The sequence below is a fragment of the Paenibacillus sp. J22P143 genome, from assembly GCF_059692035.1.
The window spans coordinates 56,499-114,169 of sequence record NZ_JCAUAQ010000011.1; the positions used below are offsets into that span (position 1 = coordinate 56,499).

48 protein-coding genes (1 of these 48 only partly in view) are annotated in these 57,671 nt (G+C 45.6%); 47 read left to right on the forward strand and 1 reads right to left on the reverse strand.

Annotated elements, in window-relative coordinates; translation table 11 throughout:
- Nucleotides 1–8 precede the first annotated feature (8 nt).
- The 20 genes from AC58PQ_RS16755 to AC58PQ_RS16850 all read left to right on the forward strand — a co-directional run bounded on the left by AC58PQ_RS16755 (nt 9) and on the right by AC58PQ_RS16850 (nt 28,842).
- A complete protein-coding gene (locus tag AC58PQ_RS16755; RefSeq protein ID WP_497243383.1) occupies nt 9–875 on the forward strand; it encodes a flagellar hook-basal body protein in 867 nt (288 codons plus the stop codon).
- A 24-nt stretch (nt 876–899) separates the two neighbouring features.
- Entirely contained in the window at nt 900–1,121 is a 222-nt protein-coding gene (locus AC58PQ_RS16760; protein ID WP_477592456.1) for a DNA-directed RNA polymerase subunit beta, read from the forward strand.
- 109 nt (nt 1,122–1,230) lie between these two features.
- Nucleotides 1,231–1,749: a CDP-alcohol phosphatidyltransferase family protein gene (locus AC58PQ_RS16765; protein WP_497243385.1), complete on the forward strand. Its 519-nt coding sequence runs from the start codon at nt 1,231–1,233 to the stop codon at nt 1,747–1,749.
- A gap of 167 nt (nt 1,750–1,916) precedes the next feature.
- Nucleotides 1,917–2,345, forward strand: a complete 429-nt coding sequence (gene fabZ / locus AC58PQ_RS16770) for a 3-hydroxyacyl-ACP dehydratase FabZ (protein WP_477592454.1) — start codon at nt 1,917–1,919, stop codon at nt 2,343–2,345.
- 33 nt (nt 2,346–2,378) lie between these two features.
- Nucleotides 2,379–4,073: a phospho-sugar mutase gene (locus tag AC58PQ_RS16775; RefSeq protein WP_497243387.1), complete on the forward strand. Its 1,695-nt coding sequence runs from the start codon at nt 2,379–2,381 to the stop codon at nt 4,071–4,073.
- A 184-nt stretch (nt 4,074–4,257) separates the two neighbouring features.
- Nucleotides 4,258–6,309 carry a DUF5693 family protein gene (locus AC58PQ_RS16780; protein ID WP_497243389.1) on the forward strand — a complete coding sequence of 684 codons (2,052 nt, stop codon included), beginning with the start codon at nt 4,258–4,260 and terminating at the stop codon, nt 6,307–6,309.
- On the forward strand, nt 6,282–7,394 hold the full coding sequence (csaB, locus tag AC58PQ_RS16785) for a polysaccharide pyruvyl transferase CsaB (protein ID WP_497243391.1): 1,113 nt from the start codon (nt 6,282–6,284) through the stop codon (nt 7,392–7,394). Before AC58PQ_RS16780 ends, csaB begins: the two co-directional genes overlap by 28 nt.
- A gap of 345 nt (nt 7,395–7,739) precedes the next feature.
- Complete coding sequence (locus AC58PQ_RS16790) at nt 7,740–8,531, forward strand: WecB/TagA/CpsF family glycosyltransferase (RefSeq protein WP_497243393.1); 792 nt, start codon at nt 7,740–7,742, stop codon at nt 8,529–8,531.
- Nucleotides 8,532–8,663: 132 nt separating this feature from the next.
- Complete coding sequence (locus tag AC58PQ_RS16795) at nt 8,664–9,773, forward strand: glycosyltransferase family 4 protein (protein WP_497243395.1); 1,110 nt, start codon at nt 8,664–8,666, stop codon at nt 9,771–9,773.
- A gap of 159 nt (nt 9,774–9,932) precedes the next feature.
- Nucleotides 9,933–13,895 carry an S-layer homology domain-containing protein gene (locus tag AC58PQ_RS16800; RefSeq protein ID WP_497243397.1) on the forward strand — a complete coding sequence of 1,321 codons (3,963 nt, stop codon included), beginning with the start codon at nt 9,933–9,935 and terminating at the stop codon, nt 13,893–13,895.
- Nucleotides 13,896–14,253: 358 nt separating this feature from the next.
- A complete protein-coding gene (locus tag AC58PQ_RS16805) occupies nt 14,254–17,145 on the forward strand; it encodes an S-layer homology domain-containing protein (RefSeq protein WP_497243399.1) in 2,892 nt (963 codons plus the stop codon).
- A gap of 396 nt (nt 17,146–17,541) precedes the next feature.
- Nucleotides 17,542–20,508: an S-layer homology domain-containing protein gene (locus AC58PQ_RS16810; protein WP_497243401.1), complete on the forward strand. Its 2,967-nt coding sequence runs from the start codon at nt 17,542–17,544 to the stop codon at nt 20,506–20,508.
- Nucleotides 20,509–20,656: 148 nt separating this feature from the next.
- The gene (locus tag AC58PQ_RS16815) at nt 20,657–21,187 is read left to right on the forward strand and encodes a hypothetical protein (RefSeq protein WP_497243403.1); all 531 of its coding nucleotides are present in this window, start codon (nt 20,657–20,659) and stop codon (nt 21,185–21,187) included.
- Nucleotides 21,188–21,338: 151 nt separating this feature from the next.
- A complete protein-coding gene (locus AC58PQ_RS16820; RefSeq protein WP_497243405.1) occupies nt 21,339–21,605 on the forward strand; it encodes an alpha/beta-type small acid-soluble spore protein in 267 nt (88 codons plus the stop codon).
- Between the two features lie 294 nt (nt 21,606–21,899).
- Entirely contained in the window at nt 21,900–23,114 is a 1,215-nt protein-coding gene (metK, locus tag AC58PQ_RS16825) for a methionine adenosyltransferase (RefSeq protein ID WP_497243407.1), read from the forward strand.
- Nucleotides 23,115–23,306: 192 nt separating this feature from the next.
- A complete protein-coding gene (locus tag AC58PQ_RS16830) occupies nt 23,307–23,561 on the forward strand; it encodes a hypothetical protein (RefSeq protein ID WP_497243409.1) in 255 nt (84 codons plus the stop codon).
- A 213-nt stretch (nt 23,562–23,774) separates the two neighbouring features.
- Nucleotides 23,775–26,378, forward strand: a complete 2,604-nt coding sequence (locus AC58PQ_RS16835) for a stalk domain-containing protein (RefSeq protein ID WP_497243411.1) — start codon at nt 23,775–23,777, stop codon at nt 26,376–26,378.
- Between the two features lie 97 nt (nt 26,379–26,475).
- Entirely contained in the window at nt 26,476–27,663 is a 1,188-nt protein-coding gene (locus AC58PQ_RS16840; RefSeq protein ID WP_497243413.1) for a sensor histidine kinase, read from the forward strand.
- Nucleotides 27,641–28,366: a response regulator gene (locus AC58PQ_RS16845; RefSeq protein WP_056611570.1), complete on the forward strand. Its 726-nt coding sequence runs from the start codon at nt 27,641–27,643 to the stop codon at nt 28,364–28,366. The genes AC58PQ_RS16840 and AC58PQ_RS16845 overlap by 23 nt, the downstream gene beginning before the upstream one ends.
- 80 nt (nt 28,367–28,446) lie before the next feature.
- Nucleotides 28,447–28,842, forward strand: coding sequence for a hypothetical protein (locus AC58PQ_RS16850; protein ID WP_497243415.1), 396 nt, complete (start codon nt 28,447–28,449; stop codon nt 28,840–28,842).
- A gap of 175 nt (nt 28,843–29,017) precedes the next feature.
- Here the strand turns inward: AC58PQ_RS16850 and AC58PQ_RS16855 are convergent, their stop codons facing one another.
- On the reverse strand, nt 29,018–30,130 hold the full coding sequence (locus AC58PQ_RS16855; protein ID WP_497243526.1) for an RNA-guided endonuclease TnpB family protein: 1,113 nt from the start codon (nt 30,128–30,130) through the stop codon (nt 29,018–29,020).
- Nucleotides 30,131–30,319: 189 nt separating this feature from the next.
- Between AC58PQ_RS16855 and AC58PQ_RS16860 the strand changes: the two genes are divergently transcribed.
- The 27 genes from AC58PQ_RS16860 to argH form a co-directional block, all read left to right on the forward strand.
- On the forward strand, nt 30,320–32,158 hold the full coding sequence (locus AC58PQ_RS16860) for an ATP-dependent helicase ComFA (RefSeq protein WP_497243417.1): 1,839 nt from the start codon (nt 30,320–30,322) through the stop codon (nt 32,156–32,158).
- The gene (locus AC58PQ_RS16865; RefSeq protein ID WP_497243419.1) at nt 32,155–32,922 is read left to right on the forward strand and encodes a ComFC family protein; all 768 of its coding nucleotides are present in this window, start codon (nt 32,155–32,157) and stop codon (nt 32,920–32,922) included. The genes AC58PQ_RS16860 and AC58PQ_RS16865 overlap by 4 nt, the downstream gene beginning before the upstream one ends.
- Nucleotides 32,923–33,032: 110 nt before the next feature.
- Nucleotides 33,033–33,455 carry a flagellar protein gene (locus AC58PQ_RS16870; RefSeq protein ID WP_497243421.1) on the forward strand — a complete coding sequence of 141 codons (423 nt, stop codon included), beginning with the start codon at nt 33,033–33,035 and terminating at the stop codon, nt 33,453–33,455.
- A gap of 112 nt (nt 33,456–33,567) precedes the next feature.
- Complete coding sequence (gene flgM / locus AC58PQ_RS16875; RefSeq protein ID WP_497243423.1) at nt 33,568–33,840, forward strand: flagellar biosynthesis anti-sigma factor FlgM; 273 nt, start codon at nt 33,568–33,570, stop codon at nt 33,838–33,840.
- Nucleotides 33,841–33,877: 37 nt separating this feature from the next.
- Complete coding sequence (locus tag AC58PQ_RS16880) at nt 33,878–34,375, forward strand: flagellar protein FlgN (RefSeq protein WP_497243425.1); 498 nt, start codon at nt 33,878–33,880, stop codon at nt 34,373–34,375.
- 47 nt (nt 34,376–34,422) lie between these two features.
- Nucleotides 34,423–35,988: a flagellar hook-associated protein FlgK gene (gene flgK, locus AC58PQ_RS16885; protein WP_497243427.1), complete on the forward strand. Its 1,566-nt coding sequence runs from the start codon at nt 34,423–34,425 to the stop codon at nt 35,986–35,988.
- 27 nt (nt 35,989–36,015) lie between these two features.
- Nucleotides 36,016–36,912 (forward strand): flagellar hook-associated protein FlgL, encoded by an 897-nt coding sequence (flgL, locus tag AC58PQ_RS16890; protein WP_497243429.1) that lies wholly within the window; start codon nt 36,016–36,018, stop codon nt 36,910–36,912.
- 13 nt (nt 36,913–36,925) lie between these two features.
- Nucleotides 36,926–37,495: a DUF6470 family protein gene (locus AC58PQ_RS16895; RefSeq protein ID WP_497243431.1), complete on the forward strand. Its 570-nt coding sequence runs from the start codon at nt 36,926–36,928 to the stop codon at nt 37,493–37,495.
- Nucleotides 37,496–37,593: 98 nt separating this feature from the next.
- On the forward strand, nt 37,594–38,037 hold the full coding sequence (fliW, locus tag AC58PQ_RS16900; protein WP_497243433.1) for a flagellar assembly protein FliW: 444 nt from the start codon (nt 37,594–37,596) through the stop codon (nt 38,035–38,037).
- A gap of 12 nt (nt 38,038–38,049) precedes the next feature.
- Nucleotides 38,050–38,289 carry a carbon storage regulator CsrA gene (gene csrA / locus AC58PQ_RS16905; RefSeq protein ID WP_497243435.1) on the forward strand — a complete coding sequence of 80 codons (240 nt, stop codon included), beginning with the start codon at nt 38,050–38,052 and terminating at the stop codon, nt 38,287–38,289.
- A gap of 197 nt (nt 38,290–38,486) precedes the next feature.
- Nucleotides 38,487–39,623 (forward strand): flagellin N-terminal helical domain-containing protein, encoded by a 1,137-nt coding sequence (locus AC58PQ_RS16910; protein ID WP_497243437.1) that lies wholly within the window; start codon nt 38,487–38,489, stop codon nt 39,621–39,623.
- A 332-nt stretch (nt 39,624–39,955) separates the two neighbouring features.
- Nucleotides 39,956–41,539 carry a flagellar filament capping protein FliD gene (gene fliD, locus AC58PQ_RS16915; protein WP_497243439.1) on the forward strand — a complete coding sequence of 528 codons (1,584 nt, stop codon included), beginning with the start codon at nt 39,956–39,958 and terminating at the stop codon, nt 41,537–41,539.
- A 79-nt stretch (nt 41,540–41,618) separates the two neighbouring features.
- A complete protein-coding gene (locus AC58PQ_RS16920; RefSeq protein WP_497243528.1) occupies nt 41,619–41,981 on the forward strand; it encodes a flagellar protein FlaG in 363 nt (120 codons plus the stop codon).
- Nucleotides 41,982–42,017: 36 nt separating this feature from the next.
- Entirely contained in the window at nt 42,018–42,401 is a 384-nt protein-coding gene (fliS, locus tag AC58PQ_RS16925; RefSeq protein WP_497243441.1) for a flagellar export chaperone FliS, read from the forward strand.
- On the forward strand, nt 42,394–42,723 hold the full coding sequence (gene fliT / locus AC58PQ_RS16930; RefSeq protein ID WP_497243443.1) for a flagellar protein FliT: 330 nt from the start codon (nt 42,394–42,396) through the stop codon (nt 42,721–42,723). Before fliS ends, fliT begins: the two co-directional genes overlap by 8 nt.
- A gap of 412 nt (nt 42,724–43,135) precedes the next feature.
- Nucleotides 43,136–43,333, forward strand: a complete 198-nt coding sequence (locus AC58PQ_RS16935; RefSeq protein ID WP_028556842.1) for a cold shock domain-containing protein — start codon at nt 43,136–43,138, stop codon at nt 43,331–43,333.
- Between the two features lie 172 nt (nt 43,334–43,505).
- Nucleotides 43,506–44,054 carry a ribosome hibernation-promoting factor, HPF/YfiA family gene (gene hpf, locus AC58PQ_RS16940; RefSeq protein ID WP_497243445.1) on the forward strand — a complete coding sequence of 183 codons (549 nt, stop codon included), beginning with the start codon at nt 43,506–43,508 and terminating at the stop codon, nt 44,052–44,054.
- 286 nt (nt 44,055–44,340) lie between these two features.
- Nucleotides 44,341–46,860, forward strand: a complete 2,520-nt coding sequence (secA, locus tag AC58PQ_RS16945) for a preprotein translocase subunit SecA (protein ID WP_497243447.1) — start codon at nt 44,341–44,343, stop codon at nt 46,858–46,860.
- 56 nt (nt 46,861–46,916) lie between these two features.
- A protein-coding gene (gene prfB, locus AC58PQ_RS16950; protein ID WP_497243449.1) for a peptide chain release factor 2 occupies nt 46,917–48,030 on the forward strand; the annotation gives its coding sequence in 2 pieces (ribosomal slippage) (nt 46,917–46,988 and nt 46,990–48,030; 1,113 coding nt in all).
- A 140-nt stretch (nt 48,031–48,170) separates the two neighbouring features.
- On the forward strand, nt 48,171–49,040 hold the full coding sequence (locus AC58PQ_RS16955) for a YitT family protein (RefSeq protein ID WP_497243451.1): 870 nt from the start codon (nt 48,171–48,173) through the stop codon (nt 49,038–49,040).
- Between the two features lie 575 nt (nt 49,041–49,615).
- Nucleotides 49,616–50,665, forward strand: coding sequence for an N-acetyl-gamma-glutamyl-phosphate reductase (gene argC / locus AC58PQ_RS16960; RefSeq protein WP_497243453.1), 1,050 nt, complete (start codon nt 49,616–49,618; stop codon nt 50,663–50,665).
- A gap of 31 nt (nt 50,666–50,696) precedes the next feature.
- Nucleotides 50,697–51,923 carry a bifunctional glutamate N-acetyltransferase/amino-acid acetyltransferase ArgJ gene (gene argJ / locus AC58PQ_RS16965; protein ID WP_497243455.1) on the forward strand — a complete coding sequence of 409 codons (1,227 nt, stop codon included), beginning with the start codon at nt 50,697–50,699 and terminating at the stop codon, nt 51,921–51,923.
- Nucleotides 51,924–51,997: 74 nt separating this feature from the next.
- Nucleotides 51,998–52,768, forward strand: a complete 771-nt coding sequence (gene argB / locus AC58PQ_RS16970; RefSeq protein WP_497243530.1) for an acetylglutamate kinase — start codon at nt 51,998–52,000, stop codon at nt 52,766–52,768.
- A 36-nt stretch (nt 52,769–52,804) separates the two neighbouring features.
- Nucleotides 52,805–54,001 carry an acetylornithine transaminase gene (gene argD / locus AC58PQ_RS16975; protein ID WP_497243457.1) on the forward strand — a complete coding sequence of 399 codons (1,197 nt, stop codon included), beginning with the start codon at nt 52,805–52,807 and terminating at the stop codon, nt 53,999–54,001.
- A gap of 30 nt (nt 54,002–54,031) precedes the next feature.
- Nucleotides 54,032–54,991 carry an ornithine carbamoyltransferase gene (gene argF, locus AC58PQ_RS16980; RefSeq protein ID WP_497243459.1) on the forward strand — a complete coding sequence of 320 codons (960 nt, stop codon included), beginning with the start codon at nt 54,032–54,034 and terminating at the stop codon, nt 54,989–54,991.
- Nucleotides 54,992–55,030: 39 nt separating this feature from the next.
- On the forward strand, nt 55,031–56,269 hold the full coding sequence (locus tag AC58PQ_RS16985; protein ID WP_497243461.1) for an argininosuccinate synthase: 1,239 nt from the start codon (nt 55,031–55,033) through the stop codon (nt 56,267–56,269).
- 106 nt (nt 56,270–56,375) lie between these two features.
- Nucleotides 56,376–57,671 carry the 5' portion of an argininosuccinate lyase gene (argH, locus tag AC58PQ_RS16990; protein WP_497243463.1) on the forward strand. It continues 120 nt past the right edge of the window, so the window shows 1,296 of its 1,416 coding nt (coding positions 1–1,296); the start codon lies at nt 56,376–56,378; its stop codon lies off the right edge, out of view.

Consider the following 57,671-nt stretch of genomic DNA (forward strand, 5'->3'; position numbering starts at 1 on the left):
GGCCAGCCATGAACAATTCCATGATTAACTCATCGGTATCCATGCACAGCTTACAGCAAAAGCTGGATATTCTCTCCAACAACATAGCAAATGTGAATACCAACGGCTTCAAGAAGAAAGAAGCCTCCTTCGAGGATGTGTTGACGAATGTTCAAACACAGCCCGAGGGGTTCCGTCAGCAAGGGCGGTTCTCGCCATTAGGCTTTAACCAAGGGTGGGGTTCGAGGCTTGTGCAAATTCAGACGAATTTGGCACAGGGACCGATCCAACCGACAGGTCTGCTAACCGACTTCGCCATTCAAGGTGATGGCTTGTTTGAAGTTTCTGTCAACAAAGTGGACGAGAACGGGAATCAAGTCTTTCAGCCGGCATGGACACGTAACGGGGCATTCAGCTTAACGCCAGATGGTCAAGGTGGGACGGTACTAACGACCAAAGAAGGCCACTTCATTTCAGGAACGGACGGCAATCCCATTCATGTACCGGTTGGCTTTCGGCCAGCTGTAGGGAAAGATGGTTTGATTCAAGGCTATAATGAACAGGATCCAGCAGCTGCGCCTGTGACATTAGGGCAAATCAAGCTCGTTCGTGTGGTACGTCCGCAGTTGCTTCAAGATGTAGGGGATAACCTTTATACGCTTCCAGCGGGGATTACAGCGGGGGAGAAGGCCAACATCTTGCAAGATGTGAATGGCGTAGCCGCGACAGAGGCAACACGCGTTAGCTTGATGCAGGGCTTTTTGGAGCAATCGAATGTGACACTCTCGGATGAAATGACAGACCTGGTTATTGTGCAACGAGCGCTTCAGCTGAATTCCCGGGCTATCACATCTTCCGACCAGATGATGAACATAGCCAACAATTTACGTGGTTGATCGTAGAAAGGAAGGGTAGGCTCGATGGCAGATAACCCTGCACCAGTTAAGAAGAAGCAGCCAAGGCCGAAATGGCAGAGAATCACTTGGCTTATTTTCAAAATTATACGAATTCCCGTACTCGCTGTGTTAGCTATCTATATAGGTTTATGGGTGGGCTATACGAAGCTTGGGGATCAGCCATCATCAGAAATCTTACATATCAGCACGTGGAAGCATTTGTACGATCTCGTTTTTGCTAATTAATTCGAACTCCCGCATGGGAGTTTTATTTTTGCGTTCGCAGCGGTATAATGTAGAAAGGCTTTATCTACCATTTATCGATATATCGGATCCTAGGCACAGGAGGAGTACCTTGAATATACCGAACATGCTCACGATCAGCAGGTTTGTACTAATCCCCGTGTACCTCGTGCTTTTTTTTAACGGCCATATCCGAACTTCTTTCATCATTCTACTCGTTGCTGGATTAACGGATATCTTAGATGGCTATATCGCTAGAACACGTAAGCTGATCACCCCCATGGGTGTCATGCTAGACCCGCTAGCAGACAAGTGTATGATGATTGCGGTCATCCTCTCCCTACTCATCTCAGAGATGATTCCTTGGCAGGCCGCAGTGGCCATGTTTATACGTGACGCAAGTATGATTATTGGCTCCGCCTTCTTTCATTTCAGAGGCAAGTTGACCGTTCCAGCGAATGTTATGGGCAAGCTAACGACCGTTCTCTACTATTTCGCCATCCTCTTCATTGTGTTTGAGTTTTCCTTCGCCATCTCGTATTTATGGTATGTTATAGGGGTTTCCTTCTTAACATCATTTATTTATATTTTTCAGTTCCTTCTACTAAATCGAGGGGATAGAGCGAAATAACCATCACAGGCACAAGAAAAAGAGCCTATGTAGGGGTCTGTCATACAGACCGTTACATAAGCTCCCCTTATATGAACCTTCACTTCTGCAGGATATGAAGGGACCTCCCTATTGTAAGTAATTCCCTTGTATTTTATACAAGTATTCGAAAGGAGCACGAACGCACGATGCTAGATATTAATCAAATTCAAGAGATCATTCCTCACCGCCCGCCTTTTTTGCTGGTTGACCGCATTTTGGAAGTAGAAGAAGGGGTTCGAGCTGTAGGAATTAAAAATGTTACGATCAATGAACCCTTCTTCGCTGGGCACTTTCCTGGTTATCCCGTCATGCCAGGTGTTTTAATTGTTGAAGCTTTAGCACAAGTTGGTGCTGTAGCGGTATTGTCGATGCCTGAATATAAAGGCAAAATTGGTTTGTTTGCTGGCGCAGACGGTATTCGCTGGCGTCAACAGGTTGTGCCTGGAGATACACTTACGCTAGAAATGACCATCACACGGGTTAAAGGCACCATTGTTAAAGGTCAAGCTATCGCGAAGGTTGGCGACAAAGTGGTAGTCGAAGGTGAGCTCATGTTCGCCCTTGCTAATAAATAGCCCATACATATAAAGGAGATGAACCTAACAACGATGACGCGTGTACAAACAGAGTATCAACTATGGCTCCAAGATCCAGCTGTCGATGAGCAAACGAAGAAAGAACTTCAAGCTATTCGGGAAGATGAGAGAGAAATCGAGGATCGCTTTTATAAAGATCTTGAATTTGGGACAGGCGGTCTGCGTGGGGTCATTGGCGCGGGAACGAATCGTATCAATGTGTACACCGTGGGACGTGCTAGCCAAGGCTTAGCGCAATACGTGAACGGAACAGGCGCAGCTAACCCTGCTATTGTTCTAGCATATGATTCCCGTCATATGTCACCTGAGTTCGCGTTAGAATCTGCGCTTGTTTTCGCAGGTAACGGGATTAAAGCGTATCTGTTCAAGACGTTGCATGCGACACCTGAACTTTCATTTGCCGTCAGATACTTAGGCGCGACTGCGGGTGTTGTTGTCACAGCGAGCCACAATCCACCTGAATATAATGGATATAAAGTGTACGGTGCAGACGGCGGACAGCTTGTTCCTGAATTTGCAGAGCAAGTCATTGCTCACGTACAAAGTATCGATACCTTTGATAAAGTGAAGAAGCTGTCTCAGCAAGATGCGGAAGCGCAAGGGCTGCTAGCTTGGTTAGGTGAGGATGTCGATCAGGCTTACATACAAGCGGTTACGGCTGTTAGTCAAAATCCTGACGTCATTAAGGAAATCAGCGATGATTTCCGTGTGATTTTTACGCCGTTGCACGGCGCAGGGAATATACCTGTACGCGAGGTGTTGAAGGCCGTAGGCTTCGAGCAAGTGCGCGTTGTTGCCGAGCAAGAACTGCCGGATGCACAATTTTCCACAGTAAAATCGCCTAATCCGGAAGAGCGTGAAGCATTCACGCTAGCAATCGCACAAGCAAAGGAATGGGATGCCGATATTATTATCGGAACCGATCCGGATGCAGACCGCATGGGTGCTGTCGTGAAGGATGCGAATGGTGAATATGTCGTATTAACGGGTAATCAATCCGGTGCGATTATTGTGAACTATTTATTGGGGAGTATGAAAGAGCGTGGAACACTTCCTGCGAACGGCGTTGTGATCAAGACGATCGTGACCAGCGAGATGGGCGCAGTTATAGCTAACCATTACGGCATCCCAACACTGAATACGTTAACGGGCTTTAAGTATATCGGTGAAAAGATGTCGCAATTCGAACAAACAGGCGAGTATACGTACCTGTTTGGCTATGAAGAGAGCTACGGCTACCTAGCTGGCAGCTATGCAAGGGACAAGGATGCGGTCATCGCAGCTATGTTAATCGCGGAAGCTGCGGCTTATTATAAGAAACAAGGCAAGACCCTATATGAGGTACTGCAGGAGCTGTACGAATCCTTTGGTTTCTTTTTGGAAAAACTGGAATCAAGAACACTCAAAGGGAAAGACGGCGTGGAAAAAATTGGCCGCATGATGGAAGCTTGGAGAACGAATCCGCCAGCAGAGATCAACGGTACACGTGTAAGCTCCGTCCTGGACTATGCACAAGGGATCCAGGGCTTACCTCGCGAGAACGTACTGAAGTTCATATTAGAGGACGGTTCATGGTTCTGCTTGCGCCCATCGGGTACGGAGCCGAAAATTAAATTTTATTTTGCTGTGCAAGGGTCAACAGGGCCTGAAGCCGCGCAGCAGCTAGATGGTATCATTCAATACGTACTTAATCGAGTAGACGGATAGTGAAATAGGTATACAAAACCTCTTCAGAACCTAAGTGAGGGATAGATCGTCTAATGGATGGCTGGATATGAAATCCACCATGCATTGGGCGTATTTCCCACGTTTGGGGGCGGAGAGGTTTTCGAATGTATACGGGACTCGGGAAGTTTATCAAAAGTAGATGCTCTAAGGAGTGGAAGAACTGGTGAATTTGTATCAAACCTGGAATAACCCGCTAAGAAATATGTTGTGGTGGATCGTGATTGTAGGGATGCTATGCTCCTTGCCGCTTGCCTACACACGTCACCAAACTGAAACTTCAGCGAACCAAGTCGAATTTGTTTTTGACTATCGAGATTTATTGGATATTGCTGATGTGCAGACGAATCCACAGAACTTTGTGAACACAGAGTTGAAGAACATGAAAGCCGCGGGCATAAGCTCCATGGCTGTTTATGAGAGCACATTAGGCGAGCTCAAGGGGAGCCGTCGCATTGAGATGTATAACTCACGTGACGCGGCCATGCTGACTCAAACACTGGGTGATCCGAGTGAGAATTTCACCTATGTGCTGTTTGCGGATAGTCAGACTCAGCAGAAGCTTGAACCTCTGATCCAGAAAACATTCGCAGATCTTAAGGTTGGTGTGAAACCTTGGAGCTTCAAGAATCGGAATGGTCTCATCATTCAGATGAGCATGGATGACGCTTCTATTAAAGGTATGGATCCGGACCCGATCGCGCTGCAAATGCTCAAAGATCAAGGCTTCCAAATCGTCGTACGGTTATCGAATCGTAGACCGCTCAACACCAATGAGATGGATGCTCTGTTGAAGCAGTTCCATGATCTTGGCGTGAAGCGAATTATCGTGGACGGCAATGAAGTGCCTGGTTATACCGAGGAGAATACGGAAGATAATTTGAATAAAATGGCCGATTTGCTGAATAAGAACGGCATCGGGCTTGCAGCGATTGAGTTATTGAAGGAGCCGCAAAAAGGCTTCAGCACATTAGCCAAACAAACGAATTACAACGTCGTGCGTCTGCACTCTTTTACAGAAAAAGATGGTGAGAAGCTGACAGAACCGCTGAAGAAAACGGAGCTTGCTGATCGTATTCAAGGTGTGTCGGACCGACTTGTTTTGGCCGTGAAGGATCGGAATATCCGCATGGTGTTCTTAAATGCCAAACCGGTAAAAAGCCTAGATAAAGGCAAGGTTGTTGATCCGCTTTCGTCCTTTTATGCAGCCTTGCAGGGCAAAGATGGCGCAATCCCGCGTATCCAAGACGTAGGCTTTACGTTGGGGCCAGCAGAGGCTTTCGATGTACATACCACAGGTTGGCAGAAGATTGCTCGCTTTTTCGTACTATTAGGCGGACTTAGTCTGATTGTATGGATGATTTCCTTCTTCTTGCCGGAATTGACGATCGTGTTCTTCGTCCTAGGATTGCTTGGTTTAGTTGCCCTACATACACTTTCGGCTAATATGTATGCGCAAGGACTTGCTCTGGCGACGGCCGTTAGTGCTCCTAGTGTTGCTGTTATGCTGGCCATCCGATCGGTGCGATCCGGCGTAGCAGCGAAATGGAAATCTGGACTAGCTTACGGGTTATGGCAGCTGCTTCGAACATCACTAATTTCATGTATTGGTATTGTTTATGTCATAGCACTGCTGAATCACGTAACATATTCACTTGTTCTACAACAATTTAGAGGCGTTGGGATGCTGCATTTGCTTCCAATTGGCATTGTTGGGCTGTATCTCTTGTTCTTTAGTGAGAATAATACGTATAAGGAAAAGATCGCGAATATTCGAAGATTGCTTTCTTCCTATATAAGTGTGTTGTGGATCGTAATTGCAGGCGTAGCGCTTGCGGCTGTCTTCTACTACTTGTCTCGTACAGGGAATGAAGGACAAGCTTCCTCTGTCGAGAAGTTATTCCGTTCTTTCTTGGAAAATACATTAGGCGTGCGTCCACGGACGAAAGAATTCATGGTGGCTCATCCAATCTTCTTACTGGGTGCGTACTTGTCAGTCCGCTATCGTCATGCGGTGTACCTGCTGTTCATCGGTGTCGTTGGTCAGCTTTCCTTAGTTGATACGTTTGCTCACCTGCATACGCCGCTGCACATTTCCTTGATCCGTATTTTCTACGGACTTGTTCTAGGTGCTCTGATCGGATTAGTTCTTATTGCAGCTTGGGAAATACTCACAAGGAGTTGGAAACGATGGGTACAGCCCCAATTGTCAAAATAGCGTTATCCGGCTACTACGGTTTCGATAATAGCGGGGATGAGGCTGTGCTGCAGTCGATTTTGTTCGCTTTGCAGGAGAAAGGTCAGGCGCAGGGCATTCAGATTGAACCTATCGTGCTTTCGGCCAATCCAGAGAAGACCACGGAGATGTATGGGGTGAAAGCTTATCATCGGATGAAGCCGGGTTCGCTCCTGCGGGCTTTGCGCGAGTCTGATGGTCTGATCAGCGGCGGTGGCAGCTTATTACAAGATGCCACTAGCTCGAAGACGATCCCGTATTACTTGGCGGTATTGAAAATTGCCCAATGGCTCGGGAAGCCGACATTTATTTATTCGCAAGGCATCGGGCCGGTGAGCCGTCCGATGTTCTATGGCTGGATCCGCAGCGTGTTCAAGCGCTGCGCCTTCGTGTCGGTCCGCGATACGGAGTCCGCGGACCTGTTGGGGCGGATGCGCCTCCCGCGGGAGCGCATCACGGTCGTGCCCGACCCGGTGATGGGCTTGCCCCTCCGGGATGTGGTTGGTGGCGCGTCTGATGGGGGGGAGCGGACGATCGGCGTGTCCGTCCGCTTCTGGAACGAGGACCGCTCGGAGCTGGAAGCTCTCGCGCGGTCTTTGCAAGAGCTGCTCGCAGCACGCACGGATGTGCAGCTGCGGTTCTTGCCCTTCCACCTCCCTTCGGATGAGGTGGCGTCGCAGTTCGTGATCGACCGCTTGGGCGATCACGGTGGGCGTGCGGAGATGGTGCGTGGCATCACGCATCCGCAGGATATGCTCGCGCAGGTCGCGGGCTGCGACCTGCTGATCGGGATGAGGCTGCATTCATTGATTTATGCAGCCTCGCAGTACGTGCCTATGGTAGGGATTTCGTACGATCCGAAGATCGACCAGTTCCTCCATAGGCTGGGTATGAAAGCCGCCGCATCGACGAGTCAGTTCGATGCGCATCGGTTTGCCGAGGAGGCGCTTGGCCTCCTCGATGCTCGGGAGCAGTGGGCGGCGTCCAGCCGCGCCGCCATCGAGGAGCTGAAGGCGCAGGCGCAGCAGCCCGCGCAGCAAATCATTTCCTTTTACAAAAGGAAATGATTCTCTGCTGTATCAACTCACCATATCCATCGGCGAAAATACGAAACGAAGTTCCGCGTTGAGAATCTGATTTAGTTCGATTTTGCCTGCTTATTTGCAACTGTTGGAGGGCTTTAGCGGCATTAGGTCAATTTCACCCACTTAAAATGCCCAAATCTAGCTATCACCCTGAAATAGGTCAAATAGTTCGGCAAAATCGAATTAAACCATCATCGAGGTCCAATGATTTCGGTTGAGCTCGGTTTTTTCAAACAAATCACTTCTTAAATTAGTTTCCATATTTTCTAATCTACCAATTAGCAACCAAAACGTAACCTACAACGTCAATAATAAGGAAGAGATATGATGAGCTCGACATCCGTAACGAATGAGCCAGCAACTCTGGCGTCATTGCAAGCTATACCTAAGGTTCGCATCTACGGCGTACCGATCTCCAAAATGAGTATGAAAGAAACCGTCGACTACTTAACGAAAGTTATCGAACTGAAACAGCCGCATCAGGTCATTACAGCAAATCCCATTATGGTGATGGCTGCACAGGATGATCCTACTTATTTGAGTATGATGCAGCGCGCGGAGCTGATCGTTCCGGATGGTACCGGTGTCGTTTGGGCGGCTAATCACGTCGGCCAACCTGTCGCTGAGAGAGTGCCAGGCTACGATTTAATCCACGAACTCATGAAAGTCGGGGAGAAGAAGAGTTGGAAGGTATATCTGCTGGGTGCTTCCGATGAAGTTATTCAAGCTGCCGCTGAGAAAATCCGCACGACATATCCGAAGGTCAACCTCGTAGGAGTCCGGGATGGCTATTTCGGTGATATAGAGGATGCAGAAGTGATTCAAGCCATCAAAGATGCTGCACCAGACCTGCTTCTAGTAGGAAGAGCCGCGGCGAATCAAGAGCCTTGGATCGGAAAATACAAAGAGCAACTAGGCGTTCCCGTAATGATGGGCGTCGGCGGAAGTTTTGATGTGCTTTCGGGCAAGCTAAAAAGAGCGCCGGTATTTTTCCAAAAACTACGTCTAGAGTGGTTCTACCGCCTTCTTCAGGAGCCGTGGCGCTACAAAAGAATGCTTCTACTCCCGAAATTCGCAGTGAAAGTCATGCGCGACAAAGAGAACGTCACTAAACCATGAAAATATCTATGAAAATTGGCTGAAAACGGTCATTTCAGATGAATTTAGCAGTAGTATTTGTGACGGAATGGGAGTATAATTCATTTCGGCGGCTAGCCTGCCACCCATGACAAGAGGAGCTGTGAAGAAGACATGTATGGATTATATGCGATAGGGTTTATTGCTGCGTGCGTTATGGCGTTGTTGCTGACACCCCTGGTCAAAAAATTTGCCTTCTGGGTTGGAGCTGTTGATGCCCCGAACCATCGGAAGGTGCATACGCGAATTATGCCGCGTTTAGGGGGATTAGCCATATTCCTTGCTTTCGTCGGAGCTTATTTCGTCGTCTCTCCAGCACTGGATGCCGTGAACTCAGATGCTGCTTTTGGACTTCTGCTCGGAGGCTTTGTGATTGTTGTCACAGGAGCCCTAGATGATCGCTTTCAATTATCTCCCAAATGGAAGCTGTTAGGCCAGCTTATCGCTGCCTGTATCGTAGTATCCTTTGGTCTTAAGATTGACCTGGTAAACATTCCTTTCGGGGAAACCAACCTTCCGATTGGCTGGTTGAGTATCCCGATTACTATATTGTGGATTGTCGGCGTATCCAATGCGATTAACTTGATTGACGGCCTTGATGGCTTGTCAGCAGGTGTATCGGGTATCGCAACAACAACCATTCTCGTTCTTGCCCTTATGATGGGTAATGTTACAGTTATCCTGCTATGTGTGATTTTACTAGGAAGTATCTCAGGCTTTATGTTCTTTAACTTCCATCCGGCCAAAATCTTCATGGGCGACTCCGGCGCCTTGTTCCTGGGCTTCGCCCTTGCAACGCTTTCGATTCTCGGCTTTAAACAAGCGGCGGTCGTTTCACTATTGATTCCGATAATGATTCTAGGTGTGCCATTATCTGATACTTTCTTCGCAATGCTTCGCCGTTATGTGAATAAACTGCCGATCTCGGCACCGGACAAAAGCCACTTGCATCACTGCTTATTGCAAATGGGCTTCAGCCATCGTACAAGCGTCCTGATCATCTATGGAATTGCTGCTATCTTCGGCGGTAGCGCGGTAGTCTGCTCGGTATTTATTTCCCAAGATTCCACTTGGGGACTTATCATGATCATTGTTGCTCTGTTCTTAGTAATGCTCGTTGGCGCAGAGGCAATTGGTATCATTAGCAAGAGCCGCAAACCTGTGATCAACTTCCTGCAAAGAATTGTAGGCAAGCAAGTTCAAAGCGATCGCATGGGTAAATAAATGACTTTGTAATGAGAGAGATCTCCATCTAATCGATGGAGATCTTTTTTTTGCTGAAATTTCCGCGGGGTTTCACTAAACTATAGGGCCTTATTTGCCGATATAAGGTTATAAAACTAACTACAGCTACGACAGCTTAGGAAAAGGAGAGGTACAAGCATGTTTAAAATGCGATTTTTAGCATGGACAATGATTGCGGCGTTATTAATTTCGCTAATACCATTCGCCAGTCCAGTTCAAGCAGCTGCGACGTTTTTTATTCCGGATGATACAAATATTTCCCGAACGTCAAATGTAAATGAAAATGAAACAGATTTAACTAAAAACACAGCATTAGCACGAGGGAATGTATTTGTTACGACCAACAAAGAACTTACGATTAATGGCTCCTATCAATTCGTATCCAAAGATACAATGACTGTGAAGATTGAGCAGCTACTATTCACCCAGGGAGCTTGGAAAACAGATACCAATCGTACGACGACGAAAGGTGTTACAGCAAGCTCTTCCAACAGATTCTCTGCAACAGCACTACCTTTGTATCCAGGTTATAACCGTGTTACTTTCACTGGTATACAGGGTGGGGTGAATAAGACAGATACTTTTTACATTATGTACGATGAAGTCCCTTACCTCAGTAATTTAAAAGTGACCTCTGGCTCCAACCCTTCAGCTAACCTAAACCAAGGTACTAGTATGGTTGTGGACACAGAGCAAATCATTCTTGAAGGTAAAGCCCTGAATGCAACCAATGTATCCGTAAATGGATATCAGGCGTCTATTCTAGATGATGGTACATTCTTTGCCCCAGCGATTAGATTAAATCCCGGGACGAATACATTAAATATCATTATTACGAATCCAGCTAACGAATTGAAAGTGACTAGAACGATTTATTATTTTGATGATGAGAATCCTTTTAACAAAATTGAAGTTATACATGATAATGATTGGAGCAGCTCTATATTAAATAAAGTTCCAATTTTGACGGCGGACAACGGTGTGCCAGAACAAGCAAGCCTTAATGTAGAAATGATTGTTCCATATAGCGCACGAGACTTCGTAACTAATGCATCTGTTCAAATCAATGGTACGAATATTGGGATAGATGCTTTAGCGACTAATCAAATATTGGTTGTTCCTGGGAGTGACGGTGTAACACCAGCTTACAAAATTGTTGACTTCACAACTAATGCTTTTGATTTTCAACCAGGTCCTTCTGGTTATGCCCAAATACAAACAGTCTCTTTAGATGTTTATTACGATAAGTTCAGAGGTGTCGCTACTAATTCATTTAAATATTATCCGAGAGATGTTGTAATCAATAATGTTTACATGATCACGGATAGCAGAGCTGTTCCTACTGCACCGGATGATTTAGTTAATATTAATTCGACTTATAGCAAGGAACCTTTAGATCACAGTGAGATTCAGAAGCCGGAATTCTACATCTTAGTAGAAACCAATCGAGATATTGAAATAGGTAATATGCCAGACCAGGACACTTCCGAGCTTACAGGAAAACTGCTTCCTATTGGCATTGCGCCGCTTTCGATTGAATATGTAGGTAACTACATCACGGATGCTAGCACTACACCTATTACTGTAGCTCCCAATAAGAAGGTCTATAAGGTGAAAGGGTTTCCTAGCGGTAGCCAGTCCGTATCCCTTCAATTTGCAGGTGCAGTTTCAGATTATAGGGCATCAGTGTCGTATGTTTCCAAAAACTTCATCTCAATAGACAACTTAGTTGATGGGCAAACGATAGAGATTGATTCCCGGATCTCCTATCCAACAGGTGTTGATTTGCCTATTACTGGTGCATATGTTGGCTATGACGATTTAACAAATCATGAGCTATTTCTTAATGGTCAATTAATCACGAATACTACATTTGCACTTAATACAGACAATACATTAAAGAATCTACATCTCAAAATAGGTGACCCTAGACCCGTAAACCTCTTGGCGAGCCCTCCTGTTGAACCTTCACTTTCTGTCGGGGAAAATAGACTCGTCTTTACTGGAACCTATACCAACGGAACAAGTGTAAGTAACATATCGAAAGAGATTCGTATTTATGTTGTAGACAAGAATGTACCTGTCATCGAACGATTCCAACCATCTGCCCTTCCAATAGGCGGTCGTGTTGGCTTCCAATCCATGCCGATGTCGGATGCGCTTTTATCACAAATTTTCTTTACTAGTCCAGATATGCAATTTGTAAAAGATAAATATGTCACGAGTAGAAAAAATTATGATTTATCCTTTAAGGTAGGGGGCGTCAATAGCATCGTAGTGAAAAGAGGAACGGATGTTATTCTAACCCTAGATCCAGGAAGCATCCCAGATGTCACGAACGGTTTACCTACTCTTGTTAGTAAACAAGCATCAGGTACAACGCCTGCCTATGATTTGAGTGGAACCAAGACTAATCTCGTGGTACGGTTGAATAATTTGATATTTGACGCTCCGGGTAGCCACGTGTACACCTTAGAGTTAACGAACATTACGGGCGCTAAAGTTCACCAACGCTTAGAAATAGAACGCGTATTGGAACCATTCCGTATTCTCTCTCCTGTGGCTTCCGTTGGAGACCGGATTATTGTAAATAAAAACTTTGTCCACTTTGACGTAGAAGCCGAGGGTGCAATAACTGTAGCTATTAATGGAGTTAATGCGACGCAAAGACCGGATATGAGTGATCGTTTCATTTATGATTTTGTTGGTTTAAAACCTGATAAAGAAACTGTACTTAATTTAGTTATTACGCGTCCTGGTGGCTCACTCAAAAAAACCGTTACGGTGTTCTACGCGAGTGCCATTCAGAAAGATTCTGAGTTCATGGAACAAATCAAAACGAAGCACACCATTTTCGATAAAAACTTAGAGCTCTCCTTCCCTAAAGGGACGATTCTAAAGTCTGCTAATCCTGCTAATGGTGTAACACAATTCTATGATAAAACGAATGTGTTGTTTGGGATTGCAGACCCGACAGATGGTGTTGTTGAGAGAAGGAACGATTACGGGAATATTATCAACCGAGATATTGATGCTCGGACCGATGCTAGAGCACCATTAGGGCAATCTGTCATCCGAATTCCTGACATTTTAGTACAACGATATGTATCCGAAATTAACAGAAGAAACTTTAGCCGCGTATCTCCTGTCTACTGGATTTCGGGCGGTGTTGGAGAAGAAGGAGTTGTTGGATCAGCTAACTATAAACCAGCAACAGACGGGCTTGCTCCGTATTCAACGGAAGGAACATTTACTTTGTTCCCAGCTACCCGCAAAGTCGTTCCTACTAACAGAGGCACACTTAAATTGACGTATGACAAAAGTGTTATTGAAGCAGTAGGTACAACCATTACCGTATTCTTCTTTAACGACAAAGGAGAATGGATTAATCTCGGCGGGGAAGTAGATGCCAAAAACAATACGATCACAGTTCCTTTCGATGATTTCGGTTACTATATGGTTACGAAATTAAAGTATGGATTCCCTGATGTAACGAATCATCCGTGGGCACGAAATGTGCTTGAGGCACTTTTCTCGAAAGGTTTAATGCCTAACTTGCGTTTCGACACGTTTGGTACAGATGATTTAACAACACGTGGAGAGTTCGCATCCATGCTTGTAAAATCATTAAACATTCCACTGAACTATGACAACAACCAAACATTCTTTGAAATTGGTCCTGGCGCACGTTCGTTGACATGGGATTATGCTCACATTGAGACCGCGGCGCGAACAGGTATTATCGCAGGCCTTGATAATCGATTCTTCGGAGCCGATCTGAAACTAACTCGTGAGCAAGCCGCTACGATGATAGCGCGCGCGCTAGAGTTCAAGCTTGCCATTAATGATGCTAAGCTTGCGACAAGCTTGTCCAAGCTGTATACGGACTCTTCCCAATTTTCCTATTATGCGATTCCTGCGATCGATGCAGTGAGTAAAGCAGGCGTCATGTTAGGCAAGCCTAATGAGCATGTAGTTGGCGAGAAGAAGCAAACCGTACGATTTGATGCAACTGCCAACTTAACGCGCGCAGAAGCGGGTCAAATCGCAGTGAGATTGCTGCAGAAGTACTCCGAAGTATTCCCGACGAACCTTAACTAAGGCAGCATTAAAGTAAGCCCATCTCTTCGGAGATGGGCTTTTGTGCGCTTGCAGCTTCGCTTCCTTTCAGGAAACCTTCAGTGAACTTTTAGTTCAAATTAAGCTACCAATCATAGTTTCTTTACAATTGATCTGTAAGATTCTATTTGTAGGTCAAGAGAAACACGTCTGGAAAATACTTAGCAAGGAAACTTAGTATAGAGTATTGTATACTAAGTTTGTAGCCGAGGTGATAGACGACAGGCTACACGGAAATGTATCAAGTAAGTTGAACCTAGACAGTGATTCAAATATTGCACAGTTGGCGATAAGTTTTTATAACACAAAAACTTTAATATATTAGGAGGAAACACAAATTATGAAAAAAACCCTTAAAGTACTAGCAACGGCAACTCTAGCATTCTCCATGTTCGCATCGGTAGCAATGGCTGATACAACTGTAACTCCTGTAACAACTTCCGCGACAACTACCGCGGCTGTGAAAACTTCTAAAGACTTCACAGATCTTGCTGGATTAGATACAGCAATGGCAACTAAAGTAGATGCTTTGCTTGCTAAAGGTTACATGGAAGGTAAAACAGATACAACTTTTGACATCACAGGTAACATGACGCGTGCAGAAGCAGCTAAGCTTGTTGCTAAAGTACTTGGATTGACAGTCGGGACTGAAACAACTTCTTCTTTCGCAGATGTTGACGGTACTGACGCTTCCATCGCTTGGTCAGTTCCTTTCATCGAAGCAGCTAAAAAAGCTGGAATCATTGATGGTATGACTGATACAACATTTGCACCAAAAGCTAACGTAACACTCGGTCAATTGGCTACAATGTTCGTTAAAGGTCTTGGTAAAGTAGCTGATGTTAAAGTGACAACTCCTTGGTACCAAGGGTACATGGATGTAGCAAAAGCAAACGGTGTTGACCTTGGAACTGACGGTTCCGTAGCGGCAACTCGTGCTGATCTAGTAAGTGGTTCTTATGCTGCTGATGTAGCGGTTCAATCGGCTCAAGCTGTAACTCTTGCAGATGTTAAAGCAACTGGCGCTAAGAAAATCACTGTAAGTTTTAACAAAGCTGTTGATACAAATAAAGCTATTATCTCAATTGCAAATGGTACTAATACTGTTAACACCAAGTCTGTTACTTTCTCTGACGATAAGAAAACTGCAATTGTTGAATTTCCTTTCGCTTTAGCTGCAGCTGATTATACTGTAACCGTAACTGGCTTAGGCAAAGATCTGACTGGTACAGCTAAAGTAGAAGCTGAGAAGGTTACTAAAATCAACTACAATTCTGACAAGGCGGTATTGGTTCGCGGCGATCTAACTCAAGTTAAAGTTGGTTACAAAGTATTTAACCAATACAATGAAGAGATCACTAGTTCCACGTCCCTAACTGCTACTACTAGCGCAGGAACAATTGTTGGTGGCAATGCTGTATCTGGTGGTACTATCACAATCGACAACGGTACAACTGAGTTCAAGACTAACGATCCAATCGCAGTGTCCTTGATTCACACTAACGGTACATTTGCGAGTGCAACTGTAAATGTTGGCGCTGTAGCAAATGTTTCTACAATTGAAATTAAATCCCAATATCAAAACAATACTACAAAATCAGATCTTCAAGCTGGTAATACTAATGTTGGCGAGTACAGCCTAGTACTTGAAGCTAAAGATCAATATGGTAATAGTCTAACTGACACAGGTGTTCTTGCATCTGACTTGCTCGTTACGGTTTCTAACACTGCAGTAGTTTCAGTGAATGGATACACGAACAACGCTGCAACTTTCAGCAACCTTACTATTGATGGTGCTAACAAAGCAGTACTTTTATTGTCAGGCGGTTTGACAGCTGGTACTTCTAATGTGACTCTTATCTCCAAGTCCACTGGTGCTAAATCCAGTTTCGACGTAGTAGTTAAGGATTCCGTTAAAGTTGACAACTTCACAATGACAGTTCCTGCATTGGCTGTTGCAGGTGAGGACACAGTAATTCCATTCACTGCGCTTGATCAATTTAACAAAGAAGTTGCACATCCGACAACTGGTTCCTTCACATCTGTAAACACTACAAGCGGATCAATCGTATTCGAGAAAGATGTAGTAGCTAACAAAACGAATATGAAACTACACAACCCAGCTAAAGGCACTGTAATCATCACCGTCGTTACTGAAACCAATAAAGTACAACAATTGACTGTTAACGTGGTAGATGCAAAAGTTCCTACTGTAATTTCAGCTACAAAAGACTTCAGCACATCAGTTCTGAAAACTGGTACTGTAGCAATTGCTAAAGCAAACGTAGTAGTTAAAGACCAATACGGTCGCGACATGACTCCTAACTGGGGTGATGGCACAGTAGCTGCTAACGCTGCTCCTGAGTATCGTGTAGTTGTTGAAACGGGTTCCGAAAGCAATGTTGGCTTATCTACTAACGTATATGTAGATGATACACAGTCAGTAGTACTAACTGGTGCAGCTAAAGGGTCCTCCACAATCACACTGAAACTTGAAAAAGCAACGGATACAGCAGCATTCGCTCCAGTCGCTAATAGCTCGTTCGCTTACTCACAAAATGTTGTTGAGAATGCTGACATCGCATCTTACGAAGCAACTGTAGGCGGCACTGTTTACAATGGCGGCGCTATTGGAACATACGGTAAAGAGCTAGTTGTAACAGGTGTTCTAGCTGACGGTTCCAAAGTAACTGTTCCTAACGCACAAGCTAACTACGATGTAATCAGCAGCGATACAGCTGTAGTTTACACTCGTGGCACAGATGAAGCGGTTGCTGGTAAAGTAACTGCAACTGGATTTACATTCAGTGGTACTGACACTTCTGCTGACTCCGTTGTAACTGTAGTTGTGAAAGGTGCAACAACTCAAAGCATCCCTGTGACAGTTAAAGTATCTAAAGCTGATCCTTCAATTCAAACACTGTCTTTGAAAGATACTTTCGCAGCAATTAATGGTGAAGTTAAGAAAGAATCTGACGGTGTGATCTCGGCACTTGCTAATGATGTTAATACTATGGCTAAAATGGAAACAGCAGTAGAAGGTATCGTTAAGTCAGTTGACCAATATGGTGTAGAGGTCAGCGAAGACTTTGCACAAGCTAACATTATTGTGTCCAATCTAACTGTTGCTAACACTACAAAAGATCTTGCTCATGTTGCAACTGGAGATTCCTTCAACGTAACTGCAATTATTGGATCCAAAGTTATATCCTTCAAAGTTATCGTTAAGTAATTGACGTAACAAAAAGAGAAGTCGAGATATCCCTCTCGGCTTCTTTTTTTGCACAAGTGGCAATGGAAAATACTTAGCAATGAATTATATTACACTCAATTGTATACTGAGAGTATAGCAAAGAGAGCGAAAAGATATACAGCAAATAATTATTCGAGTAATCGCAACTTTTATTGATATGTTGCGTTTAATACTTTGAGAGTATCCCAAGCAAGATTTGTTAATGGTTTGCTCAAAAATAAATCTTTACGGTTATTCATGAGCAATGTATAATGTAAATTGGTCTAGCTGAAGTATTTTCATTCAAAGTTTACTAGTTTCAAATGTGGCTACCAAGACCACAAGCGAACCTTAGTTATATTATGCTCTAACTCTGGAGAGGGGGTGAACAATAAGATGAGTGAATTGAGCTCAAATAAAGAAATGCCTAACTTAAAAAATAAAACTCACGATATTCAAGGAGGAGAAAAAAAGGTTATGAAAAAAAGTTTAAAAGTACTAGCATCCGCTACTCTAGCGTTCTCATTGTTTGCATCGGTGGCAATGGCTGACACAACACCAGTTGCTCCAACAGCAGCAACAACAGCAGCAACAGTTAAAACTGCAGCAGACTTCACAGATTTGGCAAGTGCAACACCAGCACAAATAGTTGCAATCAACGCTTTGCTTGCAAAAGGTTACATGGATGGTAAAACAGATACAACTTTTGATATCACTGGTAACATGACTCGTGCAGAAGCAGCTAAACTTGTTGCTAAAATCTTTGGTCTTACGGTTGGTACTGAAACAACTTCTTCTTTCAAAGATGTTGACGGTACTGATGCTTCCATCGCTTGGTCAATTCCTTTCATCGAAGCAGCTAAAAAAGCTGGCATCATCGATGGTATGACTGACACTACTTTCGCTCCAAAAGATAACGTAACAATTGGTCAACTAGCAACATTGCTTGTTAAAGGCTTTGGTAAAGGTGCTACTGTTCCTGTAACTACACCTTGGTACGATGGTTACCTAGCAGTTGTTAAAGCAGCAGGTATCGACCTAGGTACTGACGGCGCTAAACTTGCTACTCGTGCTGATCTTGTTGTTGGTTCATACGCTGCTGATCAAGCGATTCAAGCTACTCAAACTGTAACTGCGGACGTTAAAGCAACTGGCGCTAAGAAAATCACAGTTACTTTCAACAAAGCAGTTGATTCAAGCAAAGCTGTTATCGCAGTTAAGAACGGTACTAACGCTGTTAATACTAAATCAGTTACATTCTCCGAAGACAAGAAAACTGCAGTTATTGAATTTCCTTTCGCTTTAGCTGCAGCTGATTACACTGTAACCGTAACTGGCCTAGGCGCAGAACTGACTGGCACTGCTAAAGTAGAAGCTGAGAAAGTTACTAAAATCACCTTTAATTCTGACAAGGCGGTATTGGTTCGCGACGATCTAACTCAAGTTAAAGTTGGTTACAAAGTATTTAACCAATACAATGAAGAGATCACTAGTTCCACGTCCCTAACTGCTACTACTAGCGCAGGAACAATTGTTGGTGGTAATGCTGTATCTGGTGGTACTATCACAATCGACAACGGTACAACTGATTTCAAGATTACCGATCCAATCGCAGTGTCCTTGATTCACACTAACGGTACATTTGCGAGTGCATCTGTAAGCGTCGGAGCTGTAGCAAATGTTTCTGCAATTGAAATCAAATCTCAATATCAAAGCACTACTACAAAAACAGATCTTCAAGCTGGTAATACTAATGTTGGCGAGTATAGCCTAGTACTTGAAGCTAAAGATCAATATGGTAATAGTCTAACTGACACAGGTGTTCTTGCATCTGACTTGCTCGTTACGGTTTCCAACACTGCAGTAGTTTCAGTGAATGGATACACGAACAACGCTGCAACTTTCAACAACCTTACTATTGATGGTGCTAACAAAGCAGTACTATTATTGTCAGGCGGTTTGACAGCTGGTACTTCTAATGTGACTCTTATCTCCAAGTCCACTGGTGCTAAATCCAGTTTCGACGTAGTAGTTAAGGATTCCGTTAAAGTTGATAACTTCACAATGACAGTTCCTGCTTTGGCTGTAGCAGCTGAGGACACAGTAATTCCATTCACTGCACTTGATCAATTTAACAAAGAAGTTGCACATCCGACACTTGGTTCCTTTACTTCTGTAAACCCAACAAGTGGTACAGTTGTATTCGAGAAAGACGTAGTAGCTAACAAAACGAACATGAAGCTTCGCGGCGCTGCTAAGGGTACTGTAATCATCACCGTTGTTACTAAGACTAACAAAGTACACCAATTAACAGTTAACGTGGTAGATGCTAAAGTTCCAACTGTAATTTCAGCTACTAAAGACTTCAGCACATCAGTTCTGAAAACGGGTACTGTAGCAATTGATAAAGCAAAAGTAGTAGTTAAAGACCAATACGGTCGCGACATGACTCCTAACTGGGGTGATGGCCTTTCAGTTGCTAGCGCTGCTCCTGAGTATCGTGTAGTTGTTGAAACTGGTTCCGCAAGCAATGTTAGCGTATCTACTAACGTATATGTAAATGATACGCAGTCAGTAGTACTGACTGGTGCAGCTAAAGGGTCCTCCACAATCACATTGAAACTTGAAAAAGCAACGGATACTGCAGCATTCGCTCCAGTCGCTAATAGCTCGTTCACTTACTCACAAAATGTTGTTGAGAATGCTGACATCGCATCTTACGAAGCAACTGTAGGCGGCACTGTTTACAATGGCGGCGCTATTGGAACATACGGTAAAGAGCTAGTTGTAACAGGTGTTCTAGCTGACGGTTCCAAAGTAACTGTTCCTAACGCACAAGCTAACTACGATGTAATCAGCAGTAATGGAGCTGTAGGATACACTCGTGGTTCGGATCAAGCAGCTGCTGGTAAAGTAACTGCAACTGGCTTTACTTTCAGTGGCACAGACACATCTGCTGACGCTATTGTAACTGTTGTTGTGAAAGGTGCAACTACTCAAACTATCCCTGTAACTGTTAAAGTATCCAAAGCAACCCCTTCAATTGAAACATTGTCTTTGAAAGATACTTTCGCAGCTACTGCTGGTGAAGCTAAGAAAGAATCTGATGGCGTTATCTCTGCTCTTGCAGCTGATGTTAACACTATCGGTGAGTTGGAAGCAGTAGTAGAAGGCATTGTTAAATCTGTAGACCAATATGGTGTAGAGATCACTGAAGACTTTGCTCTAGATAACATTATCGTTTCCAACCTTACTGTTGCTGACACTGTTAAGGATCAAGCTCACGTTGCAACTGGAGACACTTTCAACGTAACTGCAATCATTGGTTCCAAAGTTATTACCTTCAAAGTTATTGTTAAGTAATTAACACAACTATGAGAGAAGTCGAGACATCCGTCTCGGCTTCTTTTTTATTCTGAACCTAGTGAGTTGCTTGATTCTATTAAAAATGGTAATTAAAAGTTGATTGGTTTACTATAAAGATCAAAGATATATAAAAAGGAGAGAATTCATGAAAATCAGACTATTCCTAACAGCAATCTTACTAACATTTCTATTAAGTACTTTCATCTCGACTTCCCAAGCCGAAGCCCCATCACCAGGCACAACCGACCCAGTAATCACGCAAAGCTACTTCGAGCAAAACACCTTAAGCGAAGCCAAGGTGAAGGAGATCGTGGCCTCCGCAATCGCAGCTGCTGCTGGAAGCAACGGAGGCACGAGTATTACACCTACGCCAGCGGTGAGTATGAAGGTTGTCCAATTGCTTAGTGGACAAACTTTGTACGCCGGAGCTGGCGCTGAATTTATCGTGCGAACCGGCCGTGTGCTTGCGGTGAGCAACGATGAGAACGGCATCCCGGATGTAACGGGAGGCAAAGATTTGGCAGCGGGTACGGAAGTGGCGCAAAATCATCTTTTGATTTTCCCAGCGGAGGGCCGAGGAATTAAGCCTTCGCCGAAGAATGACACATCCATTTATGTCATGGTGCGTGGTGGATATTTGATTTTGAATGCAGACGGTAGTAAGGTCTCGCCATAATAAATGTCTACTCCATAATTTTACCCAATCTGACAACTTCTTATGCGTGTTGCCTTAATGATTCTAGCCATACTAATCATTGTACCCAGCAGAGAGGTAGCTGCTTATCGAGTGCATGATCACAACTTAAACTCTGAGGAGGCGTTTGGTTATGGCTAGAAGTAAAGTGGTTCCAGAATCGAAGAAGGCATTGGATATTCTCAAGTATGAAATTGCTGCAGAATTGGGCCTGCCAGTAGGGAAACAGATGTCGCTGAATGCTGACACGGAGTTCGCGACGGAGTTAGGTTCTATCCAAGCTTCATCGATGAAAGAGGATTATTGGGGACATATTACGTCGAGAGACGCGGGGGCCGTAGGCGGACGGATCACAGCGCGTTTAATCCAGCGCGCGGAGGAAACACTGTTCAGTCTTTAATTGAATTTCCGCATTTATATCCTTTATAAAAGAATGCTTTGATGAATTGACACTAGACGACAAATGAAGTAAGATAACTAATTGAAGGTCAATCTTTCATTTAACCTTTTCCTATCGGAAAAGGTTCATTTTATTTGCGGAATTCATTAATCCTTACAGCGCATGAGCGCAAAAGAGGGATTCCGTTTGGCGTGAAAAGCTGCCGCTAAAGCCGGGCCCGATTTTTTTATCATAAAGTGGCATCGTGTAAAAGCTTTTCAAACATACTAATGATTAAGTAGGGGGATGAATGATATGGCGCAAGTACGTGGACGTCGTTTATTTACATCCGAATCCGTAACAGAAGGTCATCCAGATAAAATTTGTGACCAAATTTCTGACGCGGTATTGGATGCATTTCTTGCTAATGATCCGAATGCTCGTGTAGCATGTGAGGTCTCTGTAGCAACTGGTTTAGTATTGGTAATCGGTGAGATTACTTCAAGTTCTGAATACGTGGATATTCAAGCCATCGCAAGAAAAACCATCAAGGAAATTGGTTACACACGTGCGAAGTACGGTTTTGACTCCCAAACTTGTGCGGTTCTTGTTTCTTTGAATGAACAATCTCCTGACATTGCACAAGGTGTTAATAGAGCCCTTGAAGCAAGAGAAGGTTCCATGTCCGATGAAGAAATCGAAGCAATTGGTGCTGGTGACCAAGGCTTGATGTTTGGATTCGCAGTTAATGAAACGCCTGAGCTTATGCCTCTTCCAATCTCGATTTCTCACCAATTGGCTCGTCGTTTGACAGAAGTACGTAAGAATGGAACTCTTCCATACCTGCGTCCAGATGGTAAAACACAAGTTACAGTTGAGTATATCGACGATAAGCCAGTTCGTGTAGATGCGATCGTTGTATCCACACAGCACGATGAGAATACAACTTTGGAGCAAATCCAAAGTGACATTAAAGAACACGTTATTAACCCGATCGTTCCAGCGCATTTATTGGATGAGAACACGAACTATTTCATTAACCCAACAGGCCGTTTTGTTATCGGCGGACCTCAAGGCGATGCTGGTTTGACGGGTCGTAAAATTATCGTTGATACGTACGGTGGCTATGCTCGTCATGGCGGCGGCGCATTCTCCGGTAAGGATCCGACAAAAGTTGACCGTTCCGGTGCCTACGCGGCGCGTTATGTTGCGAAGAACATTGTAGCAGCTGGTCTTGCTGAGAAATGTGAAGTTCAATTGGCTTATGCGATTGGGGTTGCACGTCCAGTGTCCATTGCTATTGATACATTTGGAACGGCTAAAGTGAGTGAAGAGAAGCTTGTTGAGCTAATTCACACAAACTTTGACCTTCGCCCAGCTGGTATCATTAGAGAGCTTGATCTTCGTCGACCGATCTACCGTCAAACAGCGGCTTATGGCCACTTCGGCCGTAACGATCTAGATGTTCCTTGGGAGCGTACAGATAAAGCGGAAACTTTGAAAGCACAAGCTCTAGAGCTTAAGCATTAAGATATAGAGATGCCGTCCTTTGTGGGCGGCTTTTTCTTTGTATATTCGTTAACTAAAGTAAATATAGTCGTTTTCTTTTGCTAACAATTATGGTAGTATATGTATATGTCATCTGATGCTAATTCATAGGGAATTATGTTATGATAAGAACATGATAAGTTCTGCGGAAGTATACGAAGGGAGAGCGATATTTTGGATAACGATTTGAAGGAATCACTTACCAGTATAATTAGAGCAGAATTATCACCAGTTATTGAAAGATTAGATGGTATAGACTCTCGATTGGATAGGCTCGAGTTCGAACAATCACAAATCAAACAAGCCGTGCTAGAAACCAATGAGATCGTGAAGCGGTTGGAAGTTGTTCAAGAACAACAACATCGAATCATTGAGCTGCTCTCAGCGCGTTCAATTGAACAAGAAGCAAAATTAAAGCAAATAATTTAATTGTATGTTATAGATCCCACGCATCTCAAGCAGAGAGCAGACCCAGGTAGGGTTATGCTCTCTTTTGGTTTGGGTTCTTATTTGTGTGTCTCTACGGCATATGAATACAACATGGAGAATATCGTAACTTTTTCCATAGTTTAAGAGTCTATATAATTATCGATTAAATAATAGATACTAGAATTAGATATAAAAGAGGAGTGGAACAACAACATGAAGGTACAGAGGCAAGTAGGAGTAGCTGCGCTAGCTTGCGCCATGATGTGGCAGTTGGTGTCAGGTACAACAGTGAACGCGGCGGGCACGAAGTTGACGCTGAGCTCGCAGGAGACGATAACATCGGGTGCAATTATGAAGAATTACGTATGGACTACAACAAGGAGCAATAAAGAAGTATCGGTGAATGCCAATGTGATCGAGGTTGATCTGACCAACCCGAACGTGAAGATAGACGCAATGGCGGGGACGAAGAACCAGTTCACGAAGAACCAGAGCGTGCTTGGCATGGTGAAGGATACGGGTGCTGTGGCAGGGGTAAATGGTGACTTCTATAACACACAAGCTGAAGGGGTGCCGGAAGGTGCACAGATTACCAATGGTCAGGTGATGGCGACGCCTGCGAAGATTTCGGGTTTATACTCTTTTGCCATTACGAAAACGAATCAGCCGATTATTGATATTTTCGATTTTCAGGGTAAGGTTACGGCGAAAGATGGCACTTCATTCGAGCTTGGCGGCGTGAACAAAACGTTCTACTGGGACGATAATGACGTACCGATGATTGCGGATGGCCTCTTCCTTTATACAAGTGCTTGGGCGATGACGCAGCGTGCTGTAGATGGCACACACGTACCAACTGAGGCACTCATCCAGAATGATATCGTCAAGGAGATTCAGATCGATACGAATGTGAAAATGATGGCTCCTGCGGATGGATATATCCTAAGAGGCTCCGGTTTGGCTAGAGAGTTTATTGTCAAGCATCTCAAGGTTGGGGATAAAATCACGACGAAATATGACATGATTCCACACGATGCGTCCAAGACTTATGATTGGAAAAACTTCAAAATGCTCATTGGCGGCAGCACGTTGCTGGTAGATGAGGCGAAGCCGAGCTATTTTACGCGGAATATTAATGATTTTCAAGGATATAGTCCACTTTCACGGACAGCAGTTGGTTACTCCCAGGATTTGAAGAAGGCCTATATCATAACATCTGATCGAAGCGGCGATAGTACTGGAATGACGCTCCCTGAATTGCAGCAATTCATGATTGATGCGGGTGTCTGGAGGGGAATGGTACTCGATGGCGGTGGATCGACACAGATGGTGTCTAGGCCGCTAGGAGATGTGGATCCGAAGCTGTGGAACAAAACGCAGAATGGCAATCAACGTGCCGTTGTAAATGGATTGGGCGTGTATTCGACAGCGCCGAAGGGTGAGTTGAAAGGTCTTATTTTAAAAGGACAATCCTTATTATTCATGAATGAATCCAGCACTTATCAATTTAAAGCTTATGATGATTATTATAATCCGATTGCAACAACAGGCATTGTTCCACAATGGAGCAGCACGATGGCCAATGGCTCGTTCAAAGATAATGTTTATACACCGATTATGCCTGGGAAAACGCAGATTGTCGCTCAATCAGGTAAAGGATCTGCAAGTATGGATGTCGAAGTTGTCGGGCGTGATCAGATTACGTCGATGACTTTTAGCTCGGGGGCTTTCTCATTATCAGAGGGCGGCGATTTCAAGCTTCCAATTACCGTTACAACACGAAGTGGAGCAACGCGAGAATTACCCGCGGCATCTGCTGCATGGGAGCTTAGTGGGGTTAAGGGGACGATTACGGGCGGCGTGCTGCACGTAGATAGTACGGCAGGGGCGCAAACGGCTCAGGTCATTGCACGATACGATGGGTATAGTACAATGGTCACACTACCCGTAGGGCAGGAGAAAGTATGGTATGACTTAGATAAATTTGCTGTCATGACAACAGGGGATAAATTTCCGGCTGAAGTTGTTTCTACAGTCAATATTGCACAAAACAATGGAAATAAGAACTTGGAGATCGCCTATGACTTCTCAAAAGGACTGGGTACCAAAGCAGCTTATGCGAAGTTTAATAATGGGAATGGTGCGCCAATAGAGGGTGAACCTGAATTTATTACCGCTAAAGTCCTAGGGGATGGCAGTTTCAATTGGGTTCGCGCAGAAGTTGTCGATGCGAATGGCAAGTCGAATTTAGTGAGTTTTACAGAAAATATGAACTGGACAGGCTGGCGGAAGGTTACAGCGGATGTGTCTGGTCTGAAGGCTCCCCTTATCGTGAAAAGCATTTATGTCGCAAATCCAGCGAACGGACAGGATGAAAGAGCCGCTAAAGGGAAAATTAATATTGACGATATTTCATTTATTTATAAAGGACAACTGCCAGCATTACCGAAAAATGCAATAAAACTTACCGTAAATAATAAGCAAGCAAGCTTAAACAGTAAACCGATGACTTTGGAGCAAGCACCGACGATCGTGAAGGATAATACCTTGGTTCCGATTCGTTTCGTCACAGAGGCATTGGGTGGAACGGTGAAGTGGGATGACAAAGAACGTAAGGTAACTGTCATGCGTGGTGATAAGCTTATTGACTTGTGGATTGATCAAACGGATCTGCTTGTAAATGGGGTGCGAGTCACAGCAGAGGTATCACCAACGATCATGAATAATGTGACTATGGTCCCATTACGGCTCGTTTCTGAGAAATTAGGCTTTAAAGTAGGCTGGGATCCCCAGAATTACGGAATTTCTATTGAATAAATAGTACTAGAAGTACACGGCAAACGGGAAGAACTATGCTACAATATGGGGTAGACAACTTACTACTATAAGGTTTTATTAAAGGAGCTCGTTTCATGTGCAACCAGACGCTATAGACCAGGTCATTACCAACGCCATTAACGTCATGGAGAGCAGCAAGTATCAATTGTTTGAGATTGCTCAGTCATCACGCTTTGAGAAAGAATCACTTGCTCGGGAGCTGAATGACATTAAGCATGAGACGGGTGTCACGATTGATCTCGTGGATATGTTAGAGAAAGAATACAAGAGGTCGCGGATCCGACTCACTGAGGTTAGTCGTGATTTCAACAAGTATCGTGAAGAAGATATCAAGATTGCTTATGAAGCCGCTATCGCTTTTCAATTACAGCTAACCGTTGCGCGGGAAAAAGAGAATAATCTCAAGATCCGTCGCAATGACCTGCAGGTTCGCATGAAAAATGTGGACAAGCAGGTAGAACGCGCTGAGACCATAGTCTCTCAGATGAATGTTGCATTGGAATACTTATCAGGGGATCTCAATCAATTAACACGAATACTCGAGTCTGCTAAGAATCGACAACTGCTGGGGTTGAAAATCATTTTGGCCCAGGAGGAAGAACGCAAACGAATCGCACGTGAAATTCATGATGGCATGGCTCAAACCTTGGCGAACGTCGTGCTTCGGACTGAAATTGCCCAACGCATGCTTGTGAAGGAAGATATTTCGGCTGTGAAGGATGAGTTAGTCGATTTGAAGGGACAAGTCAGAAATGGCCTTGAAGAGGTTCGCAAAATTATCTTCAACCTTCGGCCAATGGCGCTCGATGATCTGGGGATTGTACCTACTTTACGGAAATATGTGCAGGATTTCGAAGACAAATATCGAGTTCACACACAATTTAACTTGGTTGGGAAAGAAACTCGCATACCTTCCGGGCTAGAAATTGCGGTTTTCCGATTGGTGCAGGAAGCTTTATCGAATGTATACAAGCATGCCAGAGCCACCTTCGTATCTGTTGAACTCACATTAGAACCAGATCAAGTACAAATCTACGTTGTAGATAACGGAATTGGCTTTAATGTGCCTCTGACAGAACTAAGAATAGCCAAGGGGAATAACTTTGGTTTACTGGGAATGCGAGAGCGTGTGGAGCTGCTAGAGGGTACTATGGTTCTGGAGTCCGAGAAAGATTCAGGAACGAAAATTACGATGCTTATCCCTATCGGCGGCGTTGGAGAGAACAAGGAGGAAAATCAGAATGGACAACACGGCGAGTCATAAACGCAATGTGCATATCGTCATTGCAGACGATCATCAGCTTTTTCGTGAAGGTGTTAAACGAATTATTAATATGGAAGATGATATGGAAGTTATCGGTGAGTGCGGCGATGGCATTCAAGTCATTGAACTGTGTAATCAAATTACGCCGGATATTGTGCTCATGGACATTAATATGCCCCTTGAGAATGGTGTAATTGCAACAGAACGATTGAAACTGATCTTCCCGGATATTAAAGTTATCATTCTCTCTATTCATGATGATGAAAGCTATGTGTTTGAGACGCTTCGTAAAGGGGCTTCAGGCTACCTGCTGAAGGATATGGAAGCAGAGTCGCTGATTAATGCGATTCGTTCTGTTGTTGCAGGACATGCCTACATTCACCCTAAAGTGACGGGTAAACTTATTAATCAATTAAGACGTATGACATATCTGGACGACGTTGGTGTGGTTGGAACAGGCACAGGCGTTAAGGATTCCGGTCTGAAATACATACATAATGCGAACAGCCCATTGACCAAAAGGGAAGCAGAAGTGCTACGTCTTATGGCGGAGGGCAAAAGCAATAAGCTGATTGGCGAATTCCTGTATATCAGTGAGAAAACGGTTAAAAACCATGTAAGTAGTATTCTTCAAAAAATGGAAGTCGATGACCGTACACAAGCGGTAATTATTGCAATCAAAAATGGTTGGGTAACGCTGTAATTCACGCTACTCCCATTCTGTGCCACTAGGAACCCCCCTTTGCTCTGCCGCATACACTGCAGGTAAGGGAGGGACCCGCTATGTGGATTGGATTGCTTTGTATCTTCGGTTGCTATGGCGTGAGCATTCTCATGCTGCATCTCTTACTGGGTGCCCGGAAGGGGACTAAGAAGAAACCGACAGCTATTTTACTTGTTACCAAAAATAATCAAAATCAGATTGAGTGGGTTATTCGCTCGTTATTTTTCTTTTCGCGTATAAAAGGCAACCAGGTCAGAGCAACAATCATCGATGAGGGTTCGTCCGACGATACGAGAGTGATCATTGAGCGTTTATCCCAAACGTATGCGTTAGAGCTGCGTTATCAGTCCGATTATGATGCTGTCGATCGTTTTCTAAGTCAGCACGACGAAGATCCGGTTGTACTTGTACACCTCAGTAATAGGGAGGAACTTGTGAAGATACCTGTTATCTGACGGTAAACGATTTCAAATACGTATGTAATAGGAAGAGAGTACGGTGAGGAGTCAACTGCTCATGACTGAAGTCACGAGCTTGTAACTGCCCGGAAGTGAGAACGGCGACAAGCCTCCTTCCTTAGAGTGGCGTTACGATAGGCAGGCTGACCTCTGCCCGGCTGTTTAGGTATACCTAAACAGCCACTTCAGCGATGTACTCCATTCCAATGCGCTGAAGATTCATTGCTCCAATCCGATCATCATTGGAGCTGTAATTGCACTTCTGACAACAAAAATGATGCTTCTTCTTGTTGCGGTTTCCTTTGTCCGTATGCAGACACTTGGGGCACATCTGTGATGTATATCGCGGATTAACGGCAATAACTTTAGCGCCTGACCGAATCGCTTTGTACTCGATCATTCGGCGAAGCTGGTAGAACGACCAGGATACTGTCTCGTATCGATCTCGAATGTGAACTCGCTCAGTCGCTTGGCGAATGCCTGTTAAATCTTCGATAACAAATAAAGTATGTGCTCCGTAACGGTGGACGAGTGCCTTCGATATCCGATGATTCACATCGGTCATATAACGGTTTTCTCGTTGTCCGATTCGTTTGAGGGTTCTGCGGGCGGAAGCCGTTCCGACCTGCCCTAGTCGCTTTCGTAATTGCTTATATCCAGAACGTTTATCTTTGATTCGCCTACCATCAAAGAACGTGCATGCTCCTTGGGAATCGTAGCTGGCGGCGATAAAGTTGATACCCATATCCACGCCAACGACCTTATCGATTTCATGCAGAGCCGGTTCTGTCACTTCTTTGGTCATGGGGATATGCAAAAAGAACTTCCCGCCCTTAAAGACCAGCTTTGCCGTGCCGAATGTCCAGGTTCCATCAAGGAAGTGTTCCATGCCTTTGCTTTCGAACGGTACCTTGATTCTCCCGGACAAGGTATTAATTGAAAACATCATCTTGGTAAGAGAATAATCGCGGTTCCAGACAAGATCAAATTCAGGCTTCTTAAATCGCACGAAAGTCCAAGGATGTCCATTGCTGCGAAGGGACTTGTAGCGTGCAATGACTGTCTTCATGACCGATTGTGCCATTTGTGACCGTAGAGAAAACATTGCACGAAGCTCGCGATACGCAAGTAGATGCAGCTTCTGAATATGGAGTTCCTTCGTATCGAAAACCAATTGTGATGTAAAATTGCAGGCCACACGATAGGCATGCAGCGTCTGGTGCAAACATTCCCTTTGCTCTGGAGCAGGTGCAATTTTTACTTTGGCAGTCAGAGTCAACTTCAACAAGATCACCCGTCTTTGTGGTTTGAAGAGTACATTTGGATTATACCAAACGCTAGTTCGTATTTAAAGAGAAAGTTAACCATTCTATTTTTCGAAGGGAGGAAGCAAGGATATTCACGATCATTCATTGGGAGGGAAAAATACGTAATTCCTCTCACGACTAAAGTCACGAGTGTCCTTACGCAAACCATGAAGGTTCAGATTTATGCCGTTCGTAAGAGAAATGTATGGGAATGGCGATTTACAGTACACGCCCAGACAGATATCCAATATTGGTTCGAACACTACGCAGCCGACGCCGGCCTCGTATTGTTCGAACCTTTTGTTTCATTAGGGCAAGCGATTCGACTGCTTGAAGGGTTAAGAAAGAGCCTCATGATAGGAGAACCCAAGGATAATGAGGGACGCTTACTTACGTTGGTAAAACGAGAGGCCACGGCGTGTGGCGTAACGAACGTAGATGAAATACGTTCGGAAATGATAGACTACTCGCTTTGGCGTGATGAACGTGTTCGCAGAGTTAAGCTGCTTCCGAGTGCATATATTAGTCTCGTTGAAGCGTGCAGAGGGCGTTCTTTGCTGGTAGAAGAACTTCAGCAGCTAATAGGAGCATCTGGTGCTGCTGGGATGGAGGACATGTGGACAGCATACCTACAACTCGCCTACCTCAACGGCGATGTGTCGCTAACGAATGGCTTGCACATTCGTGTAAAGCGTGAATGGCGACGGTGGTTCAGGAAGGCTTCGGACTACGCATGCAAACGATGTGGAAGTGGGGCAGAGCGAATGTTCTGGACGGGTTGCTTGTCCTGTGGACAAGCCTGCCCTTACTGTGAGGAGTGTCTCACGATGGGGAGAGTCCGCTCCTGTTCTTTGCTCGTTCTCGGAGGCTCGGGTGAAGTGGTGTCTGGGGGGCATGCCGCTGACGATTTACAGGCTTATATAGCACCCTGGGGACTAAGTGATGCTCAAACCAAAGCGTCCCTTGAGGGGCTGAGCTACATCAAGGGCAAGCAACCCGGGGGCCCAGGCAAGTTCCTCATCTGGGCTGTGACGGGTGCCGGGAAGACGGAGATGATCTTCCCGTTCATTCACTACACCGCCGCTCGTGGCGGGCGTGTCCTCATTGCGACACCACGCAAAGACGTGGTGTTAGAGCTGCAACCGCGCATCCAGCGGGCTTTCGCTAGTTACAGCGTGGTCACGCTGTATGGGGGAAGCGAGCAACGCTGGGAGCAAGGGCAAATCACGATCGCAACGACGCACCAGTTGTTGCGCTTCTATCAAGCCTTTGACCTGGTCATCATCGATGAAATCGATGCCTTCCCGTATCACAACAACCCTATGCTCAGCTATGCGGCTGAGAACGTATGCAAGCCCAGCGGGACGAATATCCTGCTGTCAGCAACACCGCCTGTGCGGATTAGGCGAGCCGCCGAGCGCGGGCGTTTACCGCACGTTCGCGTACCCGTACGCTTTCATAAACACCCCCTGCCCGTCCCGCAGTTGATTACGACCCCTACGTTAAGAAAGTCCATCGTGTCACAAACCATTCCGATATCGATTCAATCCCGGTTAGAAGTTTCCATTGAACGAGGAGCCCAGGTATTTGTCTTCGTTCCCAATATTCAGCTCGTAGAGCCGATGGTAGAGCTATTGAGAAGTAAGTTGAAAAGTGAGGCTGTTCGCGTAGAGGGAACCTCCTCCAAGGATGCATCGCGTACAGACAAGGTACAGCTTTTCCGCAATCGGGAAATCCGTGTGCTTGTCACGACGACCATCCTAGAAAGAGGGGTAACCGTGCCCCAGTCTGATGTTCTCATTTTGGACGCAGACTCGAAGCTATTTGACGAGGCAGCGCTCGTCCAGATGGCGGGGCGCGCAGGAAGATCGAAGGATGACCCGCATGGGAAGGTGTATTTGGCTGCTGCCGAAATAACGAAATCACAGAAAGAGGCCGTCCGACAAATTCGTACGATGAATCGTATTGCTCGTAAACAGGGTTTTCTGCAAGGAGGAATTAAATGAGCCAGTGGTGTAGGCAAGTGGGGAATGCGTTATTTTCGCTGTTAGGCGCCAAGAGAGAGGTCTGTTTATTATGTAAACAAGTAAGCAGCCTGCAGAGAAGTGAACTAGGACTTTGTCACGCGTGCTACACGCGGATTCCGTGGATTCGCAAGGTAATTTGTACATCCTGCGGACGAGGGGAGTACTGTCCAGATTGTCGACGGAAGCCGCACGCTCATTTTATAAGTAGCCGGAGTGCCGTCCGATATGATGAAACGATGAAAGAGCTCCTAGCCAGGTATAAATATCGCGGAGATGAACGCATGAAGGCAGTACTCGGCCATATGCTGGTTCATTCTTTTCAGTTACTGCAGCTGGAGAGGGAGGCTTCGCTAGCAGTGGGAACGGGGCAGGTGAGGGAGTTCATCACGTACGTACCTGTTAGCGAGCGCCGCATGCAGGAGCGGGGATTCAATCAGGCGGAGCAAATGGCTATAGAGCTAGGTCGGCGTGTCGGCCTTCCGGTCGTAAGTTTGCTCAATCGTTCGAAGCACACAGATAAGCAGAGTTTTAAAAAACGAAATGAGCGGCTCGATGATCTTGCGCACGTTTTTGATGTTAATGTTTCGTGTGAGCGTGATTTATGTGTATTGGGGTCTGCGATTATTATTTATATCGTGGATGATGTGTACACAACCGGGAGTACAATGAATCAATGTGCGATGGCATTAAGGGAGAGATTGTCGATATCTGTCGAAATTTATGGACTTACTTGGGCAAGGTGAAAGCAGAAAAGTCCTGTTTTTATAAAAATAACAATAGGCAAAAGCTGTCGAATTGCGGTAAACTGGAATTAAAAAGTGGGAACTGGGAATCCTTGAGAGGAGGCCATACAATGGGTATGAATGTGGCGAATTGTTCGCGTTGTGGGAAGATATTTGTGAAAGGCTTCGCAGAGTTTTGCCCGAATTGCATGAAGGATCTCGAGCAGCAGTATGAGAAATGTTTGAAGTATCTGCGTGAGAATAAGGGAGTCAATATCAATGAACTTAGCGAAGCCACGGGCGTTTCTGTAAAGCAAATCACCAAATTTATTAAAGAACGCCGGATTTCCATTATGCACGCTCCGAATATGTCTTACTCCTGTGAGGTATGTGGAACAGCCATTCGTGAAAATACGATTTGTGAACCATGTCGAGCGAAGCTGATGAAGGATGTCAAGAATACTTCGGAAGATGAACGTCGAGACGAAGAGCGGAGACAGCAAGAGAACAGGATTACATTTAACATCAGTGATCGACTGAAAGATAAGCGATAATTCGAAATAGGTCTATAGAGATATAAAGTTTCATATAGAAGATGCCGATAATAGTACTAACGATTATCGGTTTTTTATTTTTTTAGGTCAGTGAACATAGGAGTGTATCGGTATGAAAATTAATGAGAATGGGCGCATTGGCGCTGTGAATCCGTATAAGAAAACAGGAGATATAACTTCTGCACAAGCTGCCGGCAAGAAAGGTAAAGTGAAGGATCAGGTTGAAATCTCTGCAGAAGCCAAGGAACTTCTAGGAGCTTCAGCCAGTGCTCGTACGGAAGAGCAAAGCCTCAGAATCGAGTCATTGAAGAATTCAGTTTCATCAGGGACCTATCACGTAGATGCTAAGAAAATTGCAGAGAAGCTGCTCCCATATTTGAAGTAAACATATTAACAGATTTATTAAGGAATAGGAGATCGCCATGTCTATTCAACCGTTGATTACGATATTGGAACAGCTTCTTGAGGCGCATGAATCGCTGCTGGAGCTGTCCAGAGAGAAGACTCAGGAACTAGTCAGCAATAACGTGAACCAGCTTAATTTGATTATTAATAAAGAGAGCAAGCTTGTAAGGCATATTAGCGAGCTGGATAAGCAGCGGTTTCATGAAATCGGCAAGTATTTAATTTCACGTGGCTATAACCCGAATCCTCAGGTAACAGTGAGCGATTTGATTAGGGTGATCTTTAAAGCGGAAGAGAAGCAAGCCTTATCACATGCTCATAAACAGCTAATGGTTGTATTGGAGAAGTTGAAAGAGATCAATATATCCAATCAACAATTGATACAACAATCACTTTCATTTATAGATTATACGATTGATCTTGTGATGGGACCCTCTGAAGATGATGTCGTTTATCGGAATCCCTCCCAACAAAAGAATGAGAAGCGAATGGGAATGTTTGACCGGAAAGCATAAGCTTCAAGGAAGGTCTTTAATAAGAACATTTAAGGGGGGAATTGCTGGTGGGATCTACATTCTCTGGCATTGAAATTTCGAAGCGAAGCTTATTCGCACAACAAACGGCTTTACAAACGACCGGACATAACGTAGCAAATGCGAATACGCAAGGATATTCGAGACAAAGAGTAAATATGGTTGCATCTCTCCCATATGAACCTGCGAGCATGACAAGAAGCGCAGTTCCAGGGCAATTGGGACAGGGTGTTGAATTCGATCAAATCAAGCGAGTTCGCGAGAAGTTTCTAGATACGCAATTTTACGATGAGAACAAAACCTTAGGAGAATGGACCATTCGCAGGGATACGTTAGAGAAGTTGGAAGCTATCGTGAATGAACCATCGGATACTGGTATCAGACAAGTGGTCGAGGGCTTCTGGAGTGCTTGGCAGGATGTCAGTAAGGAACCTGATAACTTGACAGCTCGTGCCGCACTTAAGGAAAAAGCGTTAGCCATGACCGATGCTTTCAATCATACAGGGAAGCAATTGGATGATCTATCTGCGAATCTGACAGATAATATTTCTGTTAAGGTTTCTGAAGCCAATACGATGTTGCAGCAAGTTGCTAATTTGAATAATGAAATTTTTAAAATAGAAGGATTAGGCAATAACGCCAATGATCTAAGAGATCAGCGGGATCTATTGGTAGATGGTTTGTCCAAAATCGTTAATATTACCGCTGTTGATACGACTGGCGGATATACGTTGCGAATGGGCAGCGTTGAGCTGGTTAATGGGATTAATGTAACCACCTCGCTTGATGCCGGCTCTGTTGCTGATAATTTACAATCCAAGGATTTGCAGAGCGGCGAGATCTATGGAATGCTCGTTTCCCGAGATCAATATTTAGAGAGTTATAAATTTCAATTCAATTCCATGGTTAAATCTCTTGTCCAAGGCCCAGTAACGATTACGTTGCCTGCAGGTTCAGTGATCCCAGTTGGCGCAACCCTTACCGGCGCGACACCAGGGAGCACCTTAGCGGCCGACACGAAAGTAACGGTTAACGGAATTAACGGTCTACACGCTTTGGGCTATACCTTAGAAGATCCACCGAAAAGCGGAATCCCTTTCTTTACTTTAAAAGATGGTGCTACGGAGTTTAATGCAAACAGCCTCTCTGTAAATCCAGATATCGTCAAGAAAGTGGCCAATATTGCTGCTTCCTCTCGTACCTATGTGGATGCGAATGGCAGTACCAAAGTAGTTAGAGGGAATAACGATATCGCGTTAGCTTTGGCATCGCTCCAGAATCAGAAGTTTGACTTTGATCCAAGCGCTAACGGAACGCCGCTTTTGACTAGCGGCACTTTCGACGAGTTTCTCCGTGCCATCGTAGGACAACTAGGTGTACAGTCACAGGAAGCTACGAGACAAACAATGAACCAACAAGCACTTGTCGATCAGGTTGATTCGAGAAGGCAGTCTGTTAGCGGTGTTTCTTTGGATGAAGAGATGGCGGACATGATTAAATATCAACACGCCTACAACGCTGCGGCAAGATCTTTAACCACATTTGATGAAATGCTGGATAAGGTCATTAACGGCATGGGCACGGTCGGCAGATAATTATTTTGAATATAAGGTGGGGACTTTATGCCAACCAGAATCACACAAACGATGATTAATACCCAGATGGTTCGGAATTTGGGCTCAAATCTCAATCGAATGGACAAGTTACAGAATCAGCTTGCAACAGGCATGAGAATTAATAAGCCATCGGATGATCCGGTTGGAATTAGCTTTGCTATGAGATACCGTAGTGAGTTGTCTGCGAATGATCAATACCAAGCGAATGTCTCTTCTGCTACATCCTGGTTGGAATATACGGACTCTACGCTAGGTAAAACTAATGAGGTTCTACAGAGAGTACGAGAGCTAACTGTGCAAGCAGCAAACGGAACCAATCCTCAAACAGCTGAGGATGCTATAAACAGTGAAATGAAGCAGTTATACAGCCAACTCGTCGAATTAGGTAATAGTAATTTTAATGGCAAGCACGTGTTCAATGGACAGATAACAGATATCGCTCCGTATACCGAGGCCAATGCGGCAACAATCGATGTGGACAACACAACTATTCAATACGAGATTGGAGCAGGCGTGCGGTTATCAGTTAATGTCACTGGCGATCAAGTGTTTGGTAAATCAATAGATACGGATAATGTATTTAAAGTTATGCAAGATTTAATGAAGGCGTTGAGCACAAGTGACATCAATGGGATAAGCGACAGTTTGGGGCGGTTGGACACAAGGATGGATACTTTCTTATCTATCCGCTCTGATGTTGGTGCCAAGATGAACCGTGTGGATTTATCGAATGAACGCCTGAAGGATATTAATTCCAACCTCCAGGTACTGCAAACTAGAGTAGAGGATGTAGATGTAGCCGAAGCGATGACGAACCTCAAAACTTCGCAGAATGTGTACGAAGCCTCTTTGTCGATAGGTTCACAGATTATACGTCCAAGTCTAGTTGATTTTCTCAAATAAGGCGGTGTAGGTCATGTCGTCCGTACCCTTGATTAGACTTGATATTCAGTCTGGCCAAATTGGCATAGATGTTCAGCGTGGGCAGTGGGATATTCGTCAGCCAAAAGCTGAAATGGAGATGCACACAACTCCGCTAACAATGGAGATGCGTTCCCCTCAAGGGGAACTGCACATTGATCAGAGTAGTGCTTGGGATGCGCTAGGGATAGGAAGCCACACTACGTTTATGAATCGGATTTACAGTGAGTCGAAGAATATAGCTCTTCAAGGAATCGCAAGCATTGTAGAGAAAGGGAATAGACTGGCGGCCATCGAAAAAGGTGGAAACCCGATTGCCGATATGGCAGCAGAGCGGGCTTTTGAACCAAGCAGCATGAACTATCTAGGTGAGGCTTCTTACGACAATGTCGACCTGGATTATACGGCGAACAAGGTTGAGATCAATGTGACCCCGGGCAGTATTGACATCCAGATCACGCCGCATCAAGCTGAAATATCGTACGCACCTGGCAAGGTCTCGATCTATATGAAGCAATATCCGAAGGTTGAGATGATTCCCCCAGAAATCGACATGAAAGTATGATTGCCCAACAAAGTAGGGTATAGTTTAAACTGTAGATTACCTAATCTATAGTTTTTTGTTTTTTCCAAAACCACTAATCCGTATAGGAGTTGCCACTCATGAATATAACCACGTTGCAGTTCGGTGAATTAACAATCGCCGAGCAGGAGGTTTTCACATTCCCGCAGGGGATCCCAGGGTTTGAACAGTATGTTCGTTATATCTTCATTCAACCTGATATGGAGTCACCGTTTATCTTCTTACAATGTGTGGATGATGGGAATGTAGCACTGTTATTAACGAATCCATTCGAGTTCTTCCCTGATTATGATATGGAATTATCAGATAGTGTCATTACTGAGTTGGGGATTGGAAGCAAGGAGGATGTGGCTGTTTGGTCGGTTGTGTCCGTAGGGGAACAGCTGGAAGAAGCGACTTTAAACTTATTAGCGCCAATCATTGTGAATGTGAATACGAGGTTAGGGAAGCAGGTTATTCTTCATGGCTCTTCCTACAACGCCAAACATAAATTGATGCAATCAGTTCCATCCGATAACAAATAAGGGGTGACAGGCATGCTTGTTCTAACTCGTAAAAAAGGCGAAGCCATTATGATTGGCGACCATATTGAACTTATCGTATTGGGTACGGAGGGGGATACAGTTCGACTAGGTATTTCAGCTCCTAAAAGCGTCGAGGTATTTCGAAAAGAGATCTACCTATCGATCCAGCAAGCTAACAAGGATGCTCTTGGCAGCGCATCGAATTTCAATGGACTAAATGAAATGGTTAAAAAAGCGAGAAAAACAGAGTAAATAGGCTAATGAAAGGCGAAATAACTAGATAATGTATTATTTATAGACTCAAATGTCGGAATTTCGCGAAAATAGGACTTCAGAAATAGTCACCCCTTGTCGATATTAATAGTATGAGCGATTCCAAGGGCGGCCGACCTGGAAGAAACGCTAATCCACATGGAAGTGGAATTCATATATTCAGGGAGGAATTACAAATGAGAATTAATCACAACGTAACAGCATTGAACACACACCGCCAATTATCTACTAACACAGCTAACCAAAGCAAATCCATCGAGAAATTGTCTTCCGGTCTTCGCATCAACCGTGCTGGTGATGATGCAGCTGGTCTAGCAATCTCCGAAAAAATGCGCGGTCAAATCCGTGGTTTGGATCAAGCTAGCCGTAACGCACAAGATGGTATCTCCTTGATCCAAACAGCTGAGGGTGCATTGAACGAAACTCACGATATTCTTCAACGTATGAATGAGTTGGCAAACCAAGCGGCTAACGGAACTTTGACGGCTACTGATCGTGGCAATATCTCTGATGAGATTACTCAATTGAACTCCGAGATCGATCGTATCTCCAAGTCTACGAACTTCAACACTCAAAATCTGCTTGATGGTACTTTTGGTGTTCAACGTGGTACTACTTCTGGTATTGCTGTAGGTACCGCTGGTGTAACTGCGATTGATATCAGTGGCGCGAAAGGAAGTAACACTTATACAATCACTTCCTCTGGTGCGGGGAGCTACACGTTAACCGATACTACTGGCTCAACTGGTACCCAGGTAGTTTCTCTTGCAGATAGTACAGCTGGCGTAATTAATTTTGATAAGTTTGGTATCAAAATCTCTGTTAACGGTACTCAAACAGCTGCAGGTGTTATTGCTTCCAACGCCGGTGGTGGTGGTGCTGGTACTATAATCACAGGTGCTTCCGCGGCTGTTAATCTGCAAATTGGCGCTAATAATGCAGGTGCTGAACGCATGGGTATTCAAATCTCTAAAATGGACACTACTGCTACTTCTTTGAACACAGCTGCGATTGATGTATCTACTGACGCAAATGCTCGTACTGCTATGGACATCATCAAAGCAGCAACAAATAATGTATCTTCCGAGCGTTCCAAGCTAGGTGCGTACCAAAACCGTTTGGAGCACACAATTAACAACTTGAACACATCCTCTGAGAACCTGACTGCAGCTGAATCCCGTATTCGTGATGTAGACATGGCGAAAGAAATGATGAACCAATCCAAACAAGGTATCCTTGCTCAAGCAGCTCAAGCAATGCTTGCTCAGGCGAACCAACAGCCTCAAGGCGTGCTTCAATTGCTTCGTGGTTAATATTAGCCCTCACGAAGGGGACTCTAGACTTTCTAGAGTCTCCTTTTTTCATACGTTGGAATGGGGGAATTGCGTGGATATCATGAAAAAGAACTGTAGAATTGTCTGATAGGTGTTTAAAAGCGGTTGATTGGACTACGTTTAACGATGAAATAGACCGCTGATTAGAGCGGTCTATTTCTATGTATTAGGGTAGCCAGCAAACCTCCTACGATCTGAGTTATTAATTTTCATAAAAGGATTCAGAAAAGTGACTCTTTAACCGATATAAAGAGTAGAGATTTCTTTACGGATGTAGCAAGTGAATTTTAAAGATAAATGGAGGAATGATGATGACATCGGTCAATCGGATCAGTGGAATGGCCTCAGGTCTGGACACAGATACCCTTGTGAAGAAGATGATGGCGGCTGAAAGTGTCAAGTTAAACAAAATGAAGCAAAATCAACAAAAGTACACCTGGCAAACTGATGGCTACCGCCAGTGGAATACTGATTTGTTTGCGTTTCGAAGCAACACATTGTTTAATATGAAGTTATCGAGCAATTACAACACGTATTCGACAACTTCTTCAAGTCCTGATTCAATGAGTGGGGTATCCACATCTGATGCTGTAGTGGGAACCTATAGTTATGAAATTTCAAGTCTTGCCCAATCGGCAACGATGAAGTCCAATATTGATATTGATCAGACTGTTGCATTGGGTATTGCGACAGACTTAACTATAACGACCAAAGATCAGACGGGTGCTACCTATACGACGAAGGTCAGTGTTGTTGCTACGGATAAAATAGGTGACGTGGTTGCTAAACTGAACGCTGCCAAAGATAATACAACTGGCCAACCGACATCCGGAAAAGATATGGGACTCAAAGCGATTTACGATTCCACACTCAAACAGTTTATTTTGAAAACAAAGGATACAGGGGCAAACACACAAATCTCAATTTCATCGAGTCAAGCTAGTTTTTTAGATACAACTCTCGGTTTTACTGGATCTGCTGCTGCGGATTATAAGAATGGATATAACGGAGGTACTGGTTCCTATGCAACGACTGCTGCAACCAGTGGCTTGTCGAATGCCAATCTTGCTCAAAATGCGGTAGTTAAATTTAACGGTACGGACGTAACATCGGCCAACAATACGGTAAAGATAATGGGTGTCAATTACACGCTTAAAAATGTTACGACAACAGCCCAGTCGGTTACTGTTGCGAGCGATATTGATGCTGAAGTAAAAAATATTAAAGAGTTTGTAAACAAGTATAATGAGATGTTAGATAAACTTAATAAAGCAGTTAATGAGACTGTCTATAAGGACTTTCATCCCTTGACTGATGAGCAAAGAGAAGCTATGTCAGAAACACAGGTCACAGCGTGGGAAACGAAAGCTAAGAGCGGATTGTTCCATAATGACAGCAGTTTAAAAGAATTGATTACTAGTATGCGAAATCATATAACGTCTAAGGTCGATAATGGAAGCAGTTATAACTCTCTTTCCTCAATCGGTATTGCTTCTCAAAATTATGCGGATAAAGGGAAGCTGTATATTGATGAAACGAAGTTACGAGCGGCGATTCAAGCCGATCCAGAGGCTGTAAAAAACTTGTTCTCACAATCCTCCAGCGATACGACTACAAACGTAAAGCAAGGGTTGGTTGTTCGTTTGTACGATGATTTCCAAACAGCATTTACTAAAATTAAAGATAAAGCGGGGAGTGCTGGAAGTACCCAATATGATCAAAGTGTAATCGGAAAGTTGATGAGCAAGACATATAAGGACATCAATATCGAGACAGATCGATTAAGCAAGAAAGAAAGTAATTTTTACAAAAAATTTACTGCCATGGAAACAGCGATGAATAACTATAATTCGCAAAGTTCTTATCTTTCACAATCCCTATCAAGTGGTAGTTAATCATTTATCACTTAAATAATATGTCTCTGTTCACCTTTATTAGTAATAAATATTCTTCTAGGAGGTCTTTGCTTTGAGTATGAACCAACCAATTGGAAATGTTCCAACGCCTAGCGCTAACGTAGCTCCTGCAGTACCTAAAGTTTCGAGCAGTGATGGCATTCAGAGTGTTCATGATTTAAAGCAAGCACAAGCGCAAGGTCGGAATATTCCTATTAGTGAAGAGCAGCTTGTAAAAGCTATCGAACGTGCAATAAAAGCGGTAGAAGGAACTTCCACAACGCTTGATTTCTCCATTCATGAACAGACGAAGCATATTATTGTAAAAGTATTAGACAAAAGTAACGGTGAAGTTATTCGAGAAATTCCGAATGAGAAGTCGCTTGATTTTCTAGCTAGGGTATGGGAAATGGCTGGAGCTATGGTGGATGAGCGCAGGTAATTAGCGAATAAGAAAAGACTTTAGGGGGGTATTTGCATGATTTCGGCGCAGCAGAATAAATATATGCAAAATTCAGTTCAAACAGCGAGCCCAGCTCAGCTGCTTATCATGTTATCCGATGGTGCTATCCGATTTTGTAAACAAGCCATCGAGGCACTTTCTCAGAAGAACTACCAAGATGCTAATAACTATCTGATGAGAGTACAAGATATCATCCAAGAGTTTATTATCACCCTAGATAAGGAAGCAGCTGTGGCTGACGAGCTACTACGCTTGTACGATTATTTCCTCTTCCGCCTTGTCGAAGCGAACACGAAGAAGCAAGTGGAAGCAGCTGAGGAAGTACTGGGCTATTTAATTGAGTTGAAAGAAACGTGGGTTCAGGCAGCCAAGCTTTCTTTAGCATCGAAACATGGATAAGCTTCTCCAAACGTTACAGCAGATAACGCAAGAAATCATCGTAGAGCTGGATCTGATGGACTATGAGCAGTTAGCAAGCTTTGTTGAGGACAGACAACTCATTATTGATGAATTACAATCGATGAATCAGAGCTACAATGATCAGCAAAAGCTGGTGATTAAGAGCATTCTCCAACATGATGAGGCGATTGTGGGACGTATGCAGCAATTAAGAGATGAAGCCAAAAGCGGAATTGATAAAATAGAACGGGCTCGTGTGCATAACAATGCGTATGAGCAACCCTATGCACAGGAAAGTTACTTCTTCGACAAGAAGAAGTAGTCTATCCACACCAACCTTTTGCCGCGGCAGAAGGTTTTTTCTTTTATCCCCTGTTTTCCTCAACCTCCTCCAGCATTCCGTGGATAAACAATCCGATCTGGCCCCACCATGTGAATAAACGGGCCGCTTCACCACGAGTTATCCCTAAATTCCCCTCACCAGCCTGTGGACAATGTGCATAAACCTGTGAATAACTTTGTTAATAATGTGTGAAGAAGACCGTCATGACAGGATTCTACAAATTCTGCAGTTATCCACGGCTTGTATATATTTAAATTTTCTAAATATTTAATTTTATTTAAAAGTTAGAAATTGACAGGTCAAGCATGAAGGTGTTATAGTCAAAAAGAAAGGGCTTACATTTTGTTGGACTCTTTTTAATATTTTTTAAAACGAAAGGATTGTGTACGTTATGCAAGGTAAAGTGAAATGGTTTAACGCAGAAAAAGGTTATGGTTTCATCGAGCGTGAAGATGGCGGGGATGTATTCGTGCATTTCTCAGCGATTCAATCCGAAGGATTCAAAACGCTAGACGAAGGTCAAGCTGTTGAGTTTGACATCGTTGAAGGCGCTCGCGGACCACAAGCTGCCAACGTAAGCAGACTATAATTATTAGGCACACGTTGTGCCGATCGCATACACCTACGAACAGATCACCCTGGGGAATGAACCTGGGGTGTTTTTTATATTTTGCTGATAAAAGTTTAGCTCGGTATATAAAGGAATTATGAAGTTCGAGTGGAATGTAGTATAATGTAAGCAGGAAGGGAGATGTTTAACTATGGAAATTAGCATTCGCGGAGAACACCTTGAAGTTACTGAAGCCCTCGGAGACTATGTCGACAAGAAGTTGAATAGACTAGAGAGGTATTTTGAAACTCCCCTTACATCTGATGTACAAGTAAAGCTAAGTGTGGTTAAAGGTCTTCAAGCCATTGAGGTAAGCATCCCGCTAACAGGTGTGCTACTAAGAGCAGAAGAACGCAACACAGACATGTACGCATCCATTGATTTGGTTGTGGACAAATTAGAGCGTCAAATTCGTAAGCACAAGACCAAGACGAACCGTAAAATTCGCCAAGACGGCGGCAAGCGTGATTTGTTCAAGGCAGAGGTTGCAGCAACATCCTATGTGGAAGAAGAAGAGGACTTCGAACTCGTACGTAACAAACGCTTTAATTTGAAGCCGATGGACGTGGAAGAAGCGATTCTCCAAATGAATATGGTGGGTCATAACTTCTTTGTATTCTCGAATATGGATACAGACACGGTCAACGTCGTGTACAAACGGGACGACGGCAAGTATGGCCTGATCGAACCGGCGATGTAATGCATAAACAATTGGCCTAATAAATTTATTAACATTCCTATACAAAATGATCAAGTGAGCTTAATTCGATATCATCGAGTTAAGCTCTTTCCTTTGGCGCAAGAAGTCTTGACACGGGCATGCATGTTAGTAGCATCTCCATTACATACTAAGAAATACGGGGAAGCATGGTTTTTAAGTCCTATTTCTATAGATTTTATAAGGAAGAGATTGCTCGTTTGTTGCGACAAGACTGTTATAAGTGGTACAATTTAAGGATACGAATGTAAGGGAAAGGGGTTCACCGATGCTAGGACTAGTGAAGAAAATTTTTGGTGATTCCAATGAACGGGAGATTAAACGGATGCTCAAGGCCGTTGACTACATCAACGAGCTTGAAGCTGGCATTAAGCCGCTGTCCGATGAAGCGTTAAAAGAGAAAACAACAGAGTTCAGAAACCGCCTTGAGAAAGGCGAAGAAATCGATGATTTATTGCCAGAGGCTTTCGCTGTTATTAGAGAAGCGGCATGGCGTGTGTTAGGTAAACGTCATTATGACGTTCAACTCATTGGAGGTATGGTGCTGCACGAAGGCCGTATCGCGGAGATGAGAACAGGGGAAGGGAAAACACTTGTAGGAACACTTCCTGTTTATTTGAATGCCTTGCTAGGTAAAGGCGTACACGTTGTAACAGTCAATGATTATTTGGCACAGCGGGATAGTGCTGAAATGGGTCAAATTTACGAGTTCCTCGGCATGACAGTTGGGGTTAACCTGCACGACTTGTCTCACGAAGAGAAGCAAGCGGCTTATGCTTGTGATATTACGTATGGAACGAATAACGAATACGGGTTTGACTATCTGCGTGACAACATGGTGCTGTACAAAGAACAGATGGTTCAACGACCACTGTACTATGCGGTAATCGATGAGGTGGATTCCATTCTAGTCGATGAAGCAAGAACGCCATTGATTATTTCTGGACAAGCTGCCAAGTCTACGGATATGTATTTCACTGCAGACCGCTTTGTATCCATTTTGACGGCAGAAGAAGACTACACGATTGATATCAAAGTGCGCGCTGTCGCGCTAACAGAAGATGGCGTAGCGAAAGCAGAGCGTGTATTTGGGATTGAGAACTTATTCGATCACCAAAACGTCAATATCAACCACCATATTACACAAGCACTCAAAGCTCGTTTGATCATGAAACGTGACGTGGACTATGTTGTTCAAGAAGAAGAAGTCATGATTGTTGATGAATTTACAGGCCGTATTATGACAGGCCGTCGCTATAGTGATGGGCTGCATCAAGCCATTGAGGCCAAAGAGCAGCTAAAAGTTCAGAATGAGAGTATGACACTTGCAACGATTACGTTCCAGAACTATTTCCGTATGTACCGCAAGCTAGCGGGGATGACGGGAACGGCGAAGACGGAAGAAGAAGAGTTGAAGAAAATCTACGGGCTTGAAGTCATTATCGTGCCGACGAACCGCCCTATGATTCGTAAGGATCTGCCAGATGTGGTTTATAAGTCAGAGATGGGTAAGTTCAGAGCCGTAGTTGAACAAATCCTAGAACGTCACAAGTTGAACCAACCAGTACTTGTCGGTACAGTATCCATTGAGAACTCTGAGAAGCTTTCAGAGATGCTGAAGAAGAAAGGTGTTCAACACAAAGTATTGAATGCCAAATATCATGCCGAAGAAGCGGAAATCGTTTCACGTGCAGGTCAACCAGGTTCGGTTACGATTGCAACGAATATGGCGGGCCGCGGTACTGACATTATGCTTGGTCAAGGCGTACACGATGCTGGCGGCTTGCATATCATAGGTACAGAACGTCATGAAAGCAGACGTATCGATAACCAGCTGCGTGGTCGTGCAGGACGTCAAGGTGACCCAGGTTCTTCGCAATTCTACCTCTCCCTTGAGGATGAATTGATGAAACGATTCGGCGCTGAAAATATTATGGCGATGATGGATCGTCTGGGAATGGAAGAAGATCAACCGATTGAGAGCAAATTGATCTCCCGTGCCGTGGAATCCGCGCAAAAACGCGTTGAGGGTAACAACTTCGACGTGCGTAAGGTCGTCCTTCAATATGACGATGTCATGAATCAACAACGTGAAATTATATATAAACAGCGCCGCGAGCTGCTGGAGTCCGAGAATATCCGGGAAGTTATCGAGGGTATGATCAGCGCCGTGATCGAGCGCATCGTGAAAGTACACTGTCCGGAAGAACAAATTCCGGAAGAGTGGGAGCTGCTAGAGGTTGCGAACTTTGTAAATAACAACTTGCTGCATGACGATGCTCAAATCACAGATCAAGCCATTTGGGGCAAAGAGCAGTCCGAGATTATCGAATTCATTAAAGATCTGGTGAGCAAACGTTACGATGAGCGTGAAGCTGATATTGGCGCAGAGTTCATGCGTGAGTTTGAAAAAGTCGTTGCGCTTCGCGCGGTAGATAGCAAATGGATGGATCACATCGATGCGATGGATCAGCTGCGTCAAGGTATTCACCTTCGTGCATACGGCGGTACAGATCCACTTCGTGAGTATCAATTCGAAGGCTTTGAGATGTTCCAAGAGATGATTGAGAATATTCGTGAAGAAGTTGCTATGTACATCATGAAAGCACATGTACAGAGCAACCTGGAGCGCCAGGCGGTAGCGGAAGGTCAGGCGGTTGACACGAAGAATGAAGCAGGCGGTAAGAAACCAGTGGTACGCGATGAAGAGCAGCGTATTGGACGCAACGACCCATGCCCATGCGGCAGCGGTAAGAAGTTCAAGCAGTGCCACGGGCAAGGCATGTAAGGCAACTTAGCAACCTTGTCTACGTACATGCAAGAAGAATAAACGAGGTGTAAGACATGCTAGAACCAGAAGTGAAACAAGACTTAAGAGAAACAGCGAAGCGACTAACCGAATTACGGGGGTCTCTTTGACTTAGATCATAAGCTAGAAGCGATCGGGGATTATGAGGAAAAAATGGGCGCGCCAGATTTCTGGGACGATAACGAACGTGCCCAGAAGACCATCGCGGACCTCAACGCCATCAAGAGTGTCGTTGATGAGTTCCATGGCTTCTCTAACGCCTTTGATGACCTGCAGGTCATGGTTGAGTTAGAGGAAGAAGAGAACGATGAAGGCCTCGTGAAGGATATCGAAGTGGGCATCGCAGCTCTAATCAAAAAGCTCGAATCCTTCGAGCTTGGCTTGCTTCTCAATCAGCCGTACGACCGGCTGAATGCGATCCTTGAGCTGCATCCAGGCGCCGGCGGCACCGAGTCGCAGGATTGGGCAGAGATGCTGCTGCGGATGTACCGCCGCTGGGCGGAGAAGCGGGGCTACAAAGTCGAGGTTCTCGACTATTTGCCCGGCGACGAAGCTGGCGTGAAGAGTGTCACGCTGCAGATCACAGGCTTCAATGCCTACGGCTACTTGAAGGCAGAGAAGGGCGTGCATCGACTCGTCCGGATCTCGCCGTTCGACGCTTCTGGCCGTCGTCACACGTCTTTTGCATCGTGTGATGTGATGCCAGAGATCGAAGACGACACCGACGTAGGTGAGATCCGCTCCGAGGATCTCAAGATCGATACGTACCGCGCAAGCGGCGCCGGCGGTCAGCACATCAACACCACCGATTCGGCTGTGCGGATTACGCACATTCCGACAGGCGTTGTGGTGAGCTGTCAGCAAGAGCGCTCGCAGATCAAGAACCGCGAGAAAGCGATGAAGATGCTTCGCTCCAAACTCTACGAACGGAAGATCGAAGAGCAATTGAAGCACCTAGCCGAGATTCGCGGCGAGCAATCGGATATTGCGTGGGGCAGCCAAATTCGCTCCTATGTCTTCCATCCGTACAGCATGGTGAAGGATCACAGAACTTCGGCGGAGACCGGCAATGTTGGAGCGGTTATGGACGGCGATCTGGATACCTTTATCGATGCGTACTTGCGTCATCAAATTCGGAAGCCAGAGTAATAGGACTTACAACACCACACGAAATCATGCAGGCCGAGCAGGCGAGTTTGCCGGGCTGTGCATGGTTCATGTCATAAACGTTGATCCTACACCTATTGGGTGTAGGATTTTTCGTGTAAACGAACGAAGGAGGACCACTCGTGTCCAGAAGAGAACCACGAATACGGATCGGAAGTAGGGCGCATACCGTATTCGAATATATATTGCTGATCGTCGGATCGTTAATTATGGCGGCGAGCTTTAACAGCTTTTTGAACCCGAACCAAATCGCAACAGGCGGGGTCTCCGGGATTTCTACCATTTTGCAGAAAGTCACCAACATAAACCCCGCTTACACGCAGTGGGCACTTAACATTCCGATTCTACTGTTAGCGCTGTGGCTGCTAGGTAAGAAATTCGGCATTAAAGCCATAGTGGGATCGGTCATTTTCCCATTCTGCGTATTGATCACGAGCCACTTAGGCGTGCCAACACATAATCCACTGCTTGCTGCTGTATATGGCGGTATTGGCGTCGGTTTGGGACTCGGTATCGTCTTCAAAGGGCGTGGATCGACGGGCGGACTAGGGCTGGCTGCTCAAATGCTGCATAAATACTCAGGCTTAAGTCTAGGCTTCTCGGTCGCCATATTCGATGGCCTCGTCATCATCAGCTCTGCGCTGGTGTTCACCCCAGAGAATGCGTTGTACGGGATGATCGGCTTATTCGTCACCACCAAGACCATTGATATCGTGCAGCTCGGCTTCAACTATGCCAAGGTGGCTTTTATTATTTCGGATCATACGGATGCTATTCGTAAGGCGATTTTGTACGATTTGGATCGCGGCTTAACAGAGCTCAGTGGATCAGGTGGATTTACGGGGGAATCACGGACCGTCATGATGGTAGTCGTGAAGCAGAATGAGGTCAGTCGGTTGAAAACACTGGTCCAATCTGTAGATCCGCAGGCTTTCGTGATTTTGAGTGAAACGAATGAGGTATTAGGTGAAGGCTTTAAGAGGCATGCGTAGATTATAATAAAACCACGAAAAGACCGTCAGGAGAAGTCACAATTCCTGGTGGTCTTTTGTTACCACATTAGAAAGTATAAGTTTTCGGTTCTCGAAAACATCTTTCTAATTGGCGATAAAAACAACCTTTAAAACTCGGTCGCTCATCCTCGAAGGACTTCGATAGAAGTTTTTCTCGATTTGTGGACAACTTGTTGGTAACTTGTGAATAATACCCCCAGTTATGCACAGCCATTGTGTACAAATGTGTATAACTAAAGAATGCCTAACATAATTTGCCTAATCACTAAAGAGTTTGGGATAATAGGTAAGTTGAGTTGCGCAGGCATTTTGAATAGGGATACTAACTTTTATGCACGACTTGCGTAATTTTGATGCATATTGTGCATACGACCCTTTATAGTCAGACTATTCTGTTAATACATACGTGGTCAATTCCTGCCTGCTAAACCCTTGAAATACCTTGTCGGAGAGCAAATTTAACCCCGCGCAGCACACAAAAAAATTCGTTGAATTATTATGTATACGAATGTATAATAATACATATATTTTCGGAAGATCGGGAGGGCATGGAAATGAGTCAGAGCATAAGAGCGGCTATTATTGGAGCAACAGGGTATGGTGGTGCGGAATTGATTCGTCTTTTGCAGGCGCATCCGTACGTACATATTACATCGGTCATTTCAACATCGAATGCAGGAGCGCCTTTGGCGGAGCATTTTCCACATTTGCAAGAAGTGGTTGTGGATATCCTAGACGTCTTAGATGTGGATTTGATCGCAGGTAAAGCTGATGTTGTGTTCTTGGCAACACCAGCGGGTGTGAGCGCGGAGCTTTCACCAAAACTACTGGCAGCTGGCCTGAAGGTCATCGATATTTCGGGTGATTTGAGATTGAAGTCCGCTAGCGACTATGGAAAATGGTACAAAAAGCCGGCTGCTTCCGAAGAAGCGCTGGCACGTTCGATTTATGGTTTATCCGAAGTGTTCGGAGACGAAGTGAAGGGCAGCGATCTGATCGCCAACCCTGGCTGTTATCCGACAGCGACGCTGCTAGGTCTTATTCCTGCGGTTGAAGCGGGATGGATTGATCCATCGACGATTATCATTGATGCGAAGTCGGGTGTATCCGGAGCGGGTCGCGGTGTTAGTTTAGGTGTGCACTATGCAGAAGTGAATGAGAATTTATCGGCTTACAAAATAAATAAGCACCAACACATCCCGGAAATTGAGCAAGCGCTGAGCCGCATTGCCGGCAAACCGGTTGTGACGACGTTCACGACGCACCTTGTGCCAATGACACGTGGAATTATGGCGACAATGTATGCCACGCTAACAGGCGAACATACAGCTGAGGAGTTCGTCGAGAAGTATCGTCAGTACTATGAAGGCCGCAAATTCGTACGGATTCGTCCTCTTGGGAAATATCCTTCAACGAAGGAAGTAACGGGCTCGAATTTCTGTGATATCGGCTTCGCTGTGGATGAGCGCACAGGACGTGTAACGATCGTGTCCGTGATCGACAATGTTGTAAAAGGCGCTGCTGGTCAAGCGATTCAGAATTTAAATATTATGCAAGGCTGGGACGAAACGACAGGTCTGTTGTTCGCTCCTGTATATCCATAACTAGAAGATAAGGATAGGTGAGCGTACGACGATGTCGGATCAAGTTAGCTTTACTGTTGTGCCAGAGGGCACAGTGACAACACCGAAGGGTTTTCGTGCAGGCGGACTGCACTGCGGATTGAAGAAGACGGAGCGCTATGATCTTGGCGCGATCCTCTGTGATGTACCCGCATCAGCGGCAGGTGTTTACACGCTGAATGCGTTCCAAGCGGCGCCACTGCGTGTGACGCAAGAAAGCATCGCCGACAGCGGCAAGCTGCAGGCGATGATCGTGAACAGCGGCAACGCCAACGCGTGTACCGGCCAGCAAGGCGAAGACGACGCTCGCGCCATGCGCGCGGCAAGTGCGAAGGCACTTGGCGTGGCGGAGTACCACGTCGGCGTGACAAGCACAGGTGTGATCGGCGAGCTTCTGCCGATGGGCAAAGTGCTGAGCGGCATCGAGCAGCTGCCTGCGAAGTTGAAACTAGACGGCGGCGAAGACTTCTGCCAGTCGATCCTGACGACGGATCTCGTGCAGAAGATGACATGCGTCCGTGTTGTGATTGGCGGCAAAGAGGTTCACATTGCCGGAGCAGCTAAAGGTTCGGGGATGATTCACCCGAACATGGCGACGATGCTCGGTTTCATGACAACCGACGTTGCGATTGAGAGCGAATACCTGCAGCTGTTGCTAAGCAGGATTACAGATAACACGTTCAACATGATTACTGTTGACGGAGACACCAGCACCAACGACATGGTCGTGGTGATGGCAAGCGGGCTTGCCGGCGGAGAATCGCTTCATCCGGGGCACCCGGATTGGGAAGCTTTCGCGGCAGGATTCCAGTACGTTGGCGAATACCTCGCCAAAGCGATTGCGCGTGACGGCGAAGGCGCGACGAAGCTGATCGAGACGACCGTAATCGGCGCTGAGAGCGACGATGCGGCGCGTAAGATCGTGAAGTCGATCATCGGATCGAGTCTCGTAAAGTCCGCCGTTTATGGCGCTGACGCGAACTGGGGCCGGATCATTGCGGCAGTCGGCTACTCTGGGCAGCCAGTGAATGTGAACACGGTCGATATTCGCCTGGGCGATATCGCGGTGTTAGAGCAATCTCGTCCCGTGAAGTTCGACGAGGAAGCGGCACTGGCTTATTTGAAAACAGATACGATTCAAATTCATGTGAATTTACATATGGGCGAAGGCAAAGCAACGGGTTGGGGCTGCGATTTGACCTATGATTATGTGCGCATTAATGCGGCTTATCGGACGTAAGCAAATGCTTACGAAGCTAGTTTTGCTACGCAAAACTTTTAGGGGGAAGAGCAGTGAAGAACAATTGCTTTGTGATGAAATGTGGAGGCAGCACGCTTGCGGCGCTGCCCGCAAGTTTTTTTGAAGACATGCGCCAGCTTCAAGCTGAGGGCATTGTTACCGTCATCGTGCATGGCGGCGGTCCTGCGATCTCGGATACGCTCGGCAAGCTGGGCATTGAGTCCGGCTTCGTAAACGGGCTACGCGTGACCAATGAAGCAGTGCTCGACGTGGTAGAAATGGTGCTATCCGGCCAGATTAACAAAGAAATCGTACGCCGTATTCAGTTGACGGGTGCGAAAGCGCTAGGTTTGTCCGGTGTGGATGGACATTTGATCGAAGCGAAGCCTGTTGCGAACAGCCATGAAGTAGGTCTTGTTGGCGACGTAACGAAAGTCAATGCAGAGCTGATTCAAGGTATTGTCGGCATGGGCTACATTCCGGTTATTGCACCAGTTGGTCTAGGTACAGATGGTGGACAGCGTTACAACATCAACGCCGATACGGCGGCAGGTGCTGTGGCTTCCCACCTCGGTGTGGAGCAGATGGTCGTCGTGACGGATGTTCCTGGCATCATGAAGGTCGTGGATGGCGAGAAGCAAGTGCTTCCAGTCGTCAGTGTAGCGGAAATCGAAGAAATGATCACAAGTGGCGACATCTATGGCGGCATGATCCCGAAGGTTCGTGCAGCGATTGCTTGTATACAAGGGCAAGTGCAAGAAGTGGTTATCGTGAACGGCTCGGAACCGAACGTTTTAAGTAAAGTGCTGAAGGGCGAAGGCATCGGCACGCGCATTGTACGGTAATTAGAAACCCAAACAACCCATAAGGAGGGAATGTACATGACAGAACAAGGAAAAAGCTCGTTATTTCCAACCTACGCCAGATATCCGATTACGCTAGTGAAAGGTGAAGGCAGCCGACTGTGGGACGACACAGGCAAGGAATACATCGATATGATGAGCGGGATCGCTGTTGCAGCTCTCGGTCATGCACCAAAAGCTGTGAAAGAGAAGTTGATCGAACAGTTGGATCAGCTTTGGCATGTAGGCAATCTTTTTCATATTCCGAATCAGGAAAAGTTGGCTGGTTTATTGACAGACAACAGCTGTGCGGATGCTGTATTTTTCTGTTCCACAGGTGCAGAAGCGAATGAGGCTGCGATCAAAATCGCCCGTCGCTACTCCCAAAAGGTGCTGAACAATGGTAAGTACGAGATCATCACGTTCAACATGTCCTTCCATGGGCGTACGATTGCTACATTAACTGCTACCGGTCAGGATAAAGTAAAGGAAGGCTTTCTTCCACTTCCAGAAGGCTTCGTCTATGCCGATTATAACGATATCGAGTCCGTGCGCCGTCTCGTGAATGACAAGACCTGTGCAGTCATGCTCGAATTTGTGCAAGGGGAAGGCGGCGTATTGCCGGCTGATCCAGCGTTCGTAAAGCAATTGGCAGAGCTATGCAAAGAGCATAATCTGCTCCTGATCGCGGATGAAATCCAGACGGGCGTAGGGCGTACGGGTAAGCTTTTTGCCTATGAGCATTATGGTGTAGAGCCGGATATTTTCACATTAGCCAAAGGTCTTGGCGGTGGATTCCCGATCGGTGCGATGCTGAGCAAAGGGTACTTGGCTGAAGCGTTCAGCGCAGGAAGTCACGGTTCCACGTTCGGTGGCACACCGATTGCTACGGCAGCGGCACATGCTACGTTAAGTACCATTGTCGACAATGGGCTACCAGCGCGCGCAGCCGAGCTTGGCGAGTACACGGTGAAGACGCTTGAGAGCAAGCTGGCGGGCAATCCGCTAGTCAAAAGCATCCGTGGCATTGGTCTTCTGATTGGCATCGAATGTACACAGCCAAGTGCCGAAATCATTAGCGAGATTCACAAGCAAGGTGTGCTTGTCATTCCAGCGGGCCCTAACGTGATTCGTTTGGTGCCGGCATTAACGATACCGCAAGAAGATTTGGATCAGGCGTTAGATGTGGTGTGCGGTGTCCTCTCCCAGAAGGCATCAACCATCAGCGGCGTCTAACCGAAGTTTATCGAAGAGAGGTTGGATCACATGAATAGCATGGTCAAGGAAGAACTGGCTGCCCAGTTGAAGGGCAAGGATTTTCTTGCTTTGGTTGATTATACAGCGGAAGAATTGGAGTATCTGATTCAGTACGCGATTGAGTTGAAACGCAAGCAAAAGGCGAGAGAGCCGCATGCTGTGCTAGCGGGTAAAACGCTGGGCATGATTTTTGAGAAGTCCTCCACGCGTACGCGTGTTTCCTTCGAAGTGGGGATGTACCAATTAGGCGGGCAAGCACTTTTCCTGAGCAAAAATGATTTGCAGCTGGGCCGCGGAGAGACGGTATGGGATACCGCTCAAACGCTGTCCCGTTACTTAGACGGGATTATGATTCGTACTTACGAGCACCGCAAGGTGATCGATCTAGCGCGAGGTGCGACGGTGCCTGTTATTAACGGCTTAACCGACCATGCACACCCTTGCCAGGTAATGGCGGATTATCAGACGGTTTTGGAGAAAAAAGGCCGTTTGAAAGGCATCAAAGTCGCCTATATCGGCGATGGCAACAACATGGTGCACTCCCTGATGATGGGGGCTAGCAAGCTTGGCATGGACTTCGCGATTGCTTCGCCAGAGGGCTATGAGGCTAGTAAAGAAGTGATTCGTCAATCCAAGGAAAATGCCGCTGAAACAGGCGGAAGCCTGCTCGTTACTCGTGATCCACGCGAAGCGATTGAGAATGCCGACATCATCTACACAGATGTATGGGCGAGCATGGGTCAAGAAGCGGAGCAGAAAGAGCGGGAAATCGCGTTCAAAAACTATCAAGTAAATGAAGCTTTGGTGAAATATGCGAAGCAGGATTACCTGTTCATGCACTGCTTGCCTGCACACCGCGGGGAAGAAGTGAGTGAGGGCGTCATCGATGGCGCACATTCCATTATTTTCGACCAAGCCGAGAATCGTCTTCATGCGCAAAAGGCCATTATGGCCGCGACAATGATATAAATTTATTTAGTGAGAGTAGAAACGGAGAGAAGAAGAGACATGGCTAAGGAAAAAATCGTACTCGCTTATTCAGGCGGTCTGGATACATCAGTTATCCTCAAATGGTTAAAAGAAACTTACGACGCAGAAATCATTGCATTCACAGCGGATATCGGGCAAAAGGATGAGTTGGATGGCTTGGAAGAAAAAGCACTCGCAACTGGCGCATCCAAAATCTATATCGACGATCTACGCGACGAGTTCGCGAAAGATTTCATCAATCCGATGTTCCAAGCGGCTGCTCTTTATGAAGGACAATACCTGCTTGGCACGAGCATTGCGCGTCCTTTGATCGCGAAGCGTATGGTTGAGATCGCTCGCGCTGAAGGCGCAACGGCCATTGCACACGGTGCAACGGGTAAAGGGAATGACCAAGTGCGCTTCGAGCTTACAGCAGCGGCGCTTGCGCCTGAGCTGTCCGTGATCGCGCCTTGGCGTTTAGAGCAGTTCCGCGAGGAGTTCCCAGGCCGCGCAGAGATGATCGCTTACGCAGAGAAGCACAACATTCCGGTAACGGCATCTGCAGCGAAGCCTTATTCGACAGACCGTAACTTGCTGCACATCTCCTTCGAGAGCGGCATGTTGGAAGATCCTTGGTTTGATCCAGCCGCTGACGACAACAAAGGCATGTACGTGCTAAGCGTTGCGCCAGAAGATGCACCAGATCAAGCGGAATACATTGAACTTGAGTTTGCTGCTGGTGATTGCGTAGCGATCAACGGAGCGAAGCTTACGCCGCTTCAAGTTATGGAAACATTGAATGAAATTGGTGGCAAGCACGGCATTGGCCGTGTGGATATGGTTGAGAATCGTTTCGTCGGCATGAAGAGCCGCGGCGTATACGAGACTCCAGGTGGAACGATTCTATTCACTGCCCACCGCAAAATGGAATCCCTCACGATGGATCGTGACGTGATGCACCTTCGTGATTCCTTAATTTCGAAATATGCATCTCTTGTCTACAACGGCTTCTGGTTTGCGCCTGAGCGTTTGGCAATTCAAGCGCTTGTGTCCGAGAGCCAAAAGAACGTATCCGGTACCGTTCGTTTGAAACTGTACAAAGGTAATGTGATGGGCGCGGGCGTGAAAAGCCCAGTATCCCTATACAACCCGGATATCGCGACCATGGAAGCTGATCCTACGAAGGCATACGATCAAGGCGATGCAACAGGCTTTATCCGCTTGAATGCGCTGCGCTTGAAGGTAGGTTCCGGTGTGGAACAAAACGCGAAGAAGTAACATTTCAAATAGCTGCTCAGCCGTGGGCTTTCCCTTCGTGGAAAGCCTTTGGGCTGTCCATACGCTTGTCTCATAGACGAGGTTAATACGAGAGGGGTCATGCACGGTGTCTAAGCTTTGGGGTGGACGTTTCACGAAACAAACCGACCAATTGGTCGAAGAATATACAGCTTCCATTACTTTCGACAAAGAGCTTGCCGAGGAAGATATTGAAGGCAGCTTGGCGCACGTGACGATGCTGGGCAAATGCGGGATTCTTCCTGCTGACGATGTGGAGAAAATCAAAGACGGCTTGCTGCAAGTACAAGCCATGATTCGCCGCGGCGAGCTGGAGTACACGATTCAGAATGAAGATATTCACATGAATATCGAGAAAACCTTGATCGACATCATCGGTCCTGTCGGCGGCAAGCTGCACACGGGCCGCAGCCGCAACGATCAGGTGGCAACGGACATGCATCTCTACCTGCGCAAGCGCGTGGTTGAGTTCGTTGGCTTACTGATCAAGCTGCAGGAAGCTTTGCTTGAGAAAGCGAAGGCTAATCTCGATACGATTATCCCAGGGTATACCCATCTGCAGCGTGCGCAGCCGATCCTGTTCGCGCATCATCTGATGGCCTACGTCAGCATGTTCCAGCGTGACCTTGAGCGCTTGCAGGACAGCTACAAGCGCGTAGACATGCTGCCGCTTGGCGCGGGCGCGCTCGCGGGCACGACCTTCCCGATTGACCGCCATTTCGTGGCGGAGCAGCTCGGGTTCGGACGCGTGTACGAGAATTCCCTGGATGCGGTCAGTGACCGCGATTTCATCCTGGAGTTCCTCTCCAACGCGTCCATGATCATGATGCACCTTTCTCGCTTCAGCGAGGAAATGGTGCTCTGGTCTTCGACCGAGTTCGCGTTCATCGAACTCGATGATGCGTTCTGCACCGGCAGCTCGATCATGCCGCAAAAGAAGAACCCGGACGTAGCGGAGCTTGTCCGTGGTAAAACGGGCCGCGTCTACGGCAACTTGGTCGGTCTCTTGACCGTACTCAAGTCGCTGCCGCTGGCGTACAACAAGGACATGCAGGAAGACAAAGAAGGCATGTTTGATACGGTTCGTACCCTGCAAGGTGCGCTGCAATTGTTTGCACCGATGGTGTCGACGATGAAGGTGAACACCGAGCGTATGCGCCAAGCTGTGAACCAAGACTTCTCCAACGCGACGGATATCGCGGATTACCTGGTGAACAAGGGTCTTCCTTTCCGTCAAGCGCACGAAGTGATCGGCAAAACCGTGCTCTACTGTATCCAGAATAAAAAATACCTGCTCGATATGAGCATCGAAGAATTCAAAACATTCTCCGAGCTGTTCGAGTCCGATATTTATGCCGTACTACAACCAGAACAAGTTGTGAAT

Excerpts from the sequence above, each read along its gene's own strand:
- AC58PQ_RS16755 (WP_497243383.1), top strand. The coding sequence starts at position 9 with ATGAACAATTCCATGATTAACTCATCGGTATCCATGCACAGCTTACAG.
- AC58PQ_RS16760 (WP_477592456.1), top strand. The coding sequence starts at position 900 with ATGGCAGATAACCCTGCACCAGTTAAGAAGAAGCAGCCAAGGCCGAAA.
- fabZ (WP_477592454.1), top strand. The coding sequence starts at position 1,917 with ATGCTAGATATTAATCAAATTCAAGAGATCATTCCTCACCGCCCGCCT.
- AC58PQ_RS16775 (WP_497243387.1), top strand. The coding sequence starts at position 2,379 with ATGACGCGTGTACAAACAGAGTATCAACTATGGCTCCAAGATCCAGCT.
- csaB (WP_497243391.1), top strand. The coding sequence starts at position 6,282 with ATGGGTACAGCCCCAATTGTCAAAATAGCGTTATCCGGCTACTACGGT.
- AC58PQ_RS16790 (WP_497243393.1), top strand. The coding sequence starts at position 7,740 with ATGAGCTCGACATCCGTAACGAATGAGCCAGCAACTCTGGCGTCATTG.
- AC58PQ_RS16795 (WP_497243395.1), top strand. The coding sequence starts at position 8,664 with ATGTATGGATTATATGCGATAGGGTTTATTGCTGCGTGCGTTATGGCG.
- AC58PQ_RS16800 (WP_497243397.1), top strand. The coding sequence starts at position 9,933 with ATGTTTAAAATGCGATTTTTAGCATGGACAATGATTGCGGCGTTATTA.
- AC58PQ_RS16805 (WP_497243399.1), top strand. The coding sequence starts at position 14,254 with ATGAAAAAAACCCTTAAAGTACTAGCAACGGCAACTCTAGCATTCTCC.
- AC58PQ_RS16810 (WP_497243401.1), top strand. The coding sequence starts at position 17,542 with ATGAGTGAATTGAGCTCAAATAAAGAAATGCCTAACTTAAAAAATAAA.
- AC58PQ_RS16815 (WP_497243403.1), top strand. The coding sequence starts at position 20,657 with ATGAAAATCAGACTATTCCTAACAGCAATCTTACTAACATTTCTATTA.
- AC58PQ_RS16820 (WP_497243405.1), top strand. The coding sequence starts at position 21,339 with ATGGCTAGAAGTAAAGTGGTTCCAGAATCGAAGAAGGCATTGGATATT.
- metK (WP_497243407.1), top strand. The coding sequence starts at position 21,900 with ATGGCGCAAGTACGTGGACGTCGTTTATTTACATCCGAATCCGTAACA.
- AC58PQ_RS16835 (WP_497243411.1), top strand. The coding sequence starts at position 23,775 with ATGAAGGTACAGAGGCAAGTAGGAGTAGCTGCGCTAGCTTGCGCCATG.
- AC58PQ_RS16845 (WP_056611570.1), top strand. The coding sequence starts at position 27,641 with ATGGACAACACGGCGAGTCATAAACGCAATGTGCATATCGTCATTGCA.
- AC58PQ_RS16850 (WP_497243415.1), top strand. The coding sequence starts at position 28,447 with ATGTGGATTGGATTGCTTTGTATCTTCGGTTGCTATGGCGTGAGCATT.
- AC58PQ_RS16860 (WP_497243417.1), top strand. The coding sequence starts at position 30,320 with ATGAAGGTTCAGATTTATGCCGTTCGTAAGAGAAATGTATGGGAATGG.
- AC58PQ_RS16865 (WP_497243419.1), top strand. The coding sequence starts at position 32,155 with ATGAGCCAGTGGTGTAGGCAAGTGGGGAATGCGTTATTTTCGCTGTTA.
- AC58PQ_RS16870 (WP_497243421.1), top strand. The coding sequence starts at position 33,033 with ATGGGTATGAATGTGGCGAATTGTTCGCGTTGTGGGAAGATATTTGTG.
- flgM (WP_497243423.1), top strand. The coding sequence starts at position 33,568 with ATGAAAATTAATGAGAATGGGCGCATTGGCGCTGTGAATCCGTATAAG.
- AC58PQ_RS16880 (WP_497243425.1), top strand. The coding sequence starts at position 33,878 with ATGTCTATTCAACCGTTGATTACGATATTGGAACAGCTTCTTGAGGCG.
- flgL (WP_497243429.1), top strand. The coding sequence starts at position 36,016 with ATGCCAACCAGAATCACACAAACGATGATTAATACCCAGATGGTTCGG.
- AC58PQ_RS16895 (WP_497243431.1), top strand. The coding sequence starts at position 36,926 with ATGTCGTCCGTACCCTTGATTAGACTTGATATTCAGTCTGGCCAAATT.
- fliW (WP_497243433.1), top strand. The coding sequence starts at position 37,594 with ATGAATATAACCACGTTGCAGTTCGGTGAATTAACAATCGCCGAGCAG.
- csrA (WP_497243435.1), top strand. The coding sequence starts at position 38,050 with ATGCTTGTTCTAACTCGTAAAAAAGGCGAAGCCATTATGATTGGCGAC.
- AC58PQ_RS16910 (WP_497243437.1), top strand. The coding sequence starts at position 38,487 with ATGAGAATTAATCACAACGTAACAGCATTGAACACACACCGCCAATTA.
- fliD (WP_497243439.1), top strand. The coding sequence starts at position 39,956 with ATGACATCGGTCAATCGGATCAGTGGAATGGCCTCAGGTCTGGACACA.
- AC58PQ_RS16920 (WP_497243528.1), top strand. The coding sequence starts at position 41,619 with ATGAACCAACCAATTGGAAATGTTCCAACGCCTAGCGCTAACGTAGCT.
- fliS (WP_497243441.1), top strand. The coding sequence starts at position 42,018 with ATGATTTCGGCGCAGCAGAATAAATATATGCAAAATTCAGTTCAAACA.
- fliT (WP_497243443.1), top strand. The coding sequence starts at position 42,394 with ATGGATAAGCTTCTCCAAACGTTACAGCAGATAACGCAAGAAATCATC.
- AC58PQ_RS16935 (WP_028556842.1), top strand. The coding sequence starts at position 43,136 with ATGCAAGGTAAAGTGAAATGGTTTAACGCAGAAAAAGGTTATGGTTTC.
- hpf (WP_497243445.1), top strand. The coding sequence starts at position 43,506 with ATGGAAATTAGCATTCGCGGAGAACACCTTGAAGTTACTGAAGCCCTC.
- secA (WP_497243447.1), top strand. The coding sequence starts at position 44,341 with ATGCTAGGACTAGTGAAGAAAATTTTTGGTGATTCCAATGAACGGGAG.
- argC (WP_497243453.1), top strand. The coding sequence starts at position 49,616 with ATGAGTCAGAGCATAAGAGCGGCTATTATTGGAGCAACAGGGTATGGT.
- argJ (WP_497243455.1), top strand. The coding sequence starts at position 50,697 with ATGTCGGATCAAGTTAGCTTTACTGTTGTGCCAGAGGGCACAGTGACA.
- argB (WP_497243530.1), top strand. The coding sequence starts at position 51,998 with ATGAAATGTGGAGGCAGCACGCTTGCGGCGCTGCCCGCAAGTTTTTTT.
- argD (WP_497243457.1), top strand. The coding sequence starts at position 52,805 with ATGACAGAACAAGGAAAAAGCTCGTTATTTCCAACCTACGCCAGATAT.
- argF (WP_497243459.1), top strand. The coding sequence starts at position 54,032 with ATGAATAGCATGGTCAAGGAAGAACTGGCTGCCCAGTTGAAGGGCAAG.
- AC58PQ_RS16985 (WP_497243461.1), top strand. The coding sequence starts at position 55,031 with ATGGCTAAGGAAAAAATCGTACTCGCTTATTCAGGCGGTCTGGATACA.